52 protein-coding genes (2 of these 52 cut by a window edge) are annotated in these 56,739 nt (G+C 61.7%); 21 read left to right on the top strand and 31 right to left on the bottom strand.

What is annotated here, in order from left to right; translation table 11 throughout:
- On the top strand, positions 1-635 hold the 3' portion of the coding sequence (locus tag Q5H92_RS11130) for a DUF2625 domain-containing protein (RefSeq protein WP_305011600.1). 61 nt of this gene lie to the left of the window's left edge; the window shows 635 of its 696 coding nt (coding positions 62-696); the start codon falls outside the window, past its left edge; the stop codon is at positions 633-635.
- Here Q5H92_RS11130 and Q5H92_RS11125 read toward each other — a convergent pair.
- From Q5H92_RS11125 to Q5H92_RS11060, 14 genes are all read right to left on the bottom strand, one after another.
- The gene (locus Q5H92_RS11125; protein ID WP_305011599.1) at positions 632-3,028 is read right to left on the bottom strand and encodes a penicillin-binding protein 1A; all 2,397 of its coding nucleotides are present in this window, start codon (positions 3,026-3,028) and stop codon (positions 632-634) included. The two genes, Q5H92_RS11130 and Q5H92_RS11125, sit on opposite strands and share 4 nt — an antisense overlap.
- A 186-nt stretch (positions 3,029-3,214) precedes the next feature.
- Positions 3,215-3,676 (bottom strand): hypothetical protein, encoded by a 462-nt coding sequence (locus Q5H92_RS11120; protein ID WP_305011598.1) that lies wholly within the window; start codon positions 3,674-3,676, stop codon positions 3,215-3,217.
- Positions 3,677-3,726: 50 nt separating this feature from the next.
- Positions 3,727-4,119, bottom strand: coding sequence for a hypothetical protein (locus Q5H92_RS11115; protein WP_305011597.1), 393 nt, complete (start codon positions 4,117-4,119; stop codon positions 3,727-3,729).
- A 279-nt stretch (positions 4,120-4,398) separates the two neighbouring features.
- Complete coding sequence (locus Q5H92_RS11110; RefSeq protein ID WP_305011596.1) at positions 4,399-4,752, bottom strand: hypothetical protein; 354 nt, start codon at positions 4,750-4,752, stop codon at positions 4,399-4,401.
- A complete protein-coding gene (locus Q5H92_RS11105; protein WP_305011595.1) occupies positions 4,739-5,266 on the bottom strand; it encodes a hypothetical protein in 528 nt (175 codons plus the stop codon). Before Q5H92_RS11105 ends, Q5H92_RS11110 begins: the two co-directional genes overlap by 14 nt.
- A gap of 61 nt (positions 5,267-5,327) precedes the next feature.
- Positions 5,328-5,543, bottom strand: coding sequence for a hypothetical protein (locus Q5H92_RS11100; RefSeq protein ID WP_305011594.1), 216 nt, complete (start codon positions 5,541-5,543; stop codon positions 5,328-5,330).
- A 40-nt stretch (positions 5,544-5,583) separates the two neighbouring features.
- Entirely contained in the window at positions 5,584-5,985 is a 402-nt protein-coding gene (locus Q5H92_RS11095; protein ID WP_305011593.1) for a hypothetical protein, read from the bottom strand.
- Complete coding sequence (locus tag Q5H92_RS11090) at positions 5,978-7,615, bottom strand: DUF4153 domain-containing protein (RefSeq protein WP_305011592.1); 1,638 nt, start codon at positions 7,613-7,615, stop codon at positions 5,978-5,980. The genes Q5H92_RS11095 and Q5H92_RS11090 overlap by 8 nt, the downstream gene beginning before the upstream one ends.
- 147 nt (positions 7,616-7,762) lie before the next feature.
- Positions 7,763-8,161, bottom strand: coding sequence for a hypothetical protein (locus tag Q5H92_RS11085; RefSeq protein WP_305011591.1), 399 nt, complete (start codon positions 8,159-8,161; stop codon positions 7,763-7,765).
- 45 nt (positions 8,162-8,206) lie between these two features.
- Positions 8,207-8,629 carry a hypothetical protein gene (locus tag Q5H92_RS11080; protein WP_305011590.1) on the bottom strand — a complete coding sequence of 141 codons (423 nt, stop codon included), beginning with the start codon at positions 8,627-8,629 and terminating at the stop codon, positions 8,207-8,209.
- A gap of 428 nt (positions 8,630-9,057) precedes the next feature.
- Positions 9,058-10,512: a B12-binding domain-containing radical SAM protein gene (locus tag Q5H92_RS11075; protein ID WP_305011589.1), complete on the bottom strand. Its 1,455-nt coding sequence runs from the start codon at positions 10,510-10,512 to the stop codon at positions 9,058-9,060.
- Positions 10,513-10,579: 67 nt separating this feature from the next.
- Positions 10,580-11,239, bottom strand: coding sequence for a hypothetical protein (locus Q5H92_RS11070; protein WP_305011588.1), 660 nt, complete (start codon positions 11,237-11,239; stop codon positions 10,580-10,582).
- Positions 11,240-11,272: 33 nt separating this feature from the next.
- Complete coding sequence (locus tag Q5H92_RS11065) at positions 11,273-11,566, bottom strand: winged helix-turn-helix domain-containing protein (RefSeq protein WP_305011587.1); 294 nt, start codon at positions 11,564-11,566, stop codon at positions 11,273-11,275.
- Positions 11,563-12,246: a hypothetical protein gene (locus Q5H92_RS11060; protein ID WP_305011586.1), complete on the bottom strand. Its 684-nt coding sequence runs from the start codon at positions 12,244-12,246 to the stop codon at positions 11,563-11,565. Before Q5H92_RS11060 ends, Q5H92_RS11065 begins: the two co-directional genes overlap by 4 nt.
- Before the next feature lie 76 nt (positions 12,247-12,322).
- Between Q5H92_RS11060 and Q5H92_RS11055 the strand changes: the two genes are divergently transcribed.
- Together Q5H92_RS11055 and Q5H92_RS11050 are read left to right on the top strand one after the other, a co-directional pair.
- The gene (locus Q5H92_RS11055; protein WP_305011585.1) at positions 12,323-12,772 is read left to right on the top strand and encodes a hypothetical protein; all 450 of its coding nucleotides are present in this window, start codon (positions 12,323-12,325) and stop codon (positions 12,770-12,772) included.
- A gap of 501 nt (positions 12,773-13,273) precedes the next feature.
- Positions 13,274-13,792, top strand: coding sequence for a hypothetical protein (locus tag Q5H92_RS11050; protein WP_305011584.1), 519 nt, complete (start codon positions 13,274-13,276; stop codon positions 13,790-13,792).
- Positions 13,793-13,953: 161 nt separating this feature from the next.
- Here Q5H92_RS11050 and Q5H92_RS11045 read toward each other — a convergent pair whose 3' ends face one another.
- Positions 13,954-15,549, bottom strand: coding sequence for a DUF4153 domain-containing protein (locus Q5H92_RS11045; protein WP_305011583.1), 1,596 nt, complete (start codon positions 15,547-15,549; stop codon positions 13,954-13,956).
- A 156-nt stretch (positions 15,550-15,705) separates the two neighbouring features.
- Between Q5H92_RS11045 and Q5H92_RS11040 the strand changes: the two genes are divergently transcribed.
- The 3 genes from Q5H92_RS11040 to Q5H92_RS11030 all read left to right on the top strand — a co-directional run bounded on the left by Q5H92_RS11040 (position 15,706) and on the right by Q5H92_RS11030 (position 18,389).
- Positions 15,706-16,503 carry a class I SAM-dependent methyltransferase gene (locus Q5H92_RS11040; RefSeq protein WP_305011582.1) on the top strand — a complete coding sequence of 266 codons (798 nt, stop codon included), beginning with the start codon at positions 15,706-15,708 and terminating at the stop codon, positions 16,501-16,503.
- A gap of 173 nt (positions 16,504-16,676) precedes the next feature.
- Complete coding sequence (locus tag Q5H92_RS11035; RefSeq protein ID WP_305011581.1) at positions 16,677-17,552, top strand: UbiA family prenyltransferase; 876 nt, start codon at positions 16,677-16,679, stop codon at positions 17,550-17,552.
- 201 nt (positions 17,553-17,753) lie between these two features.
- Positions 17,754-18,389: a hypothetical protein gene (locus Q5H92_RS11030; RefSeq protein ID WP_305011580.1), complete on the top strand. Its 636-nt coding sequence runs from the start codon at positions 17,754-17,756 to the stop codon at positions 18,387-18,389.
- 89 nt (positions 18,390-18,478) lie between these two features.
- Here Q5H92_RS11030 and Q5H92_RS11025 read toward each other — a convergent pair whose 3' ends face one another.
- Together Q5H92_RS11025 and rho are read right to left on the bottom strand one after the other, a co-directional pair.
- Positions 18,479-19,147 (bottom strand): DsbA family protein, encoded by a 669-nt coding sequence (locus tag Q5H92_RS11025; RefSeq protein WP_305011579.1) that lies wholly within the window; start codon positions 19,145-19,147, stop codon positions 18,479-18,481.
- 225 nt (positions 19,148-19,372) lie between these two features.
- Positions 19,373-21,739, bottom strand: coding sequence for a transcription termination factor Rho (gene rho / locus Q5H92_RS11020; protein WP_305011578.1), 2,367 nt, complete (start codon positions 21,737-21,739; stop codon positions 19,373-19,375).
- A 441-nt stretch (positions 21,740-22,180) separates the two neighbouring features.
- Between rho and serS the strand changes: the two genes are divergently transcribed.
- Positions 22,181-23,455, top strand: coding sequence for a serine--tRNA ligase (serS, locus tag Q5H92_RS11015; RefSeq protein ID WP_305011577.1), 1,275 nt, complete (start codon positions 22,181-22,183; stop codon positions 23,453-23,455).
- Between the two features lie 119 nt (positions 23,456-23,574).
- Positions 23,575-24,648 carry a GlsB/YeaQ/YmgE family stress response membrane protein gene (locus Q5H92_RS11010; RefSeq protein WP_305011576.1) on the top strand — a complete coding sequence of 358 codons (1,074 nt, stop codon included), beginning with the start codon at positions 23,575-23,577 and terminating at the stop codon, positions 24,646-24,648.
- 10 nt (positions 24,649-24,658) lie between these two features.
- On the opposite strand, the gene Q5H92_RS11005 is transcribed toward Q5H92_RS11010, so the two are convergent.
- Positions 24,659-24,925: a UBP-type zinc finger domain-containing protein gene (locus Q5H92_RS11005; RefSeq protein WP_305011575.1), complete on the bottom strand. Its 267-nt coding sequence runs from the start codon at positions 24,923-24,925 to the stop codon at positions 24,659-24,661.
- 250 nt (positions 24,926-25,175) lie between these two features.
- On the opposite strand from Q5H92_RS11005, the gene Q5H92_RS11000 reads away from it, so the two are divergent.
- From Q5H92_RS11000 to Q5H92_RS10990, 3 genes are all read left to right on the top strand, one after another.
- Entirely contained in the window at positions 25,176-25,877 is a 702-nt protein-coding gene (locus tag Q5H92_RS11000; RefSeq protein WP_369811137.1) for a dioxygenase family protein, read from the top strand.
- A gap of 156 nt (positions 25,878-26,033) precedes the next feature.
- Positions 26,034-26,567 (top strand): hypothetical protein, encoded by a 534-nt coding sequence (locus tag Q5H92_RS10995; protein ID WP_305011573.1) that lies wholly within the window; start codon positions 26,034-26,036, stop codon positions 26,565-26,567.
- Positions 26,545-27,264, top strand: a complete 720-nt coding sequence (locus tag Q5H92_RS10990; RefSeq protein WP_305011572.1) for a pirin family protein — start codon at positions 26,545-26,547, stop codon at positions 27,262-27,264. Before Q5H92_RS10995 ends, Q5H92_RS10990 begins: the two co-directional genes overlap by 23 nt.
- Here Q5H92_RS10990 and Q5H92_RS10985 read toward each other — a convergent pair.
- Together Q5H92_RS10985 and polX are read right to left on the bottom strand one after the other, a co-directional pair.
- Positions 27,261-28,265, bottom strand: a complete 1,005-nt coding sequence (locus Q5H92_RS10985) for a glycosyltransferase family 9 protein (protein ID WP_305011571.1) — start codon at positions 28,263-28,265, stop codon at positions 27,261-27,263. The genes Q5H92_RS10990 and Q5H92_RS10985 overlap by 4 nt on opposite strands.
- A 156-nt stretch (positions 28,266-28,421) precedes the next feature.
- Entirely contained in the window at positions 28,422-30,263 is a 1,842-nt protein-coding gene (polX, locus tag Q5H92_RS10980; protein WP_369811136.1) for a DNA polymerase/3'-5' exonuclease PolX, read from the bottom strand.
- Positions 30,264-30,410: 147 nt separating this feature from the next.
- On the opposite strand from polX, the gene Q5H92_RS10975 reads away from it, so the two are divergent.
- The 8 genes from Q5H92_RS10975 to Q5H92_RS10940 all read left to right on the top strand — a co-directional run bounded on the left by Q5H92_RS10975 (position 30,411) and on the right by Q5H92_RS10940 (position 37,652).
- Entirely contained in the window at positions 30,411-30,740 is a 330-nt protein-coding gene (locus Q5H92_RS10975) for a lipocalin-like domain-containing protein (RefSeq protein ID WP_305011570.1), read from the top strand.
- 378 nt (positions 30,741-31,118) lie between these two features.
- Positions 31,119-31,778 carry a thioredoxin family protein gene (locus Q5H92_RS10970; RefSeq protein WP_305011569.1) on the top strand — a complete coding sequence of 220 codons (660 nt, stop codon included), beginning with the start codon at positions 31,119-31,121 and terminating at the stop codon, positions 31,776-31,778.
- Between the two features lie 96 nt (positions 31,779-31,874).
- A complete protein-coding gene (locus tag Q5H92_RS10965; RefSeq protein WP_305011568.1) occupies positions 31,875-32,915 on the top strand; it encodes an FAD:protein FMN transferase in 1,041 nt (346 codons plus the stop codon).
- 17 nt (positions 32,916-32,932) lie between these two features.
- The gene (locus Q5H92_RS10960; RefSeq protein ID WP_305011567.1) at positions 32,933-33,169 is read left to right on the top strand and encodes a DUF4266 domain-containing protein; all 237 of its coding nucleotides are present in this window, start codon (positions 32,933-32,935) and stop codon (positions 33,167-33,169) included.
- A 152-nt stretch (positions 33,170-33,321) separates the two neighbouring features.
- Positions 33,322-34,680 carry a DUF3570 domain-containing protein gene (locus Q5H92_RS10955; RefSeq protein WP_305011566.1) on the top strand — a complete coding sequence of 453 codons (1,359 nt, stop codon included), beginning with the start codon at positions 33,322-33,324 and terminating at the stop codon, positions 34,678-34,680.
- 115 nt (positions 34,681-34,795) lie between these two features.
- The gene (locus tag Q5H92_RS10950; RefSeq protein ID WP_305011565.1) at positions 34,796-35,206 is read left to right on the top strand and encodes an EVE domain-containing protein; all 411 of its coding nucleotides are present in this window, start codon (positions 34,796-34,798) and stop codon (positions 35,204-35,206) included.
- A 104-nt stretch (positions 35,207-35,310) separates the two neighbouring features.
- Positions 35,311-36,912, top strand: coding sequence for a hypothetical protein (locus Q5H92_RS10945; RefSeq protein WP_305011564.1), 1,602 nt, complete (start codon positions 35,311-35,313; stop codon positions 36,910-36,912).
- A gap of 185 nt (positions 36,913-37,097) precedes the next feature.
- Positions 37,098-37,652 (top strand): DUF4252 domain-containing protein, encoded by a 555-nt coding sequence (locus tag Q5H92_RS10940; RefSeq protein ID WP_305011563.1) that lies wholly within the window; start codon positions 37,098-37,100, stop codon positions 37,650-37,652.
- A 151-nt stretch (positions 37,653-37,803) separates the two neighbouring features.
- Here Q5H92_RS10940 and Q5H92_RS10935 read toward each other — a convergent pair whose 3' ends face one another.
- Together Q5H92_RS10935 and Q5H92_RS10930 are read right to left on the bottom strand one after the other, a co-directional pair.
- A complete protein-coding gene (locus Q5H92_RS10935; protein WP_305011562.1) occupies positions 37,804-39,099 on the bottom strand; it encodes an aminopeptidase P N-terminal domain-containing protein in 1,296 nt (431 codons plus the stop codon).
- 137 nt (positions 39,100-39,236) lie between these two features.
- On the bottom strand, positions 39,237-39,686 hold the full coding sequence (locus tag Q5H92_RS10930) for a hypothetical protein (protein WP_305011561.1): 450 nt from the start codon (positions 39,684-39,686) through the stop codon (positions 39,237-39,239).
- A gap of 285 nt (positions 39,687-39,971) precedes the next feature.
- On the opposite strand from Q5H92_RS10930, the gene Q5H92_RS10925 reads away from it, so the two are divergent.
- Positions 39,972-40,352: a hypothetical protein gene (locus Q5H92_RS10925; protein ID WP_305011560.1), complete on the top strand. Its 381-nt coding sequence runs from the start codon at positions 39,972-39,974 to the stop codon at positions 40,350-40,352.
- A 77-nt stretch (positions 40,353-40,429) separates the two neighbouring features.
- Here the strand turns inward: Q5H92_RS10925 and trxA are convergent, their stop codons facing one another.
- The 9 genes from trxA to Q5H92_RS10880 all read right to left on the bottom strand — a co-directional run bounded on the left by trxA (position 40,430) and on the right by Q5H92_RS10880 (position 55,237).
- Entirely contained in the window at positions 40,430-40,759 is a 330-nt protein-coding gene (trxA, locus tag Q5H92_RS10920) for a thioredoxin (protein ID WP_305011559.1), read from the bottom strand.
- 286 nt (positions 40,760-41,045) lie between these two features.
- Positions 41,046-44,759: a DNA polymerase III subunit alpha gene (gene dnaE / locus Q5H92_RS10915; RefSeq protein ID WP_305011558.1), complete on the bottom strand. Its 3,714-nt coding sequence runs from the start codon at positions 44,757-44,759 to the stop codon at positions 41,046-41,048.
- A 141-nt stretch (positions 44,760-44,900) separates the two neighbouring features.
- Positions 44,901-47,234: a LysM peptidoglycan-binding domain-containing protein gene (locus tag Q5H92_RS10910; protein ID WP_305011557.1), complete on the bottom strand. Its 2,334-nt coding sequence runs from the start codon at positions 47,232-47,234 to the stop codon at positions 44,901-44,903.
- Between the two features lie 292 nt (positions 47,235-47,526).
- On the bottom strand, positions 47,527-50,445 hold the full coding sequence (locus tag Q5H92_RS10905; RefSeq protein WP_305011556.1) for an outer membrane beta-barrel protein: 2,919 nt from the start codon (positions 50,443-50,445) through the stop codon (positions 47,527-47,529).
- A 180-nt stretch (positions 50,446-50,625) separates the two neighbouring features.
- Positions 50,626-51,276 (bottom strand): O-methyltransferase, encoded by a 651-nt coding sequence (locus Q5H92_RS10900; RefSeq protein ID WP_305011555.1) that lies wholly within the window; start codon positions 51,274-51,276, stop codon positions 50,626-50,628.
- A 120-nt stretch (positions 51,277-51,396) separates the two neighbouring features.
- The gene (locus tag Q5H92_RS10895) at positions 51,397-51,852 is read right to left on the bottom strand and encodes a YDG/SRA domain-containing protein (protein WP_305011554.1); all 456 of its coding nucleotides are present in this window, start codon (positions 51,850-51,852) and stop codon (positions 51,397-51,399) included.
- A 4-nt stretch (positions 51,853-51,856) separates the two neighbouring features.
- Positions 51,857-52,795, bottom strand: coding sequence for an alpha/beta fold hydrolase family protein (locus tag Q5H92_RS10890; RefSeq protein WP_305011553.1), 939 nt, complete (start codon positions 52,793-52,795; stop codon positions 51,857-51,859).
- Between the two features lie 40 nt (positions 52,796-52,835).
- A complete protein-coding gene (locus tag Q5H92_RS10885) occupies positions 52,836-54,074 on the bottom strand; it encodes a M16 family metallopeptidase (protein WP_305011552.1) in 1,239 nt (412 codons plus the stop codon).
- 95 nt (positions 54,075-54,169) lie between these two features.
- Entirely contained in the window at positions 54,170-55,237 is a 1,068-nt protein-coding gene (locus tag Q5H92_RS10880; protein ID WP_305011551.1) for a glycosyltransferase family 9 protein, read from the bottom strand.
- A gap of 188 nt (positions 55,238-55,425) precedes the next feature.
- On the opposite strand from Q5H92_RS10880, the gene Q5H92_RS10875 reads away from it, so the two are divergent.
- Positions 55,426-56,739: the 5' portion of an SPFH domain-containing protein gene (locus Q5H92_RS10875; RefSeq protein ID WP_305011550.1), read on the top strand. The gene runs 618 nt beyond the window's last position; the window shows 1,314 of its 1,932 coding nt (coding positions 1-1,314); its start codon is at positions 55,426-55,428; its stop codon lies beyond the right edge, outside the window.

Genomic DNA, 56,739 nt, shown 5'->3' with positions numbered 1-56,739 from the left:
TTAACACCCAAGACCCGGGCTGGCCGTTGGTGCAGGGTTGGATTGCAGCCGCGAAGAACAAGGTGCAGGTACTGCCCAAGACTGCGGCCCGCGCCGACAGCGCTTTATTGCTGGCGCAGGTGACTACCCGTTCGCCAATGGGTGCAGTGGTTCACGAAACGGGTGGCATCCTCATAGATAATGGCTGGCTCCGCATTCTAGGTTCTGGGTCGCCGGGCCTCAACCGTGACCTCATGGGTTGGAACAAGGACAAGCAGCAAGGGCTTCTGCTGATTGCCGATGATGCGTTGGGAGGTTTTTTCGCGCTCAACGGCGGCGCTTTTGGACAAGCGACGCTCGGCAAAATTTATTACCTGGCACCCGAAAACCTGGAGTGGGAGCCGCTAAACAAGGGCTATTCTGATTTTTTAGTTTTCTGCTTTTCCGGCAATCTGGACCAGTTTTACGACAAGATGCGTTGGAAAGGCTGGCAGCAGGAAGTAGCCAGCCTCAATGGCAATCAAGGCATCAGTTGTTACCCTTTTTTATTCACTACAGAAGGCAAGAACCTAAGTAAGGTTCTGCGGAAGCCAGTGCCCATCCAAGAGCTTTGGATGTTCAGCAATGACATGCGCCAGCAACTCGGGATTCATTAGCGCCGCAAACTGTCCGGCACCCCTCCCCCATTGTTCATCTGCTCCAGCAGGTTGTCGGCGGCGATGGTATCGACGGCCACGGCGCGGCGGCGCGGCTCCGACTCGGACACGCAGGTGTACTTCTTGTTGATTTTGACGGTGGGCTTGGGGAAGTGGCCGGGCATGTAGCCGAGGTCCTTGTCCTGGTAGATTTTCTCCATGAACTTGCCGAAAATGGGCAGGGCCGTGCGGCCGCCCTCGCCCTGCTGCGAGCCCGTGAAGTGGATGCTGCGGTCTTCGCCGCCCACCCACACGCCGGTCATCAGGTCCTTGGTCATGCCCATGTACCAGCCGTCGGAGTAGTTGGAGGTGGTGCCGGTTTTGCCGCCGATTTGGTTGTCGTTTTTCCACAGCTCGTAGTCCCAGAGGGCCTGGGAGGTGCCGCCGGGCTCTTCCATGCCGCCGCGCAGCATGTAGGTCATCAGCCAGGCGGTTTCGGCCGGGATGGCGCGGTGCTGCACGGGGTCGAACTGCTGGATGACGTTGCCGTTGCGGTCCTCGATGCGGGTGACGAGGCGCGGGTCGGAGCGGAAACCGTTGTTGAGGAAGGTGCTATAGGCGTCCACCATTTCGTACACGCTCACGTCGCCGGCCGAGCCCAGGCCGATGCTGGGCACCGGCAGCAGCGGCGAGGTGATGCCGACTTTGTGGGCGTATTTGGCCACGTTTTCCCAGCCCACTTTCTCGGTCAGCTGGGCCGTCACCGAATTCACGGAGCGGGCCATGGCGTGGCGCAGCGTCATGTTGATGCCGGTGTATTCGCGGGTCACGTTGTCGGGCTTCCACTCCATGGGCTGGCCGTTTTCGACGTAGTTGATGGTGACGCGCTGGTCGCGAATGCGGTCGCAGGGCGAGTAGCCGTTGTCGAGGGCCGTGAGGTAGACGAAGGGCTTGAACGTGGAGCCGGCCTGACGCTTGCCCTGCTTCACGTGGTCGTACTGGAAAAAGCGGAAATCGAGCCCGCCCACCCAGGCCTTAATCTGGCCGGTGTAGGGGTCCATGCACATCATGCCCGATTGCAGGAAGTGCTTGTAATAGGCCAGCGAATCGAGCGGCGACATCACCAACGTGGTGTCGTTGTCGTCGTGCTTCCAGGTGAAGACTTTCATCGGCCGCTTGGCGTTCAGGGCCGAATCGAGGCGCTGGGGCTGGTTTTTATAGCGGTTGGCGAGGCTCTTGTAGCTCTCGGTGCGCTTCATCTGGGTGAGGATGAAGTCGGGGATTTCCTGGCCTTTCTCGTCCACCCAGGGGTTCGAGCCGCGGTTGCGCCAGAAGTTGTCGAACTGCCGCTGCAGGGCCTTCATGCGCTCGTGCAGGGCGTCCTCGGCGTGGGCCTGCATGCGCGAGTCGATGCTGAGGTAGATTTTCATGCCGTCGCGGTACATGTCGTGGCCGGTGCTGTCGCACCAGGCGTCGACAAACTGGCTGATGGCGCTGCGGAAGTAGGTATCGGGGCCGTCGATGTGGGGCTCGACGTGGTAGTTGAGCACGATGGGCGTGGCCTTGAGGGCCTGAATCTGAGCGGCGGGCAGCACGCCGGCCTGGCCCATGCGGTCGAGCACCACGTTGCGGCGGCGCAGGGCGGCGGCCGGGTGGAACTTGGGGTTGTAGGCCGTGGGGTTGTTGAGCACGCCCACCAGCATGGCCGCTTCCTCGGGTTTGAGGCTGTCGGGCGAGGTGTGGAAGAAGGTTTTGGCCGCCACCTTGATGCCGAAGGCGCTGGAGCCGTACTCCACGGTATTGAGGTACATCCGCAGGATTTCCTCCTTGGTGTAGCGCTGCTCCAGGTCCACGGCGGTGAGCCACTCCTTGGTTTTGGCCACGATGGTGCTCACCACCGGGATGTAGCCCAGAGCGCCCCGGCTCTGCTGCCGGCGGATTTTATACAGGTTTTTGGCCAGCTGCTGAGTGATGGTGGAGCCGCCGCGCTTCTCGCCACGCAGGGAGGAGAAAGCGCCGCCGAGCACGGCCTGCAGGTCGATGCCCGAATGCTCGTAGAAGCGCACGTCCTCGGTGGCAATGAGGGCCTTGATGAGCAGCGGGGACATCTGGCCAAGCGCCACCGGCGAGCGGTTTTCGCGGAAGTACTTGCCGATGAGCACGCCATCGGAAGTATAGATTTCCGACGCCTGCTCCACCTTGGGGTTCTCCAAATCGGCCAGGCTGGGCGACTTCCCGAAGAGGAACATGAAATTGGTGCTCACCAGAAACGGGTACACCAGAAACAGGATGACGACGAGCCCGAACCCCACCCAGGCCCAACTGGCCAGCCGCAGGGGCCAGCGGCGGCGCGCCGGCAGTTTCGGTTTGGAGCCCGGGGAGGCAGAAGAGCTTGTCGGTTGGGAATCGGCCATGCGCGGCAACAGAGTGGGAAGCGGAGTAGAAACCCCGCCGCGAAGAACGACAAATATACCAGTCCGGTGCCCCAGCAAGGCAAATGGCCCGAGTACCGCGAAATTTCATCTCGCCGACGAGCGGGGCGAGTGCTGACGTTGAACTCGCTCCGCTCATCGACGAGATGAAATTTCGCGGTACTGGTTCTAGCGGCGCTGGCGAGCGGTCAGGATGGCCTGGTGATGCACGTTGCGCCGGGCGCGGGCCTTGTTGCGCTGCCAGCGCCAGCCCAGCTCGGCCAGCGCCGCCAGAATGAAGCCCAGCCCCAGGAAGTAACTCCAGTGCAGCATGCGCACCTGCCCCCGCGTAGGCGATTCCAACTCCTTGAACAGCAGCAAGCCCCACAGCTCATCGAGCAGCGTGAGCACCCATACCACGCCGGCAAATACCCGCCCCACCCGGCCCAGCGCCAGCTGCCAGTGCAACAGGTACAGCGCCAGCCCCGGCAGCGCCGAAAGCAGCACAAGCGGCTGCTCCTGCACCAGCGGCAAGCCCAGAAACACGATGCTGAGCGTTTCCTTCAGCACCTGTGCGGCAGCCAGGCCGCGGCCCAGGCGCGAGAGTTTCGGAACAGACGGCAGCGGATGAAGGTGGTGCGACGTGGGCATAGCGCGGGCAAAAACGGAGGCCAATACGCTGCCAATATAGGCAAACGCCGTTAGTAGCGCCGCATCATGACGCGAGTGGTCTGGCAGCGCCAAGTGAGCAGCACGATGAGCAGGCCTTTCACGGAATCCAAGAGCAGGTTGTCGGGCTTGCCGAAGGCATAATAAATCCCGATGCCAATGCCAATCCACCACAGTCCCAGCAAGTAGCACCACGTAGCATAGCCCCGCTGCCGCTGCCACACCTGCACCAGCGCCACCAGCGCCACCAACGACACAAAGCCCAGCAGCCAGCCCACGATGTAGGTCAGAAAAGTGGTTTCGGGGCTGTATTTCACGCCAAACTGCGTGAGGGTGAAAACCGGCGCGAAGAACGCGCCACTCGTCAGCGCCACTTCCAGCAGAAGAGCAATGGAAAGCACGACCAAAAGCAGCGTACGGGCCATGAAGCGAAAGCAAGTGTGAAGCCGTCACGGGCCTTTCTCAGACTTGGAAAGCCCAACGGGCCGCCAAGCTAAACAAGAAACTTGGATTCGTTACTATTCTGGCTCAGGCAATATTTTGCCAATTTCACCGCTGAAGTACTGGCAATGGGAACATTGGCTGCAAAAATCACAAACATTCAGCCAACCATCTTCTTGCTAAGAATCAATTTTTTCATAGCAAAGCTCCTATTCACCATTTTACTCAATGCCCGCTATGCAAGCCGTTCCTCCAATCTAGCTTCAGCCGTGGCTCAGAAACGCCACCCGTAGGCCGCTGAGGAACGACAGTAGCAGCGTAACCAGCGCCACGCCCAGCCCCAGCGCCAGCGAAATGCAGCCCAGCGCCAACCGCAGCCAGCGCGGCCCGCTGTAGCTGATGGGCCAGCGCAGCAGCACGCCAATTGTTTGCAACCCGCCCGCCAACAACAGGAGCGTCAAAGCTACCCAGGTCCAGAACTGGGCATGCGGAGAGTTTCGCCAGATTTCCTGCTCGAAGCGCAGGCTGAGGCCGGCCAGCGCGATGCCCGCGCCCGTGAGCCACAGGCGGGGCGGCACCTCCGGCCAGTGGGGCAGAAAATGCTTAAGCGGCTGCATAATCAATGGCCGGCTCCAGGGCCGGCAGGCCAATTTGGGTGCGCAGGGCGGCGGTGGGCTGGGCGGCGTATTCGGTGAGCGACCAGCGTACGATGGGTTGGGTGCGGCGGCCCCGCTGGTAGTGGCGGCGCAGCTCGGGCCACACCTCGGGCGTGAGCACGGCGAACAGCAGGAACCCCACGCAGGTGATGGACCAGTCGCCGTTGCCCAGCATGAAGGCCTTGAGTTTGAGTTCGTCTTCGGGCGTCATGTCGTAGCCCAGCAGAACGTGTTTGAGGTCGTGGTTTTCGTAGTGCGGAATGAGTTCCAGGTCGTGTTTGGCCAGAATATCGGCCACGCCGCGGCCCAGCGTGCCGGCGGGCAGGCTTTGCAAATCCGGGAGCTGGGGGCGGCCTTTTTCCGTGCCGTAGAGCCGCCAGAAAATCGGAATCAGAAACGAGGTACGGGCGTGTACGATGATTTTGCGGGCCAATACCTGGTAGGCGTTCAGGCCAGTTTGGGGAGTGGGGTTCATCAGAATTGGGGAAAAGGAGGATGGAAAAAAGGGAGAGGAAAAGAAGTTGGCAGGTCGGTCCTTAGCGGTTCGACCACAGCAGCATGAGCTGCGTGAAAGCCAGCAGCAGCAGGCCCAGCAGCACCACCGTGGCGGGCAGCACGCCGCGCAGCAGGCGCTGCCAGCGCACGTCGGGCGTGGCGCCCCGCTCCTGCCAGGTGAGCAGCACGCCGAGGGCGGCCACATCGCCGATGCAGAATAGAATACCGAGGAAAGTGAGGGCGAATTGGGGAAACATCGTTTGGAGAAATTACCAGGTTAAAAACTGACCATCGGGGTTATTCAACCCACATATTCTTACCATCGTCAAACCAGCTGAATACCGTAATCAAAGCCAGCATCGCATTCAGCACCCACCATGCGGCCAGCAGCAGCCGCAGCTTGATGGACCAGCCCAAGGCCACATTTTTAGCCCAGTCGCGGCAGCCTTCCTGCCGGAAAAAGGAGCCAAAACCGACAATGGCCTTCGTGTAAAACAGGCGCGAGCCCAGCACCACGACGACGGTGAGCGGCGTGAGCAGCGCCGTGGTGCCGCAGCTGCGGCAGCCCGCATCCTGCACCACCATCACCCAATGCCACAGGCCGGCGCAAGGCAGCATGCAGGCCACCGTCCAGGCCAGGCTGCGGGCCAGCCAGTGCCCCAGGCCCGAGGGAGGGGCCGTATGAATGAGCTTATTCATGGCTTCGCAGCTGGTGGCCGGCCTGGTAATCAACCCAGGTGAAGCTCTGCCAGTCGGAGGGCGCGGCATAGGCGGCGCGGGCGTTGGCCAGGGCAACATCGAGACGGTGCTGGGCTTCGGCGGCGCCGACGACCTGGTAGGTGCCGTACTCGGTGTCAGCAGTGAGCTGGGGCACTTGGTTCAGCACGGCGCGGCGGGCTTGCAGCGTGGGCAGCACCCGGTCAGGCATGGTGAGCAGGAAGCCGATGTCGATGCTGCGGAAGCGCGGCTGCAGGTTGTACTTGGCCATCCAGACTTCCCAGTTGCCGGCGGCCAGCATCAGCAGCACCGCGTACACAGCCAGCGCGTTGAGCCGCACGAGGCTGTAAGCCGAGCGGCGCTGCCAGATTTTGAGTAGCACCGTGCCCAGCCCGAAAAATACCAGCAGCAGAAAAAAACACACGCCGATGCGCTTGTAGGCCACCCCGCAGTGCAGGATGTAGTAGTAATTGCGCAGGCCCACCGATACGGCCAGCACCGCGTTCTGCACCACCCACACCGTGGCCCCGCCGCGCAGCCACGGCAGGCCGGGCTGGTAGAAGTTGAGGTTGCGGCGGAAAAACCACAGCACAATACCCATGGCCAGCAAGATGCTGAATATGAGCACATAAGTGCCCTCGTGCACGAACTGCATCAAGTTGAAGCCCGGCGCAGGCTCGAAGCCAAACCACAGCCAGCGAATATCAATGGCATTGACCACCAGCAGTAACAAATTCACCAGCCCGAACACGGCCGCAGCGGCGTAGAATTCCTTGCGCAAATCGAGCGCCCGCCGGGTTTGCAGCCGGAAATCGGGCCGGCGCACGCCGAAGGAGGCCACCCGGTCGCGCTGCCGCCGGATGAACTCGCCGAAGCGCGATTCGTGGTCGGCAAACACATACACCGGCACCGCCACCAGCACCCCGGCCACCAGCACGAAGCCCACAGCCACAAACAGCAAGTGCGCCAGCGAAATATCGGGAATCAGCCGGGCCAGCCAGTTGCCCAGCACCGCCAGCGCCCGCCCGCTGATACGGTCATACTCCGAATTGGCCACTGCAAACAGCAGGTGAAACGCCCCCAGAATAACCAGCGGCACCACCAGCAGCCGGCCGTAGAACCAGCCCCGGCGCACGCCCGCGCCGCCGTGGCGCGGCGTCCGCAACCCGCGCAGCACCCGCAGCCAGGCCTGGGCCACGCTGTTGGTGGCCGTAAGCGCCGCGTAGAGCACCAGCTTCAAATGCGGCTGGTTCACGTAGCCTAGTAGCAGCAGCACCGAGGCCCAGCAGGCCAGCGCCGCCGCACCGGAGCCGTACACGGCCATCATGGCGCCGCTGAAAACGGTGCCCACCACCGCCAGCCAGAAGTAGCCCGAACGCCGCACCGCCGCCACGCGCGGCAGCAGCACCAGTTGCGCCACCACTATAAAAAGCATGAAGACGAGCATGTTCACGCCGCCCGTTTCCTGCCAGAACAGCCAGTCGAACAACACCATGCCCAGCGGCAGCAGGATTTTCTGCACCCTCGTGAGCGGCGGATGCGGGGTGGTGGTAGCAAAATTTGCCGGGGAGGCAGCGGGCCATTGGGCCCCGGGTTGCAGGGAAGTTTCCATCAATTAAAACGCTTTGTATTTCAAAGTAGATTTTCAAAAAAATTAGCCGCGAGGCTATGCTATGGGTTGCAGGGGTCGAAGCCGTCATGCTGAGCTGAGTCGAAGCATCTCTACCGCTTCACCTGATGTGACGCCTAACCGAACACCTCACCCCCGTCCCCTCTCCAAAGGGGGAGGGGAGCCAGCCGAAGCGGTGGAGAAGCTTCGGCTACGTTCAGCATGATGGCCAATTGGTGGTGGCATTGCCCCAGGTGTGCTGCCCAGTTCAGGTTCCATTATTTCCAACAACTCGCTTTCCTCGCGCAGCCTCAGTGCGCCGCCGGCTTGCTGCATGCCTTCGAGGCGCGCGTATTCGGCGGCAATGGCCGCGCAGAAGCGCCCGACACCGTAGCCGCCGGCCCGAAACGTGCGCCGGCTGGCCGTGAAAACCACCAGCGCTGTGCCGGCCATCAGCCCGCGGTAGAACTGCTTCCACAGCCACTTGGGCAGCCGGCCCCGCCCGAACGACCATTGCCGAATAGCCACGCAGTAATACACCAGGTACATTTCCTCATCGAGCAGAATGCGGCGGCAAATGCCCTGCAACAGCGCCTAACCCGTGGCCGCTGCCAGAGCCCGGTAGTAGACGGCCGCCACCACTTCGGCGGTCAGAATGACACGCGCCATGTGCTCCAAGCCTAGGGGCAGCCCCAATGTGCGGAAAACCTCATGCAGCCAGTGGGTTTGCAACTGCGGAATGCCCTGCTGGTCCATAAATCGCCCCAACATGGCGGCGTGCCCCTCCTCTTCTTCGATAAACAGCTGCATGGCCGCCGCGTAATCGGGCACGGCGTATTGGCGGGCCAGGTCCATGAGGTGGTCGCCACCGGTACCCTCGCCGCGCTGGAAGGTTTGGAGGGAGGTGCGGACGGCACGCCGCTCGGCGGGCGTGAGCGGCTGGGCATCGGGCCAGGGTAACCCGGCGGCGCTGCCGCGGTTGGCCTGGAAGTAGGCTTTGATGTCGGTGAAAGTCATGGTGATTGACCAAAGGAGTTATAAATCAGGCATATCATGAGAGGCTCCATAGGGTAAACAAAGCCCCAATCACCAATACAAATACTTGAGATGACAGTAGTAATGCAAACCAGATACAGCCTACTAGGTCCAGTACAGAGGTATATGCCAGAGTTGCGCGGAAAAAACCAACTCCGCTGGCAATCGCCCGGAGCCAGACAAGCAGATGCATCCACCAAAACGTACTCATGACTACCAGTTGGGCATAGTTGCCAGATAGATGCAATTGAAAGAATCCGCTTGTCAGTCCCACCCACCCGCCCATGCAGGCTAGCGTCCAGCATAGGCTGCCTATTAGCCATTGCTCCAATGTGTGAGGTTTTGCAAATGGGTTGTGCATCGAGGTATCCCTGTAGCAGTTTGATGAAATTGGTTTGAGTTGATGCCATTCACCGCTGCAGCACCGGCAGCGGCAGCAGCATCCCGGAATCACTCGTTGGCGGCGCCAATGCGGCCGGGCCGGGCTTCCCCTCTTTGCCGCGCACCTTGCTCAGAATGGCTTCCAGCAGCGGGCGCATCGAGTCGAGGTGGCGCGACTTTATCATGAAATTCCAGAGGGGCTCAAATTTTTTCCAGCCGCCGGCGTAGGCGAAGTGCTTGAGCTGGTGGCGCAGCGTGTCGTGCACGAGGCTGGCTTTGGTGATGTTGGCCCAGGAGTAGAAGTCGCGGTAGGCGCCGTCGTAGCCCTCCTTGAGCTGGCGGGCCGTCAGGTGCGGGCCGGGCTGGCACACTACCGTGCGGGTGTCGTACTCATTCCAGCGGCGGTGCAACAGGCGGCCCTCGGCCTCCATGCGCTTAAAAAGAGCGGTGCCGGGGTAGGGCGTGGCAATGTGAAACGTGGCCGTGGTGATGCCCTGCCCCACGGCCCATTCCACGGTGCGCCGGAACACGTCGGGCCGGTCGTCGTCGAGGCCGAACACGAAGCTGCCGTTCACCATGATGCCTAAATCGTGCAGCCGCTGCATGGCGGCGGCGTAGTCGCGGCCCAGGTTCTGGGGCTTGTTGCTGGCTTTCAGGTTGACCGGGCTCAGCGTTTCAAAACCCACAAACAAGCTGCGCAATCCCGCCTGCGCCGCCTTTTCCAGCAGCCCGTTGTCGCGCAGAATGCTGTCCACCGTGGCGGCGCCCTGAAACAGCCGCCCCATGCCGCGCATCCCCTCAAACAGCCCGGTCGCAAACCGCGTGTGCCCCAGCAAATGGTCATCGAGGAAGTACAGATGCCGGCCCGGCAGGCGGTCGATTTCGGCCAGCGCGTCGTCCACGGTTTGGGTGTAAAAACCCTTGCCGCCCTCAAAAAAGGCATCCTTGTAGCAGAAGTCGCAGTGGTGCGGGCAGCCGCGCGTCACCACGATGGAATTGGGCACGAGGTAGCGCTCCCGCTTAATTAAGTCGCGCCGGATGGGCGGCACGCCCACCAGCGTGCGCCCGGCCGTGGATACGTAGCGCGGCAGCGCCCGCCCGCTCTGCCAGTCCTTCAGAAACTGCGGAAAAATCTCCTCGCCCGGCCCCAGAAAGATGCTGTCGGCGTGCGGCGCGGCCTCCTCGGGCAGGCTCGTCACGTGCAGGCCGCCCAGGCACACGTAGGCGCCGCGGGCGCGGTAGTGGTCGGCCAGCGCATAGGCCCGGTAGGCGTTGGTGATGTAGACCTGGATGATGACGATGTCGGGCTCATCGTCTAGGCGCAGCGTTTCCACGTGCTCATCCTGCATGTCGGCCTCCCAGTGCGTGGGCAGGTAGGCCGCCAGCGTAGCCAGCCCCAGCGGCGGAAACAGCGAGTACTTAATGGGCCGCCAGTACGGACTAGTGGCTTCGGTGAGGGCCGGGAGAATGAGTTTTACTTTCATCTTAAAGAACTTTGTATTTCAAAGTTTGGAGACAAAAAAAAGGGTTCATCGGGGCAACGCGGTGCCGTCAATTAGCAGCAACGCTTTGTGTTGGCGAAGCCGACACTTTGCTGTAAGCAATGAATGCCTTCGCCTTCGGGTACGCCACCCGAATCAGGCCATCGTTGAGCTTGCAGTGGAGCCGGCCAAAATTGAACTGCGTGTAAGAGCGGCGCGACAAGGGCTGAAAGAAATAGTTGTCGTAGAACACCACCGCGCCGGGCGTCCGGCGGATGTACAGCAAATCGAAGGCATAATAAAGCGCCCAATCGGTGCGGCGGGCAATGTAGAAAGGGCCCGCGCTGGCCTGATGCCGGAACGTGATGCCCGGCTTCCGCAGCCGCAGCGCCTGCTGCACCTCGGGGTGCCGCAATAAGGGGCGTGCGTCGAAGCGCAGGGTGTCGCCGTGGCCATCGCAGTAGTAATCCAGCAGCTGCGCGGCTTGCGGATACACCACCCGGCCGCCCAGCTGCAAGGTGCCGTAGAGCAGCCGCAGGCCATATTGGTCGGTGCGGGTTGATTGGCTGGCCAGGGCCCGGCGCTCCACGCCGTTCAGCACGTGTTGCATCAGGCCGAAGTCGCCCACGGCAAACAATGTCCCCGCTCCGGCCAGCCCCGCCAGCAGCCCGCCCGCCAACCGGCGGGGCCAGCGGCGCGAACGTTGAGCAGGTTGAGCGAACGGTATCATGCCAAAAGCTGAGTGTAAAAAGAACCTGCTGGATTACCCCCGCAGCAACTTTTCCAGCGTGGCGAGGTGCTGCTGGAAGGCCACTTTGCCGGCGGCGGTGGCGGTGTAGGTGGTGTTGGGTTTTTTGCCCACAAACTGCTTGCTGACCAGCACGTATTCGGCCTTTTCGAGGGCGGCCACGTGGCTGGCGAGGTTGCCGTCGGTGAGGTCGAGGGCTTCTTTGAGGTCGTTGAAGCTTACGGATTCGTTGGCCATCAGCACGGCCATCACGCCCAGCCGCACGCGGTGGTCGAAAGCCTTGTTGAGGGTGTGGATGAGGTGCTTCACGAAGAGACGAGGGGTTTGGCAGCCGCGCCCGGCCGCTCGTAGCGGTTATACATCACCAGGCCATAACCGATATGGCCCAGGCCGAAACCGAGCGCAAAGAAAAGCAGTCCCCACTCGGGCAGCAGCAGGCACACCAGCCCCAGCCCGATTTGCGTCACGCCCAGCCAGCGGATTTCATCCAGCGTGTACTTGCTGGCGTTGAGCAGCGCGAGGCCGTAGAACAGCAGCAAGCCCGGCATCACCAGGGCCACGTCGGCGCCCAGGTACAGGCGCAGGCAGAACAAACCGCCCGCCACCAGCGGCACCGCCAGGGCCACCGCCAGCCGCCGGCCGGGGGCGCTCCACAGCTTCTGGCCGCCGTGGTGGGTACGGCGCCGGGTGAAATAAAAGGCCACCAGCACCGCCAGCGCAATCATGCCGCCCGTGAGAAATAGCAAGCCGGGCAGCTCCCGCTGCCGCGCTTCGGCTGAGGAGTGCAGCAGGCGCGCGTAGCCGCCCACCACGCCGCTATCCTGAAAAGCACTCTCCAAAAACCGCAGGCTGAAGGCCGTGCCCAGCAGCGCCACCACCCCCGCTCCTACCCCGCTCAGGCCGGAGAGCGACAAAAAGCGCGAGCTGCGCTCCATAATGGCGCGGATTTCGGTGAGTTGGGCTAACGGGTCGGGGTTGGCAGGCTTCATAACCATAGAAGTACTTTGTGTTGCAAAGCTACAAGAAAAATTGATGTACGTTTGCGCATCCTACTTTTTTTTTACGATGAAACCAGAAGTTACTTTTTATCCCACCCCGCTTAGCCTCAGACTCTGGCTTTTTACCAATCTGCTGGCGGGCCTCGGCTGGTTTGCCTGGTACGCTTGCAAAGGCCACGTTGACCTCTGGACGGAGGGCGTTATCATTCCCATTGTCATCACGCTGGTATCGCTGCTGGCTTCGGTGCTGGCCATTCCCCTGGGCGCCTGGCTATTTGCCATGATAATGCCCCAGCCTTTGGATAAGCGCGTTTTCTATTCGGTATGCGCCATTTTGCTCCTCTGGCTGCAAGCCGTGCTTCTGGTGGCGCTCACTGTTCCCGGTGCTTTTCAGGACTTGACCGGTCTGCTCGTACTTACTTCACCGCAGCTGGTCGCAGCCTTTGTGGCAACCGGCGTGGTTTACCGCCACTGGCTATTCCGGGCCGAAGAGCTGGGCGAGGAATACGATGATTAACCAAGGCTGCCCGCTTCTTTGGAGGACTGAATGTTGAATTTCCCGCTTGGGCGGCATCGAAAATTCATGCGGTCTAAAGCCCAGTTCAATTCCACCCTGTTGCTACCGGTTCACAAGCCACTGGGGCAACAGTCGATGCAGGGCGGGCCATGCGCAGCGGCGGTTGCGCTGCTAGCTGATGCAAGCAATTAACTCGCTTTGGGCGCGTTATCAAGCCACCAGCAACTAGCACCACTTCCCAAAACAGGAACTAGCTTGAATACCTTTTAAAATGGATAAAATATTATTTATACAATCAATTGATTTTCAAGATTTTGTTTTTCAAAGAAATCAAGGTTTTAGGATTCCCAAAATGACCAGATTATTCCCAAAAATATAATCATTGCCAGCCCAAACCGCTCATTTACAGCTCATCGTAATTCCCCCGACTCAGCAAAAAGCGCCGCGTGCTTGCGCACGCTTTTTGCTGGTTAGCTCTCCCTACTCTCCTTTTTCGCTGCTATGAAGTTGACTTACCCCACCACCGCACCCGTCGCGTACCCTTCGGCCCTGGCCAGCACGCTGTATATCTGGCTGTTCAGCAATTTGGGCGGCACTGCAAAGCTCCTTGTCGATTTCGGCTTTGATGAACCCCAGGACTTGCAAGTACCGCTGCTCATCGGCCTGCTGGCAAGCGTTGCTTCGCTGGTTGCCGTGCCTTTCGCGCTGCCCATCTTCGTGCTGGCTCAGCGGGCCTGCACCAGCTGGAAATGCCGTCTCACGGCTTTAGCAGGAGTACTGCTCGCCTTTGCAGCGGCCAATTACCTGCTGCTGCACTGGTTGCCTTTGGGCCCACCCGAAAGCCTGCTGCGCATGACGTGGCCCTATCTGGCCGGCGCCGTGCTCACCGTTGCGTGGCTCTACTGGCCACAGTCCGTGGCCGGGCGGCTGGCGCGGCCCCGCTCATCCCGCCCCGCGCCGCTGCTCAGCGCGTGGCGGCAGCGCGCGGCCAAGCAGCCCATGACGCATCTGGCGCATTAGCGCTGGAATAGCAGTGCGGATTCAAGCCGACAAAACCGACCGGACTTATTGTTTGGGCTTACTGACGCGCCTCTTGCCCGGCTGCACAGCTTGTGACTTTCGCCCGCAACAGCCTCGCAATGGCTCGATGCACTCACTGATAGAGGCAAGGCCATGCGCTGCTACGGAACGGGCGGGCCAGATGCCGCTTTCACCGTTTGGTAGGCCCGCCAGTCGGCGTAGTTCCAGCTTTGCCAGCTGCGGTGGGCCTCGTATTCGGCGCACCATGCGCGGGTGCTGGCGGCCAACTGCTGCAGGGCGAAAGGTGGTGCCACTTCTACATCGCTCGTCTCGGCCCAGGCGCGGCGCATGAGCACGGGCGTGCAGCCCGGCGCGGCCAGCACAGCCCGGCGGGCGTGCAGGGCCGGCAAGGCGCGCCCCGGCAGCTCCAGCAGGAAGCTGAGGTCGATGTGCAGGCGCTGGCGCTGCAGGTTGTAGCGCACCATCCACACCTCCCAGTTACCGGCGGCCAGGGCCAGTAGCAGCGCGTAGGCGGCCCAGCCGTTGAGGCGCACGAGGCTATAGGTGGTGCGGCGCTGCCAGATTTTCAGCCCGATAGTGCCCAGCCCGAACAACGTGAGCAGCAAGAAAGCGCACACCCCGATGCGCTTGTAAGCCAGGCCCGTGGCCACGATGTAGTAATAGTTGCGCAAGCCCACCGACACGGCCAGCACCGCATTTTGCAGCACCCACGCCGTGGCCAACCTCCGCAGCCAGGGCAGCCCAGGGACGTAGAAATTCAGGTTGCTCCGAAACGCCCACAGCACCAGGCTCATGGCCAGCAGGATGCTGAAGATGAGCACATAGGTGCCCTCGTGCACAAATTGCTTCATTTCCAGCGCCGTGGCCGGGTGGTAGCCCAGCCATAGCCAGTTGATGTCGATGGCGTTGACAAGCAGCAGCAGGGCATTCAGCAGCCCAAAAACCGCCAGCGCCACCACGTATTGCTTACGCAAATCGGGGAGCCGGAAAAAGCGGCGGGCGCGCACCCGGCGCCGTTCCAGCACTTCCGGGCTTTGGGCGTCGCGCTCGGCGTAGTGGCGCGCGGCACCACGCAGCACAACGGCCCCCGCCACCGCGCCGGCCAGCCCCCAAAACAGGACGTGGCCGACGGAAATGGCTTTGTAGAGCCATTCCATCCATCGCAACAGCGCTTCTGTCAGCTGCTCGGTGAGCCGGGCGTAGCGCGGATTAGCCAGCACAAACAGCCCATGAAACACCAACAGCGCCGCCACCGGCAGCCCAAGCAGCCGGCCGTAGAACCAGCCCCGCCGGACCTGGTCAGCAGTGCGCCCGGCGGGCCAAAGGGCGTTTGCCGCTGCCGGGCCGGCGTGCAGGAAGTTTTCAAGGCTGGTGAGCAGCGCGTAGCTCACCGAGCGCAACGCGGGCCAGCGCACCAGGGCCAGTACCAGCGCCAACGACACCCACCCCGCCACGCCCGCCATCACCGAACCGTAGAGCGCCATGAGCACGCCGCTGAGCAGCGTGCCGCCCACGGCCACCCAAAACGGCCACGCTCCCCGCTGCGGCCGGGGCAGTAGCCACAGTTGCAGGGCCACGGCCGTCCACATAAACAGCAAGCCGTTTAGCCCCAGCCACTGCTCCCAGAAAAGCCGCTTAAACAGCACAGCGGTGAGTAGCAGCGCCCACTTGTGCTGGGCAGCCAACGGGACTTGCATGACGGGCGCAGCCCCCGGCGAAACGGTAACGTTGGGCATAGAATAGATTTATGAGCTCGAGAGTGTAAAAAACTGGTGCTTGCCTGAAGCCCGGGCAACGCGGCGGGTACGGCTTAAAGTATGTGGCAGGCGGGCGGCGCGGCCGGTGGCAGGCGGCTTTTCGGCAGCCGGCCGGCTTTCTGCGTATGCCGGGCCATGCGCCTTCGCCTGCGGTTGTTTGAGTTTGAGGATTTGCCGTGGTTTCCGGCCGTCATCCGGGCCGGCATGATGGACTATCTGCGCTTCATGATTTCAGCGCTGGGCACTTACCGGCCCATTGTGCCGCTGCTGGCCGAAGGCCTCGCCCGCACCGGCCAAACCCGCGTGCTGGAGCTAGGCGCCGGCGCTGGTGGCGGCACCGAAACCGTGCTGGCCGCCCTGCGTGCTCACGGCCAACCTGCCGCCACCATCCTCCTCACCGACCTCTACCCCCAGCCCACCGCCTGGGCCGACATTGCCCAGCGCACCGAAGGCGCCATCACCTTCGAGCCTACTTCAGTCAATGCGCTGGCCGTACCGACGTATTTAACGGGTTTCCGCACCCTTTTTTCCGCTTTCCACCACTTTCCACCCGAAGCGGCCACAGCCATGCTGCGCAATGCCGTGCAGGCCAACACCGGCATTGGCGTGTTTGAGGGCGCGGGCAAGCACTGGCTGGAATTGCTGCTGGCCTGGACGGTGCTGCCGGTGGCGCAGCTGCTGCTCACGCCGTTTTTCCGGCCGTTCCGGCTCAGCCGGTTGGTGTTCACCTACCTCGCGCCGCTCATCCCACTCTGCACCATCTGGGATGGCACGGTGTCGGTGCTGCGCATGTACCCGATTGAGGAACTAATGGCTCTGGCCCGCACCGCCGACCCGGAAAGCCGCTTTGCCTGGCAAGCCGGCAAGAAGCGGCACTGGTGGGGGCCGGAAGTGACGTATCTGATTGGTTGGCCGATGAGCAATGAGCAATGAGCAATGAGCAATGAGCAATGAGCAATGAGCAATAGGAACGTCATGTCGAGCTTGCCGAGACATCTCGCGTGGGGTAGTAATCCAATTAAATGAGTTAATACCCCACGCGAGATGTCTCGGCAAGCTCGACATGACGTTCTTTACAGTTTTCACTTCCTAATTGCCATTGCCCGTTGCGTCTCGCCAATTACAAAAAAGCCCTGCCGCTGCTGCGCATCCCGTTTTCGGTGTACCTCATGCCGGTATTCTGGTTTGGGCTAAGCGCCCTGCGCGGGCCCTGGAGCGGGTGGCGGGCCGCGGGCGTGTTCGTGGTGCTGCACCTGCTGGCCTACCCGGCCTCCAATGGCTACAATTCCTACTACGACAAGGACGAAGGCAGCATCGGCGGCCTGAAAGCCCCGCCCAAAGTGACGCCGGAACTGCTACATCTGGTGTGGCTCTTCGATATGATGGCCGTGGCGGGTGCAGCGCTGTTATCGTGGCCCTTTGCGGCGCTGGTGGTCGTCTATCTGCTGGTTTCGAAGGCATACAGCTACGAAGGCATTCGGCTGAAAAAGTACCCACTGCTGAGCACGCTGGTGGTGGTGGTGTTTCAGGGCGCCTTCACGCTGCTGATGACGCAGGTGGGCGTGGGCGCTGCTTCGGCGCAGCTTTTTGAGAAAACCAATCTATTGCTGGCCTTGGTAAGCACGCTGTTTTTGTGCGGCTCCTACCCGCTCACGCAGGTATATCAGCACGAGGAAGACGCCCGGCGCGGCGACCGCACGCTGAGCTTGCGGCTGGGTATTCGGGGCACGTTTGTATTTGCGGCCGTGGGTCTGCTGGCGGGCGCGGCAGCGCTGGGCCTGGCCTACTGGTTAAGGGAGGAAATACGGCCGCTGCTGATTTTTCTGGTGGCGACGGGGCCGGTGGTGTTCTTATTCAGCCGTTGGGCGTGGGCTGTGTGGAACGACGAAAAAGCGGCTGACTTTGAGCACACCATGCGGATGAACCAGGTTTCGTCGTTGTGTTTGAGCGCGGCTTTTATTGCGATGTTGCTGTGGCGCTGAGCAGCAAACGCTGGAATGAGGTTAAGGCGCATATTTGCATCTGGTCGTTCGCACCGTCTGGTGGTCATCGGACACCCCATCCGGCCACCATCGTTCAACCACGAGGCGCAAGTATGCGTCTCTACACCGTTCTAAACCCAGCAACTTCTGCTGCTTGAAGTTGCGTATGGATACTTCCTTTTCCACCAAGCCCCCGACGTTATGCGTTACTCCTGGCTCCTTCTGATGCCCCTGCTGGCAGCTTGTAATTCTAACCCTTCGGCCGAAAATAGAGAACCGGGCTTCGGCGCGGCTGACCAAGAGAGCCCGGCCGACACTTCTGCGGCCCTGCCCGCGCCCGATACTGCAAGCACCAAAGCCGTTTCGGCCGTGAGCGACACGCTGCGGACCGTGCGCCAGAAGCACAATTTCAGCAACCCCAAAGGCCCGGCCGACTCCTTCAAGCTCGTATTCCGAGGCCCGTCCATTCTCGAAGGGACCGGCGAATTCACCATCACCGACCCCAGCGGTCAGGTCATCTTCCGCGAGATGCTAACCGAGCCCGACCTCGAAGCTTCATTGGTGTATGAGATGAAAAACCCCACCGCCACCCGCGCCGAGCGCGAAACCTTTGTGCTACGGCGCATCGACCGGTTTTTTGTGCCCTCACAGTTTCATACGCCAGCCATCGCCCCTGAAGCGGATTTTCCGGCCGATTTGGTGAACCTTGAACGCGCCACCTGGGAAGATTTGCAGCACCGGTCCGATGCCATCGGCTTCGACTACCTCAAAGGTAAGGAAGACCGGCAGCGCATCGCCTGGTCGCCGCTCACGAAACAGGTAGTACGTGTGCAGTAGCACCCTCAGAACCTGTACCTCGAAGCTGTACTTCGGCTCGTTGAACGATTCCTGACGCGAGCCGAAGCGCCGCTTCGGGGGTACAGTTGCTAGCGGCTCATTTCTTCGCGCAAGAGCTGCTCCAGCCCCGCCCGCATCTGCTCGTAGGGCTGATAGCCGCGGGCCAGCACGTAGCCCTGCTCGCCAATGCGCACCACAGCCGTGGGAAAGCCTTCCACGCCAATGCGGGCCACGGCGGCAAATTCTTGCTGCGCGGCGCGGGCACTTTCGGGCGCAGCCCAGCGGCGCTGAAACTCCACCACATCGACGCCGAACGGCGCCAGCAAGTCGTTGTAAGTCGAAGGGTCATTCAAGTCCTGGCCGTCGCGGAACAGGGCCGTTTGCACGGCGTGGGCGAAGGCCACGGCGCGGGCCGGGTCCTGCGTGAGTTGGCGGAAGGTGGCAATGGCCCGGCTCGGCGGCTCGGAGTCGTAGCGGTAGTCGCCGGCCGCGCCGAGGGCTTTGAAGGCTTCGACGAACTGCACGCCGGTCACTTGCTCCACGTCATTCAGGCTGGTTTTCAACCCGTCCCAGATTTCAGCAATGGTCCCCACGTCTTCGCCCTTCACCATGCCGCCGCAGAGCACCGACACGTCTACGCGGCCCGCGAACTCCTCCTGCAGACGGTTGATGACCGGGCTTGTGCCGTAACACCAGCCGCAGAGCGGGTCTTGGATATAGAGTAGCTCGGGTAGGTTTTCAGGAGGTGTGGGCGTCATGGCAAGAGAAATAATCTGCTGCAAAAGTAGCCCCCGGCGGCGCGGACTGGCGCTTTTTTCATCGCCTGCTAAAGTTTTAGGTTGAAGGTGAATTTATTTGCCGGGCCTCCGGTTTGCCCAGTGCTAGGTTAGCTTATTGATAGAACGGTTAGTTATCGTGATTTATAGAAAAAGGCCCGCTGCATTGCTGCAACGGGCCTTTTTTATGCTCCAATGAATCGAGCCTTAGCCGTTCATGGCCAGCAGGAATTCTTCGTTGTCCTTGGTGCCTTTGATGCGGTCCTTGAGGAATTCCATGGCCTCGGTGGCCGTCATGTCCGACATGAACTTGCGGAGCACCCACACGCGGTTCAGCTCGTCCTTGCTCATCAGCAGGTCTTCGCGGCGGGTGCCGGAAGCCGGGATGTCGATGGCCGGGAACACGCGCTTGTTGGCCAGCTTGCGGTCCAGCTGCAGTTCCATGTTGCCGGTGCCCTTGAATTCTTCGAAGATAACCTCGTCCATCTTGGAGCCGGTTTCGATGAGGGCCGTGGCGATGATGGTGAGTGAGCCGCCGCCTTCCACGTTGCGCGCCGCGCCGAAGAAGCGCTTGGGCTTTTGCAACGCGCCGGCGTCGATACCACCCGAGAGGATGCGCGAGGAGCTGGGCTGCACCGTGTTGTAGGCCCGCGCCAGGCGGGTGATGGAGTCGAGCAGAATCACCACGTCGTGGCCGCACTCCACCAGGCGCCGGGCCTTGTCGAGGGCCATTTCGGCGATTTTCACGTGGCGGTCGGCCGTTTCGTCGAAGGTCGAGCTGAGTACTTCGGCCTTCACGGTGCGGGCCATGTCGGTCACTTCCTCGGGGCGCTCGTCGATGAGCAGCACCATGAGGTAGACTTCGGGGTGGTTTTCAGCGATGGAGTTGGCCACTTCCTGGAGCAGCACGGTTTTGCCGGTTTTGGGCTGGGCCACGATGAGGCCGCGCTGGCCCTTGCCAATGGGCGCGAACAAATCGAGCACGCGGGTGCTGATTTGGGTCGACTTGGTGGTCAGCTTCAGCTTGGAATCGGCAAACAGCGGGGTGAGATGGCTGAACGGCACCCGGTCGCGGACTTCCTCCACGGTGCGGCCGTTCATGCTTTCCACGCCCACCAAGGCAAAGTATTTTTCGCCCTCGCGCGGCGGCCGGATGGTGCACACCACCGTGTCGCCAGCCTTCATAGCAAACTGCTTCACCTGCTGCGGCGACACGTAAATGTCGTCGGGCGAGCTGAGGTAGTTGTAATACGGCGAGCGCAGGAAGCCGTAGCCGCCATCGGGCATCAGCTCGAACGTGCCGCCGCCGGGCACCACGAGGTCGAGGTCCTGGCGCTGGGGGCGCTGCTGTTGCTGGTTTTGATTCTGCCCTTGGTTCTGGCCCTGCGGCTGGTCGGTGCGGGGCGTGCCGTCGGCGTTCAGCTGGCGCTGGGCGCGCTGCTGGTCGCGCAGGGCGTAACGCTCCTCGCGGGTCAGGTTGCGGTTGTCGCGGCCGTCGCGCTGCGACTGGTCCTGGTTGTTGCGAGGCTGGTCCTGACGGGCTTGGCTGTCGCGGTTTTCGCGGGGCTGATTATTGTCGCGCGGCTGGTCCTGGCGCTGTTCGCGAGGTTGGTCGTTACGTTGCTCACGGGATTGGTTGTCCTGGCGCGGCTGTTGGTTGTCGCGGGGCTGCTGCTGGTCCTGGCGGGCGGGGCGCTGCTGGTCGCGGTTATCGCGCAGGGGCTGCTCGCGGGTGTCGCGCTCGAAACGGTCGGCGCGGTTTTCGCGGCGGTCGGCAAAGCCATTACCGCCGAACTCGCGGCGGCGGTTTTCCGAGTTATTCTCGCGGTTTTCAGTGCCGTTTTCGGCCAGTTTTGCGGCTGCGGCAGCGGCTTCATTGGCGGCTTTTTCAGCGGCCATTTCGGCGGCGCGCTGCTCAGTGATGGGGCGGCCGGCGCGGTCCACGCGCTCGCGGCGACGGGGCTGCGCGGGGGCTGAGTTGCCGTTCTGGTCGGTGGCCGGGGTTTCGGCTGAATTTTCAGCCTGATTTTCGGCTGAGGTTTCAGCGGCCGCAACGGCCGTTTCCGGGGCGGCTTCAGCTACTGAAGAGAAAGAAGTGTCGGGCTCGGCAGCCAGCACGGCGCCGGTGGCAGCTGCGGCGGGCACTAAGGCGAGGCCTTCGAGCGGGTCGAGGATTTCGACGGTAGCGGCGGTGGTTTCGGCGGTAGGGGCGGCTTCGCGGCGGGGTTCGCGGGCCGAGCGAGCGGCGGGCTGGGCTTTGCGGGTGGGCGGGGCTACGTCGGAGAAGGGTTGCTCAACGGTGCTGGGGGCCGGGCGGCGGGCGGCAGGCTTATTGGCGCGGGCCGGGGCAGCGGCTACAGCGGCGGTGGTAGCAGGCGTTTCGGCAACGGCCGGCGCCGGGGCGGGCGCGGCGGCCGGCTGCTCGGCGGCGGTGGGAGTCAGGGCCTGCTGGTCGAGGATTTTGTATATCAAATCCTGCTTGCTCAGCCGTTTGAAATTGCCCACGTTCATTTTTTCGGCAATTTCTTTGAGGTCGGACAGCAGCCGGTCCTTGAGCTCGTTAATGGTGTACATAAAGGGAATAAAGGGGAAACATCGGCTTGAAGCGAGGAGAGGGCCGGCGGCTTGGCATAAGCCCAAAATGGGCTGGCGGGGCCAGCAACGGCACAAGGCGGCAAAACCGCAGCTAGTACTCGCGGGGTGCGCAAACGGCACCTGATAAGCGCCCGGGGCGCAATCGAAATAAGCAGGAAATGAGGTGCAGAATGGGCCGCTGGAATTTTCAGCAAGAGACGGGCCGGAGGCGGGCACTGTGGTCCGCGAATCCAGCCACGGCGGCCGGTTGCTCCCGCAATGTTAGGGCATTACGGGCAAACCGCCAAATCGGATGCGGCTCAGTGGGGTTTAAACGCGCGGCGCCGGCAAATAAGTTGCGCAGTGCGGCCAAGGTCGCGGCCGGAAGGCGCGGCGCGGGTCGTTTTTCTTCCGACCTTTGCCCGCATTACCTCCCGATTTATGCTGCAACTTTCCGTTCTCCGCGACCAGACCGACCTCGTGCTGGCCGGCCTCGCCAAAAAGCGCTACGCCACCGGCCCCGCCGACGTGGCCGCCATCCTCGACCTCGACCAGCGCCGCCGCCAGCTCCAAACCAGCCACGACTCGGCCCAGGCCGAAGCTAACAAGCTGGCCCAGCAAATTGGCGGCCTGATGAAATCCGGCGACAAAGCCGGCGCCGAAACCCTGAAAATCCGCACCGCCGAGCTCAAGCAGCACACCCAAAGCGCCGCCGCCGAGCTGGCCCAGGTGGGAAAAGAGCAGCAGCAGCTCCTGTATAAGCTGCCCAACCTGCCCCACGCCAGTGTGCCCGAAGGCCGCGCTGCCGCAGACAACGAGGTGGTGCGCGAACACGGCGCCAAGCCCGAGCTGGGCCCCGACGCGCTGCCGCACTGGGACCTAATTAAGAAGTACGACATCATCGACTTCGAGCTGGGCGTGAAAATCACCGGCGCGGGCTTCCCGGTGTATAAGGGCCAGGGTGCCCGCTTGCAGCGCGCGCTCATCAATTTTTTCCTCGATGAGGCCCGCAACGCCGGCTACACCGAAATGCAGCCGCCCATTCTGGTGAACGAGGCCAGCGGCTACGGCACCGGCCAGCTGCCTGATAAGGAAGGGCAGATGTACCACGATGCCAAGGACGACCTGTACCTGATTCCGACGGCCGAGGTGCCGCTGACGAATATTTACCGCGACGAGATTATTCCGGTGGAGAAGCTGCCCGTGCGCATCACCGGCCACACGCCCTGCTTCCGCCGCGAGGCCGGCTCGTGGGGCGCCGACGTGCGCGGCCTCAACCGCCTGCACCAGTTCGACAAGGTGGAAATCGTGCAAATCACGGAGCCCGAGCAGAGCTACGCGGCTCTCGACACGATGGTGGCCCACATCGAAAGCCTGCTGCAAAAGCTGGAGCTGCCCTACCGCGTGCTGCGCCTCTGTGGCGGCGACATGGGCTTCACCAGCGCCCTGACCTATGATTTGGAAGTGTGGAGCGCCGCCCAAGGGCGCTGGCTGGAAGTATCGTCGGCGTCGAACTTTGAAACTTACCAGGCCAACCGCCTCAAGTGCCGCTACAAGGCCGAGGGTGGCAAAACCCAACTGCTGCACACGCTGAACGGTTCGGCCCTGGCGCTGCCGCGCATCGTGGCCGCGCTGCTGGAGAATAACCAGACGGCCGACGGCATTGAGCTGCCGGCGGTGCTGCATAGCTACTGCGGTTTCAGCAAGATTGGGTAGGCGCTGAGCCAGGACCAACGCAGCGAGGCGGCTTCGAAACTTGGGTTTCGGGGCCGCCTCGTTGTTTTTAATGGTTTGTAGCTACTTTTCCGCTGTACTCACCTCCAACGTCCGTGGCCATGTCTGATACAGTTTCCCTTGATGAAGTCCAGTATTTACAACAGGAAATTGAGGCAGCGGTGCGGGAGCCCGACCCGGTGCTGGCCAATCTGCTGATTACGCGCTGCCACTACCTGCTTTCGCAGGCCTTGCAGCGGGCGCTGGGGCCCGGGGCGGGGGCCAATTTTCACTCCTGGGCTGTGTGGGGCTCGCGCAAGGCCGGCGTGACCATTCGGCAGGAGGACCTGGACGATGCCCGCCGCGATGGTACCATCGTGGGCGGCATTGTGGGGGCGCTGGTGGGCGTTGGGTGCGGCTGGCTGCTGCGGTTTCCGCTGTGGTGGGAGCCCGGGGCGGCCGTATTGGGCGCGGTTTGCGGCATTGCCGTGGGGCGGCTCATCATCAGCCACAGCCGGCGCCGCTCGGCGAGCCTAGTGCTGGCCGGCAACCGCACGGTTCTGGAAGACATTGGTTTGCAAACGGTAAGATTTCTGCGCTGGCTGGCGCAAGCTGCTCCTTCTCAGCCGACTGATGCCGCTGAATTTGTGGCCGCACTGCAGCCCGGCGCGGTGGGCCAGCAAAACCAGGAATTGCTGCGGCAGGCTTTTGCGCAATATTACCGGGCCCGGATAGCCAAGAGCATGGCCGAGAGAGAGCAGGCCACTTATTTCGGCAACTGCTTTGCCGTGTGGCACGAGCACGTGCGCCTCGAACCCTACATTCAAGGGGCCATGCCCCTCATTATCCGACGCTGCGTGACGCAGCGGCTGCTGCAGTTTGATATCGGCTCGGTGCGGCTGGCTGTGGCGCAGGATGTTCCGGCCAATGACTCAGCCGCGGCGCTGGCCCTGCCGCAGTCCTCGCAAAGCGAGCAGGCGCTGGACCTCCTGCACCAGGGCAGTGGCAATGCACAGAGCGGTGCCGCGTTTAAAGGCACTGCCGCCGGCGACTGGACGCGCATTAGGGAACGAATGCGCTACGTATTTGCGCTGTTTCAAGCGTTTCACACCGAGCCGCAGGTGTTCTCCTCACCCTACGACGCGACGCAGCTAGCAGCCTTAGCCGCAGGACAGCGGCCGGCTGGTATTTGGTAAGACGGGCAGCTTAATACTCTGCCATTTCCTCGTCTACGTAGCACCAGAGCCACCGTTCGCCGGGCTCGGCGGAGGCGATGACGGGGTGCTGGGTGGCGTGGAAGTGCTTGGTGGCGTGCTGGTTTTTGGAGTTGTCGCAGCAGCCGACGTGGCCGCAGTTCTGGCACACGCGCAGGTGCACCCAAGTATCGCCGAGGGCCACGCATTCGGGGCACACGTGCGCGGGGGCGGTTTTGAGGCTGGTGAGGGACGTGAGGTGTTGGCAGGGCTGAGGCATGGGTTGAAGGTAGGAAGCGGCGGGCAATAGGCCAGCGGGAAACGGTGGGCGAATTGGAAATCTACAACTATCCATTCCCCGCTCTAAATCGTGAAACCGTCGACTACAGGCCGCCAATCGCCGATTGGAGGGCGCAATGGGGAATCTTAGGCGACAACTTCGGATTGTCAATCAGCAACCGCAGTCTTTCACTTCACCTTATCCCTCCCCCAACGTCATGGAAAGAAAACATTTTTTGAAGAGCCTGTTGATGGGAGCCGCTTCTGCGCCAGTATTGCTTTCGGCCTGCGGCAAGGACACCGTTTCGCCCACGTCGAGTACCAGCAGCACCTCGGGCACAACCGGAACCACGGGCACCAGCGGCTCGGGCAGCTGCACCGTGGCGCCCACCGAAACCGAAGGCCCCTTCCCCACCAAAACGCCGGCCTCCTACGTGCGCAGCAACATCACGGACGGCAAAACCGGCTACGCGCTGACCATCACCATCACCGTGAACAACGCCAACGCCAGCTGCGCGGCCCTGGCCGGTGCGCTGGTCGACATCTGGCACTGCGACGCCGAGGGCAATTACTCGGAGTACGGCGGCACGGGCATGCAGGCGACTAATTATCAGGCGGTACACTTCCTGCGCGGCCGGCAGGTGACCAACGCCGCCGGGCAGGTGACGTTTACGAGCATCTTCCCGGGCTGGTATTCGGGCCGGGCCACGCACATCCACGTGCACGTGTATTCGGCCACTGGCACCTCACTCAAGGTGACCCAAATTGCCTTTCCTGAGGGCAGCGGCACGGCCGTGGCGGCCGTGAACGGCTACGCCAAAGGACTGAGCGGCTACACCTCCAACGCCAGCGACAACGTGTTCAGCGACGGTGTAGCGCTGGAACTGGCCACGGTGACGGGCAGCACCACAGCCGGCTTCCAGCTCTCGTGGGCACTGGCCGTGCCGGCGTAAGCCGAACATCAGTAAAAAAGAACGTCATGCAGAGCGCAGCGAAGCATCTTGCCCGCAGCAAGTAATTTATTCGGCCGCAAAATTTTTAGTGGTGGCGGGCAAGATGCTTCGCTGCGCTCTGCATGACGTGCTGATTATTCCACTATCCCAAACCCAATGCCCGACCGTACCATCTGCCTGTGCTACCGCAAAATCATCGATGCCAGCAGCACCCGGCCCTGGGACAAGCTGGTGTGGGACGACAGCTATGTGGAATTCCGGTTGCAGGCGCAGAACTTCAACCCCGAAAACCGTTACCGCTCCTTTGGCGAAATCCTGCACTACATGCCGGGCGCCGAGCGGCTGCATTTCCTGGTGAGCGGGGCCGTGACAGGCTACGTGCAGCAGCTCAGCGAACGAATGCCGGACATTCTCAACAACCTGGGTCGGCACTTCCTGCGCTTCGAGCGGTTTCAGTTCGAGCTGATTAACTCCGATTTGCAGGACCAGAGCAAGCATCAGGTGGCCGTCAATTTCGTATCGGCGCCGCTGCATTGGCACGACACGGTGGGGCCGTTTTTGTTGGTATCGGAGGCCACGGCGGTACCTGCGGCGGGCGAAGTGCTGACGCATCTGGTGCAACTGCAACCGTTTCTGAGCATTTATTCCATCCAAAAGCCTGAATCCGATGCTTCAGCAAACGCCGGGTAAAATCTTTCTGGCCGACGAGCGGGGCGTGGCCGAATCGGACCGGTTCCGGCGGTTCAGCACGTTCAGTTTCGGGCCGTTTGCCCACCCGCACAAGGGGCCGTTTAAACGGCTGTACGGCTTTAATGAGGAATCGCTGGCGGGCAAACATGCGCTCGATTTCACGGTCGCTGAGGCCTCGCACGTCCTCATCATTCCAATTACCGGCGCGGTGACGGTGGCTGCTGGCGAACCCCCAGAAACCACCGCAGACGTGGAAGAAATGCTGGTGCTGACGGTGCCCGCCGGCAGCGTGCTGCGCGTGCAAAACCCTTATGAGGAGGAGTTGGTCAGCTTTCTGCACATCTGGTTGCTGGCCGATTCGGTGGTTTCAACAGCTACCACCCAACGGGCCACGTTTAGCTTGGAAACGACTCCAGGGCAACTGCAGTTGCTGGCGCCGAAGCCAGCTGGCGTAGCGCTACCTGTTGCCGTAAGTCTGGGTCGCTTTGCGGGCCGGGAGGAGGCCGTTTATGAACTCCGTGAGCCCGAATCGAGCTTTTTTGCCTTCGTATTGGCTGGGGCCTTCGAAGTGGAAGGCCGGCTTATGCATGAGAAAGACGGGCTAGCGCTGTGGAATACGAACGAAATTGAACTGGAAGCTTTGAGCAACGACGCCATTATTATCGTGTTGGAGCTTCAGCAATCAACGGAAGCTTAGCTGCTGGGCGACGGCCAATCCAGGTTTAGGTTTTGCTCACGCATGCACTTAAAATGGCCTTTTGGGCATTTAGCAAACCCTATTTTTGAACACGGCCGGCAAGGCAGCCCCAACACTTCCACTGAGTGAAAAGCCGTTTTGTAAGGATACATCCCGAAGGCGGGCACGGTATTGCCCCACACGCTGAAAATCTCCTTGCCGAACGCGGCCGCAATGTGCATCAGCCCGGTGTCGTGGCTCACCACAAACTGCGCCTGCCGCACCAGCGACGCCGATTGATGTAGCGAGAAGCGTCCGCAGCCGTTGTGGATTGGTGGGTTAGTGGGTTGGTGGGTTGAATGTCGGGCAGCAGCCATGTCTGCTATAATGGCCTCGGCCACCGTGGCATCTTCCGGGCCGCCGAGCAGCAGGATGGGGCGCGGGGCTAGCCGCTGGCACAGCTCCACCAGTTTCTCCAGCGGCAGGCGCTTGGTGGCGTGCTGCGCGCCGATGGCCACGGCCACGTAGCCGCCGCTTTGGAAAGGCACGGGCAGCGTCGTCAGCTCGACTTCCTGGCCGGCGGGGATGAAATAGTCGAGCCCCTGGCCGTCGTCGCGCACGCCCAGTGGCGCGGCAGCAGCCAGGTAGCGCTGGACGATGTGCACGCGCGGCAGCTTGTCAATCTTGAAGTTCACCAACAACCACTTCTGCCAGTTTAGCTTGTCGAAGCTGCTGGATTTTACGCCCAACTGCAACTTGATGAGCCGCGTGCGCAGGTTGTTGTGCAGGTCGATGATGTGGTCGAACCGCTCGGCTCGCAGCGTCTGTACCAACTCGCCCAGGCTACCGGTGAGGCAGTGGACTTTGGTGATATTCGGGTTGGGTTCCAACAGGCCGCGGTAGGCGGGCTTGGTGGCGAAATGCACCTCCGCCTGCGGCATCTGTTGCGCCAGGGCCCGCACCACCGGCGTGGTCAGCACGATGTCGCCGATGGAAGAAAAGCGGAGAACGAGGATTTTCATTTTTAGCGGTTGGCCCAAAGCAAACAGAACGTCATGCAGAGCGCAGCGAAGCATCTTTACCGCAGCAGTAATCTAATCGACAGAATTTACTGCTGCGGCAAAGATGCTTCGCTGCGCTCTGCATGACGTTCAATAACAACCTCTGCACAGCTTCACCTACTCAAATAACGACTTCTTGTATTCCAGCGGCGGGGTGATGTTGGCTTTGCGCTGCTCGAAGTAGGCCGCCACTTCCTCCACCGATTTGGCGTTGAATGTCATTTCCTTGGTCAGGTGGCCTTTGCGGCCCATGAGCACGCCGTAGCGCATGTCTTCGTAGCCGTTGGTGTGGTGGGCGTCGGGGTTGATGCTGAGCATTACGCCCTGGTCCAGGGCGTAGCGCACCCAGCGCCAGTCCAGGTCGAGGCGCCAAGGGTTGGCATTGATTTCGATGATGACCTTATGCTGGGCGCAGGCGTCGATGACGGCCTTATAATCAATGGGGTAGCCCTGACGGCGCAGCAGCAGGCGGCCGGTGGGGTGGCCCAGCATGGTGGTGTAGGGGTTTTCGATGGCGCGCAGCAGGCGGTCGGTGGCGCGGCGCTCGTCCATTTTCAGGTTGGAATGGATGCTGGCCACGATGAAGTCGAAGCTGGCCAGCACGTCGCTCGGGTAGTCGAGCGAGCCGTCGCCAAGGATGTCGCTTTCGATGCCTTTGAAAATGCGGAAAGGGGCCAGCTCGGCGTTCAACTTATCGATTTCCTGGTGCTGCTGGCGCACGCGCTCCACGCTCAGGCCGTTGGCGTAGTGGGCGGCCTGGCTGTGGTCGCACAGGCCCAGATACTCGTAGCCGTGGTCGCGCAGCCAGGTGGCCATTTCGCGGATGCTGTGGTTGCCGTCCGAATACGTGCTGTGGTTGTGCAGGGAGCCGTGCAGGTCGCCGTCTTCGAGCAGGTGGGGCAGCTTTTTCTCGGCGGCGAGGGCGATTTCGCCCAGGCCTTCGCGCAGTTCGGGCACGATGAACTGCAGGCCGGCCTTCTCGTAAAGCGCCTCCTCCTGCTGAAATTGTTCGCGCCGCGCCCACTGGCGCAGGGTGGAGTTGGGACCGGTGGCGTTTGGAATCAGCTCGCTCAAATGCGCTTCGGCGGCCGAATTCAGGAAAACCTCAGTGGCGAAAGCGGCGGGCGCCACCAGCAGTACTTCTACCTGCACACCCGATTCGGTGGCCCGGCCACGCCAGGCAAACGGGCCCGAGCGGCGCGGCTCCGGCGTGAGGCCTTCCAGGCCGTTGAGCAGGGCATGGGCCTGCGCGGGCCTGTCGGTGGCGGCCACCAAGCGCACGGTTTCCACGGTTTCGAGGCGGCGGCGGATTTCGCCGGCCACGGCCACCTGCTCGGTTTTCAGGGCCTCGCGCAGACGTTGGGCCAGGTCGTCGGCCAGCTGTTCGGCCTGCGGGTAGAGGAGTTTGCCCTGGCTTTGGCCGGCAAATTCCAGCGCCTCCAGAATGCTTTCCTGGGTCTTTTTGCCGAAGCCTTTGAGCTTGCTCACCTGGTCGGTTTCGGCAGCCTCGCGCAGCTGCTCAATGCTTTCGAGGCCTAGCTCACGCCACAGGCTGCGGATTTTCTTGGGACCGATGCCTTTGATTTTCAGCATCTCCACCACGCCGGGCGGCGTGATTTCCAGCAGGCGCTGCAGGTCCGAAAATGTGCCGGTGTCGAGCAGCTCGGCCACCTTGGCGGCGGCGGTTTTGCTCAGGCCGGTGCGGTCGGGCAGGCCGGAGCGCTCCACCTCGGCCACCGGGAAGCTCAGGGCGTCGAGGGCGTTAGCCGTGCCTTCGATGGCGCGGATTTTAAAGGGGTTTTCGTCGTGCAGCTCCATCAGCTGGGCAGCCAGCTTGAAGGCGCGGGTCAGGGCGCGGTTATCCACGGGAGAGTTGTTGTTGGGAGAACGAATGTAGCGTACCGGGGTGCTTACGCGGAAAGCGGTAGCCCCGGCCAGCCGGCCCATTCCGGCGTACACGCCTGAAACGCCTTACCTTGGCGCGCCCACCTTTTTGGTTTTGCTATGTTATTACGCCTTTCCGTCCGGTCATTGTCGGTGGCTTTACTGCTGCTAGCGACGGCATGCGAACGCCGTAAGTCGGTCGTTATCTACTCCCCGGCGTCTATGAAACAGCTCGAAGGCACCTGGCTAAACTCGCACGAGGAAAACGCCGGCGATACCTTGGTGTACCGGCCCAACACCTACCGTTTCCCGCCTGCCCGGGGCCGTACGGGCTTCGCATTCAAGGAATACGGCCGTTTCGAGCAGTTCGACATTGCTCCCACCGACGGCCTCGCCGGCCGCCCCGGCACCTGGGTTATTGAGGGCAACAGCCTCAACAAGGTGCGCATTCACCTCAACGAAGGCCCGGAGCCCGACTACGACCTGGAGGTTATTTCCTTGAAAAATAAGATTCTCAAGCTGCGCAAGTTGCCCGTTGAAAAGTCCCGATAGGGCGCCAGGATGCTCCAAACGGTCATGTCGAGCATTCTGCGCATCAAAGCAGAGGACCGAAACATCTCGCGGGCCGAAGTAAATCAATCGCAAACGCAAGGGAATACTCGCAGCACACGTGATGTCTCGATTAGCTTGATATGACCGTTGTTTTTGCTAAAACGAAATGCTCTTCCAGTTGCTCATTAGCCGATTCCTTCCTACCGTTGGGCGACGGACGCCGCCGTTGCTCATGCCTCGTTCATGAAGAGGCGACAGCTTTACGGGAGCAAGGCACGGTCGTTGTAACGGGCCATAACATCCGTTGTAGCCCCGCGTAAGAACCTATCAGCGGCTGACGACGGTTGTTTAAGCCCCTCCACTTTGTTCTTCATTCCCATGTCACGCAGCACTTCCTTTGGCCTTGTGCCGGCCATCCTTCTGGGCCTGGCTATCAGCGCCAGCCCCGCGCTAGCCCAGAAAACCACCATTAAAGCCAAGAACGATAAAGTCAAGGCCAAAACCACGGAGGCCGATGGTACCGTGAGCAAAACCAAGACGGTAGTCGCTGCCACCGCCCCGACGGCTCCGCAGCCAACCTCGTCGGTTGCGTCGGCGCCGCAAACAGTGCTGCCGGCCGCCCCGGCTCCCGCTCAGGGACTGGAAAGCGCGGCGGGCTGGGTTTCGGACCTGGGCGCCGCGCAGGCACAGGCCAAAGCCACCAACCGGCCCATTCTGGCCATTTTTTCGGGCTCTGACTGGTGCAAGCCCTGCATCATGTACGAGCAGGAAGTATTTGCCAAACCGGAGTTTGCGGAGTACGCCAAGGACAAGCTGGTGCTGGCCCACTTCGATTTTCCGCGCCAGAAGCGCAACCAGCCCACCGCCGCCCAGCTCAAGCTGAACGAAACCGCTGCTGCCCAGCTCAACCGCGAGGGCGAGTTTCCGCTGGCCGTTGTGATTTCGCCCGAGGGCAAGGTGCTGGCCAAAACCGGCTACATTGCCGGCGGCCCCGCCGCCTTTGAGGCGTATCTGAAAAAGGTCGTCCCTTCGCTGTAGAGACGCATAATTGCGTCTCAGTGCCTGCACCATTCACCGAATTACGTTCAACGCCGAGACGCAATTATGCGTCTCTACAGCGCCGTCCCCTTGCCAATGCCCCGCAAACTGCTGCTGATTCTGTTGCTGCTGGGGCTGCTGGGCACCTTGCCCAGCCGCGCCCAAACCGCGCCGCCGGCCCAGCGCCACACCTTCACGCGCAGCGCCCACCTCATGGGCTCGCACTTCACCTTCACGGTGGTGGCCGCCGACGACTCGGCCGGGCAGCGGGCTCTGCGCGCCGGCTTGCTCGAAGTGCGCCGCATCGACCGGCTGATGTCGTTCTGGGATTCCACGTCGGAAGTGGTGCGCGTCAACCGCATGGCCGGTGTGCGGCCGGTGGCGGTGTCGCCCGAAACGTTTGACTTAATCAGCCGCACATTGCGGCTTTCGCAGCTCAGCGACGGCGCCTTCGACATCACCTTCGCCAGCGCCGACAAGCTGTATAAGTTCGACCGGCAGGCCCACTCCGACCTGCCCGATTCGGCCACGGTGCGGGCTTCGGTGCGGCGCATCGGCTGGCAGAAAATCAAGCTGGATGCTGCCCAGCACACCGTTTTCCTGCCCGAAAAGGGCATGCGGATTAATCTGGCGGGCATTCTGCAGGGCTACGGCCTGCGCCGGGCCAAGCAGGTGCTCGACCAAATGGGCATCAAGGGCGGGCTGATGAATGGCTCGGGCGACATCTACTGCTGGGGCCGGCAGGCCGACGGCTCGCTCTGGCGCGTGGCCATCGGCGACCCCGACCACCCGCGCAGCGTGGCTGCCTGGATTGACGTGACGGACATGGCCGTGGTGACGGCCGGCAACTACGAGCAGTATTTCACGGTGGGCCCGCAGGTGTACGGGCACATCATCAACCCGCACACGGGCTACCCGTCGGTGGGCCTGCGCTCGGTCACCATTCTGTGCCCCGATGTGGAATTGGCCGATGGCTTGGACGAAGTCGTCTTTGTGAAAGGCCCAACCGCCGGTTTGGCGTTCATCAACGGCTTGAAAAACGTGGATTGCACGTTGATAACTGACAACAACGAAACGCTTGTTTCGAAGGGCATGAAACTGAATTATTACCACGGCGCGGCCACCACTCAGCCCTGATTTTCCGTACTCGTCACATGAAGAAAAACCTCTCTCAATCGCGGCTGATACTGGCGCTGCTCTTGTTGCCGCTGGGGGCATTGCTGCCCAGTTGTGTATCGGTAGCGGCTTATCAGAAAGTCTACCTCAATGACGAGGACATGAAGTTGGCCAGCAAAACCGTGGAAACGCCCGAAACTAATTTCGAGAGCTACCGCGAAGGAGCTGGCGGCGCCAATGGCGGCAAAGTAGGCGGCGGTTGCGGGTGCAACTAGGGGGTTAGTGGTTGATGATTAAGAAAGAACGTCATGCAGAGCGCAGCGAAGCATCTTGCTCGCATTAAGTAATTCAATTGGTAAAAAGGATTAGTGGTAGCGGGCAAGATGCTTCGCTGCGCTCTGCATGACGTTTTAGAATTCCTGTTATTGTGAAAAAACTACTCCTCCCTTTTCTCGCCCTCACCGCCCTGGCTACCCCGGCCCTGGCCCAGACCGGGACCACTCAGAACCCCAATCGCATCGACGGGTACGGGGCGCCGGTGAGTCCGTCGGTGCCCACGAGCCGGGCGGCTGAGGAAACCACCATCGACATCATCGGCGGCTACTACCAGCAGAGCGGCAGCCACGGCGCCGTGGAAGGCGGCCGCGGCACTCAGCAGCTCACCGACGTGCCACCCGCCATCATCGTGAACGTGCCGCTCGACACCGTGAGCCGCCTCACGGCCAACGTGGGCGCCGACTTCTACGCCTCGGCCTCGACCGACCGGATTGACTTTGCGCTGAGCACGCCCTCGGCCCACGACGTGCGCTACCACGGCGACTTCGGCTACAGCCGCGAGCACAAGTACAGCGGCACCATCTGGGGCGTGGGCGCGGGCGTATCGAAAGAATACGACTACTCATCCTTCAACGTAGCTGGCTCGTTTGCCAAAACTTCGAAGGACGGCAACCGCCAGCTCAGCCTGGCCGGGCAGGTGTTCATCGACCAAGTGACGCTGATTATGCCTATTGAGCTACGCACCGGCTACAGCGGCAACCTCACCGGCAAGGGCAACTACGGCACCGACAAGCGCCAGACGTACAACCTCACCGCCACTTACTCGCAGGTGCTCACCAAGCGGCTGCAGGCGGCCGTCAGCACTGAGCTGGTGTCGCAGAACGGGCTGCTGAGCACGCCGTTTCATCGGGTGTACTTTCGCGATAACACCGTGGCCAACCCGGAGCCCACGCCCAGCAGCGAGTTTTCGCCCCGCTTCGCCACGGCGGCCCGCGTGGAGAACCTTCCCCGCGCCCGCTTCAAGTACCCCGTGAGCTTGCGCCTGAATTTCTACGCCACCGACCTGGTACAGGTGCGCGGTTTCTACCGTTTTTACAACGACAATTTTGGTATTCGCGCCCACACGCTGGAGGTAGAATTGCCGGTGAAGGTGACGCAGTTTTTTGCGCTGTACCCCTTTTACCGCTACCATACCCAGACGGCGGCCAGCTACTTCGCGCCCTTCGCCCAGCATTCCATCGCCGATACCTATTACACGTCGGATTACGACCTGGCGGCCTTCTCGGCCAATAAAATCGGCCTCGGCCTGCGCTATTCGCCGGTCTACGGCATCACGCGCTTCCGCGTGCCGGGGCAGGACGGCCAGGGCCGGCCGCGCGTGATGCGCCTCAAGTCGCTGGATTTGCGCTACGCCAACTACCAGCAAACCGGCTCCAGCATCTACGCGGCCACCGACCGCGCCGATTTGAAAGCCAATATCATCAGCTTCGATTTGGGCTTCGCGCTCTGAGTTAGCGGGTTATTGGGTTGGTGGAGTGGTGGATTAATGGGTTTGCTGGTCGGCGTATGCAAATTGCGCGGGCAACGCATCAATCCACCACTTCACTCATCCACCAACCCACCACTTGAGACACTGGCTCGTTAAATCGGAACCCGATAAATATTCCTGGGACACCTTCACGGCCGAAGATGGCACGGCCTGGACCGGCGTGCGCAACTACCAGGCCCGCAACAACCTGAACCTCATGCAGCCCGGCGACCTCGTGCTCTACTACCACAGCGTGAGCGAGAAGGCCGTGGTGGGCATTGCCGAAGTGGCTGCCCTGGCCGCCCCCGATGCCACCGCCGAGGCCGGCTCGCCCTGGGTGGCCGTGCACCTGCGCCCCGTGCAGCGCCTGCCGCAGCCCGTGAGCTTGGCCCAAATCAAAGCCGATGCCCGGCTGAGCGAGCTGGCTCTGCTGCGCCAGTCGCGCCTGTCGGTGCTGCCCGTGCGCCCCGAAGAATTTGACGCCGTGCTGGCGTTGGGAGCGAAATAAAATGGCCTAACCGGGCACGAAACCGGCGCGTTCGCGCTTAACTTTAGCGAAGCAGCCGCTCGGTGGAGTAGGTATTTCCAACGGCTACTTTAGGGCATACGGGCATGAAAATCCGCTACTTTCTTCTGCTACTCTGGGCCTGGGCGGGCACCGGCACGCCCGGCGCGCTCGGCCAGAAACGGGGCCAGCTGGCGGCCATTCCGGCGCCTGGCGCGCCCGTGCAAACCGCCCGCACCGAACTGCCCCTCGAACCCTCCGATAGCGAAGTGCACGTGCAGGCCCTGCCCGCCGACAGCACGGTGGTCATCCTGCTGGGCCGCGACCGGCCGCTGTCGAGCAAGTCCACGTTCACCTTTCAGCAGTACGACAGCAACCTGCACCTGCGGCAGGAAACCCCGTTGGAAGTGCCCGAGGAATTCGATTTCACCCGCATGTGCGCCGAGGGCAGCACGGTGTACGCCCTGTTTTCGTCGCACAGCAACCCCGGGCGCCTGTGGGCGGCGGCCTATAATGGCCACCTGGCGCAGGTGCGCACCCAGCAGTTCGAAACCAAGCTGAGCCGCGAAGTGGTGGAGCTGAAGGCGCTCGACAGCCGCCTGTTTGCCACGGTTCTGCTCAACGACCAGCTGCACGTCACGGCGCTGCTGCTGGACTTGGCCACCGGCCAGATGCAGTATCTGCCTTCGGTGTACGAGCCGCTGCCCACGCAGCTCACCTTCGTGGCCGATGCCGCCACCCGCCGCGCCGAATACGTGCTGAGCCAGACCAACGGCCGCAAAACCCGCCTACTGCTCAAGCAGCTCACCGAAAAAGGCCAGCTCGTGAAGTCCGAGTTTGTGCAGGCCGAGAGCGAGCGCAGCCTCATTACGGCCCAGGTAACGCCTCCGCAGGACACCACCGCCCGCCTGCTCATGGGCACCTACGCCCTGCGCGGCCTCGATTATGCCCAGGGCCTGTTTGCCACCGACCTGGGCACCGTGCCCACCGCGGGCACCAAGCAGCCGCTGCGGTTCTACGATTTTCTGCACCTGAAGCATTTTTTCGACTATCTCAAGCCCTCGCGCCAGGCCCGGCTGCGCAAGCGCATGGCCCGCCGTCTGGCCCACTCCGCGCCGCCTATGCGCTGGCACTACCGCCTGCTGCTGCACGAGCTGCTGCCCCAGCCCGACGGCGGCTACGTGCTGGTGGCCGAGGCTTACGTGCCCCACTACCGCTACAACAGCTACGGCAGCTACACGGGCCCGATGAACAACCTGGGCAACCAGTTCGGCACCTCGCCCTACGCCAGCTCCCGCGTGTTCGACGGCTACCAGACCACCCACGCCGTGGTGTGCGGCTTCGACCGCACCGGGGCCCTTATTTGGGACAACACCTTCGTGGTGGAAAACCTGCGCCGCGTCGAGCTTGAAGAAGCCGTGCGCCTGCAAACCCTCCCCGACGGCCGCCTCGTGCTGGCCTACCTCGATGAAGAAAAGCTGCACTATAAGCTGGTGCGGCGCGGCGAAGACGCTCCCAACGACCAGCAGGTGGTCATCCGCACCGGCAGCGGCCCCACCGAAACCGCTCCCGAGCGTGTGACCGACACCTCGCAGGCCGACCTGCTGCCGTGGTTCGGCAGCCGCTTTGTGGCCACCGGCTACCAGCGCGTGAAGGTGGAGCGAGGCCCCGACCGGCAGGTGTTTTTCCTGAATTCGGTGGTTTTTTAGACGAACATTCCGACGATTAAACGGTCCTGCTGAACGCAGTTGAAGCATCTCTACCGCAGCAGTAATCAGATTTACTTGCATGGTAGAGATGCTTCAACTGCGTTCAGCAGGACCGTTTTTATTGCCCACTTTAGCGTTGGTTTCCGTATTAGCCGAAAATTCTTCATTCACCCCAACGCTCCTGTATGCTTGCCAGATTCCGCCTTCCCGTCCTTTTCCTCATCTTGCTGCTGGCTGGCTGCCGCGCCGGCGGCCCTGGCTCACCGGCTACCACGGTAGCTTCGTTCTTCTCAAAATACGAAAACCGCGAAGGCTTTAAGGCCACCGAATGGTCGGCCGACTTGCTCCAGCGCCTCGCCCTCGTGAAAGCCGCCAAGCTCCTCGGCGGCTCCGACCTCACCAACGGCATCACCGGCATCCGCTCGGCGCGTGTCATCAGCTTCACGCCCACCACTTCCTCGGCCCGCGAGCTGGCCGCCCAGGGCCTGCGCGCCGAAGCCGCCGGCATCCTGCAAAACAACAAGTACGACCCACTTTCCACGGCTGGCTTCGGGGGCAGCAACTACGCCATTTCCACCCGCGGCTCGGGCAACAGCGTGTCGGAGTTCGCCGCCCTCGGCACCCTGCCGGATGTGGCCGATTCCTTCGTGCTGGTGTCGGTGCAGGGCAATTTCACCCGCTCGCAGGTTGAGGCGCTGGGCAAATATCTGCCGCAGCTGGTGCAGGCCACGGCGAAGTAGTTTGTAGCCAATTGGTTGAAAGCTTGCCAAAAAAGAACGTCATGCTGAGCGCAGTCGAAGCATCTCTACAGCAGTAGTAATTATTTACTTGCGCGGTAGAGATGCTTCGACTGCGCTCAGCATGACGTTCTCCTTTTTCCCAGCTTCGGTGCTACCGCCCCGCTGCCATCAAATCCTCAATGGTATCGGCCTGCAGCGGAATATCGGCCATCAAATCCTCGTTGCCGCCGGGTGTGATGAGGATGTCATTCTCCAGCCGGATGCCCAGCCCTTCGGCCGGAATGTAGATGCCCGGCTCGATGGTGTACACCATGCCCGGCTCGAAAACACGGTATTTGTAGCCTACGTCGTGCACGTCGAGGCCCAGGTAGTGGCTGGTGCCGTGCATGAAATACTTCTTGTAGAGCGGCGCGGCGGGGTCCTGGTTTTTCACGTCTGAGGCATTCAGCAGGTCGAGCTTGATGAGTTCCTGCTCCATGCACTCGCCCACCAGCCGGTGGTATTCCTCAATTTCGGTGCCGGCCACGAGGCGCGTTTTGGCGAAGGCCATCACGGCCAGCACCGAGTCATACACCTGCCGCTGGCGCAGCGTGAACTTGCCATTGACCGGAATACTGCGCGAAAGGTCGGCCGCGTAGTTGGCGTATTCGGCCCCGAAGTCGAGCAGAATCACGTCGCCGTCCTGGCACTGGTTGTCGTTGGTGGTGTAGTGCAGCACGTTGGCGTTTTTGCCGCTGGCCACAATGCTGCCGTAGGCCGGCCCGCGGCTGCGGTTGCGCATGAACTCGTGCACGATTTCGGCCTCAATCTCGAACTCCCACACGCCCGGCTTCACGAAGCCCAGCAGCCGCCGAAACGCCTTGCCCGTGATGTCGCAGGCCTGCCGCATCACCCGGATTTCTTCGGGGCTCTTGATGGCGCGCAGCTGGTGCAGCAACCGCGACGCCCGGCGGTAATTGTGCAGCGGGTACTGGCTTTGTAGCATCTTCACGAAGCGGGCGTCGCGCGTTTCCACCTCCACCACGGCCCGGATGTGCTCATTCGAGTTCAAATACACGTTTTCGGCCTCGTTCATCAGCGCGGGCAGCACCGATTTGAAGCTATCGAGCCACATAATGGTTTTGATACCTGAGTTTTCACGTGCCTCATCTTTGGTCAGCTTATAGCCTTCCCAGATGAGAATGTGCTCGGAGGTTTCCTTCAAAAACAGAATTTCGCGGTGCTGCGGCAGGCGCGCATCCGGGAAAATGACGAGGATGCTTTCCTCCTGGTCTACCCCGCTCAGATAGAACAGGTCGTTGTTCTGGCGGAAGGCCATGGTGCCGTCGGCATTGGTCGGCATCACGTCGTTGCTCTGGAAAATAGCCAGCGAAGCCGGCGGCAGTAGCTCGCGGAAACGGCGGCGGTTTTCAACAAAAAGCTCGGGGGCAAGCGGGGCGTAGCGCATGGGCAAGGTGTAGTTGGGAATGGGAGCCGCAAGTTAGGTCGGCCGCCGTTGCAGTGTGCCCGCGCCGCCGCACCAATAAACAAAAAAGCCTTTGCCGCAGCGGCAAAGGCTTTTTTGAAATTCAAGTCGCGCCAACCTTACATCTTCATTTTGGTGGATTTCACCGTCGTTTTGTTGGTTTTGTAGCGCATGTCGGGCGTGCCGTCGGCTTTCAGCGGGCCAGTAGTTTTGGTCATTTTGTTTTCCTTGTAGCGCATGTCGGCGGTACCGTCGGCCTTCACGCGGGTGCTGCTCGACGTAGAGGATGATTTGGTCGTGCCCGAGGGCGTGGTCATGGTGCTCGACTTGCTCATCGAACCCGAGCTCTTGGTCATCGTGCTCGATTTGGCCATGCCCGCCGGGTTCTGCATGGTGCTCGACTTCACCGTAGTTTTCGTGCCCGGCTGGGTCGTTTTGGTGGTCATGGTCGACGAGCTGCTGCTCATCTTGGTCGAGGCCGGAGCGGGCGTGGTGGCGGGCGTCTGGGCCAGAGCGGCCGTGCCACCCAACAAGCTCAGAGAAACGAGAAAACCGAGAATGCGCTTCATGGTGAAATAGTAAAAAAGAGTGAGAGATAAGCCTGCTACGCGGCATCGCCCGGCATAGTTGAGGTCAAGTACGCCGGCCTCGACTGTGTGCGCCAGTCATACGGCAGACGAACATATGCAACGTGTCAAACGGCTCTGCCATTGCACATATTAATGAAACACCCCATCCCTATTGTATTTTTTTAACATAATCAGATTTTATATTACTTTATTTTGGAGATATATCATTCGCTATTACTTTAGTGTCAATCTGAACTCATCCTCACATCTCACACGCCCTCACCCATGAAAAAAAACCTCTACTCCTTCGTCCTCGCGGCGCTCCTGATTTTTGCACACAGCGCCGTTCAAGCATCCGCCGGCTACTTGCCCACGCCCGACAGCCCAAATGAGCAGCGCAAGGCGGCCACAGCTGAACGTAGGGCCGCCGCCCGCGAGAAAATGGCCGCAGCCAAGCAGGTTTCCAAAATGAAAAAGCTGTCGGTGAAATCGCACCGCTTCACCGCCAAGCTCGAGCGGATGATGCTGGTGGTGCTGGGCTTGGAAGAAGGCAAATCGGTGACTTCACCCCGCCAGCTCCGCCGCCAGCTCCACGGCCACCAGAAGCAACTGAAAAAGCACGCCAAGTTCCAGTCGCGCATCCGCCGCGGCAATACTCACGACTAAGAATTTGTTTCCAAGGGCCAACAAAAAAGCCCCTTGCCGGACCGGCAAGGGGCTTTTTGTATAGCTAGTGGCGGCAATTAAGCCGTAACCTGAGCTTCGAGTTTCTGGGCGAGTACGTGCTTGGGCACGGCGCCTACTTGCTTATCAACGATTTGGCCGTTTTTGAAGACCAGCAGCGTGGGAATGCTGCGGATGCCGAACTTCATCGAAGTCTGAGGGTTGGCGTCCACGTCCACCTTGCCTACCACGACTTTGCCTTCGTACTCGCCGGCCAGCTCTTCCACTACAGGGCCCACCATGCGGCAGGGGCCGCACCATTCGGCCCAGAAGTCAACCAGTACAGGTTTGTCGCCGGCGATGATTTCTTCAAAGTTGGCGTCGGTTATTTCAATTGCTTTGTGTCCCATTTCAATTTGGGTTGGGGTTTAAAGAATAGTCTGGCGTATACGGCCAACAGGGTCGCAAGGTAGCAGATTGGATGGTTAACATGGTGCACTGTGGAAAGTTCAGCGCTGTGATTTTGGCTCGGTGAATGACCGGTTTTCCTATCTGAAATATTAGAACGTCATGCTGAGCGCAGTCGAAGCATCTCTACCGCTTCGTTGCTATCAATTTTGATTACTTCCACAAGCGAGATGCTTTGGCTGCGCTCAGCATGACGTTCTTTTTACTTTCCTGCGCTCCTCCTCGCTCCTAAATCAGCGTACAAACCTCCATATCCAACTCCTTCATCTTCTCAATGAAGGCCTTGGGCTCAATCTGGAAACGGCGCGAGAACATGTCCACCGCCAAATGCTCGTGCGGCTCCACGAACTGGATTTCCAGACGCTTGCCGCCGGGCGCGTGCTCGATGGCTTCTTCGAGGCGGTCGAGCATGGGCGCGGTCACGGTGCGCAGGTCGAGGCGCACGCGGACGCCTTTGCTGCGCTTCTCGGCCACGTCGGCCAGCGGCTCCATGGTGAGAATGCGCAGGTCCCACTGGTCCTGAGTGTGGCGACGCAGTTCCTGTTTCAGGCGCACGTACATGGGCGGCACCTGCTCGTTGGGGTAGTTGCGCGGGTTGATGAGGGGCGCGAACTTGGTGTAGTCGTCGCGGAACAGAGCCGGGTTGATGCTCGTCTCGTAGTCCTCCAAAGTGAAGGTGCAGAAGGGTTGGCCTGTTTTCGTGGTCTTGAACAAAACATTGGTAATGAGGCCGGCCACGGCCATTTCCTTGTTCTTGATTTCGTCAACCTTCTCCAGCCCGCAGGTGCAGTATGCGTCCAGCTCCAGCTTGTAGCTGTCGAGCGGGTGGCCCGAAAGGTAGAAGCCCACCACTTCCTTTTCGCGGCGCAACTGCTCGGTTTTGCTCCACGGCTCCATCTCGTGGATTTTAGGCATGGGCGCGGCCACCGCCCCGAAAGCGCCTGCGCCAAACAGGCTGTGCTGGGCCGATTCCTTGGCAGCGGCGTGCTGCTGGCCCACCCGCATGGCCTTTTCAATCAGGTTCTGGTCGCCGGTGGGCGCATCCAGATACAGCCGGCGGTGCTTGCCGAAGCCGTCGAAGGCGCCGGCCTGGGCCAGGCTTTCGAAGGTTTTCTTGTTCACGGTGCGCAGGTTCACGCGTTTGGCGAAGTCGAAAACGTCGGAGTAGGCGCCGGTTTTTTCGCGCTCCTGCACCATGCTTTCCACCGCGAGTTCGCCCGCGCCCTTCACCGCGCCCATGCCAAAACGGATGGCCCCTTCCTGGTTCACGTTGAATTTCAGGAGGCTTTCGTTCACGTCGGGCCCGAGCACGGGCACGCCCTGCTTGCGGGCTTCTTCGATGAAGAAAGTCACCTTCTTGATATCGCCCATGTTGTTGGTGAGCACGGCGGCCATGTACTCGGCCGGGTAGTTAGCCTTCAGATAACCAGTCTGATATGCCACCACCGAGTAAGCGGCCGAGTGCGAGCGGTTGAAGCCGTATTCCGCGAATTTCTCCATCACGTCGAACACCTCGTTGGCCTTTTTCGCCGGAATGCCGTGGATGGTTTTGGCGCCTTCGATGAACTTCTCCCGCTCCAGGGCCATCTTTTTCATGTCCTTTTTGCCCATGGCGCGGCGCAGCAAGTCGGCGCCGCCGAGCGAGTAGCCGGCCAGAATCTGGGCCGTCTGCATGATTTGCTCCTGGTACACCATGATGCCCTGGCTGTATTCCAGGATGGGTTTCAGCAGCTCATGCGGATACTCCACTTCCTCGCGGCCGTGCTTGCGGTTAATGAAGTTCGGGATAAACTGCATCGGGCCCGGGCGGTAGAGGGCGTTCATCGCAATCAGGTCCTCGATGTTAGTCGGCTTCAAGTCCTTGAGGTACTGCCGCATACCCTCAGATTCAAACTGGAACGTGCCGATGGTATCACCGCGCTGGTAGAGCGCGTAGGTCTTCTCGTCGTCGAGCGGGATATTGTCGATGTCGATTTTCACGCCGTGGTTGCGCTCAATCAGGTTCATGGCATCCACGATGACCGTCAGGGTTTTAAGACCCAGAAAGTCCATCTTCAGCATCCCTGCCGATTCAATCACCTTGCCGTCGAACTGCGTGATGAGCAGGTCCGAGTCCTTAGAGGTTGAAACCGGGATGTACTTCGTGATGTCGTCGGGCGCGATGATGACACCGGCCGCGTGGATGCCGGTATTGCGCACCGAACCTTCGAGCTGCGTGGCGAGGCGCAGAATCTGGCCCTTGAGATTTTCGGGGCTTTCATCGCGCCGAATCATATCCAGCTCCTGGTTTTCGGCGAAGGCGCCGGCCAGGGTGGTGCCCGGCTTTTCGGGCACCATCTTGGTGAGGTCGTTGGTCTGCGGCAGGGGCAGCTCCATGGCGCGGGCCACGTCCTTGATGCTGGACTTGGCGGCCATGGTACCGAAAGTGATAATCTGGGCCACTTGCGTCTTGCCGTACTTATTCACCACGTAGTCAATAACTTTCTGACGGTTTACGTCGTCAAAGTCAATGTCGATATCGGGCATCGACACCCGCTCAGGGTTCAGGAAACGCTCAAACAGCAGCGAGTACTTGATGGGGTCGATGTTGGTGATGCCCACGCAGTAGGCTACGGCCGAGCCGGCGGCCGAGCCCCGACCTGGGCCCACGGCCACGCCGATGTTGCGGCCGTGGTTGATGAAGTCCTGGGTGATGAGGAAGTAGCCCGCGAAGCCCATCGTCTGGATGATGCGCAGCTCGTAATCAAGGCGTTCCTCCACCTCGGGAGTGCGCTCGGAGTAGCGCGGCGGCTTGCTCATCGTCACAACGCCCTGGCCGGCGCTGGGGCCGAAGGCGCCCACGTAGGTCAGCTCGCGCAGGAATTCGTCGGCGTTAGCGAAGGGCGCGGGGATGGGGAAGTTGGGCAACAGAATGTCGCGCGCCAGCTTCGGGGGCGTGATTTTGTCGACAATCTCGTTGGTGTTGTCCACGCTCTCGGGCACGTCAGCGAACAGCTCGTTCATCTGCGCCTGCGACTTGAAAAAGAACTGGTCGTTGGCAAAGCCGAAGCGGGTGTGCGGCTTGGGCTTCTGCAGCTCCTCGTCGATGCGGCGGAGCTGGCGCTGGGCGTTTTCGTCGCGGCTGTGGTCGCGGCGCAGGTTGTCGAGCAGGTCGTATTTCACCTCGCCCTTGCCCGTCATCAGGGTGTAGTAGTTGGTGCGAATGTCACCGACCGGGATGCTGTGCTCCTCGCCGGTGTTCACGCACAGCAGCAGGTCATGGGCGGCGTAGTCGGTTTGGTCGACGTAGTGCGAGTCGTTGGTGCAGATGACTTTGACGTTGTACTTGCGCGCAAAGCCCAGCAGAATCTGGTTCACGTCCTCCTGGCTTTTGCCGGTACCGTCGAAATTCATCAGGCCGTGGCGCTGGATTTCGATGTAGTAGTCGTCGCCGAACAAGTCAATCCACCACTTCAGCTTTTCCTCGGCCTCGGCCTCCGTGCCAAAGAGAATGGTTTGTGGAATCTCGGCACCGATGCAACACGAGGTGGCAATCAGGCCCTCGTGGTACTTCACCAAAAGCTCCTTGTCGATACGCGGAAACTTGGAGTACACGCCCTCAATGAAGCTCATCGAGCAGAGCTTGCTTAGGTTGTGGTAGCCGGCCTGGTCCTTGGCCAGTAGCAGCTGGTGATGACGGGTGTCGCGCTCGCCCTTTTCACGGCTGAAGGCCTTTTTGTGGCGGTCCTCCACCAGGTAGAACTCGCAGCCCACGATGGGCTTCACGTTGTACTTGTTGGCTTCGGCCACGAAGTTAAACGCGCCGAACATGTTGCCGTGGTCGGTGAGGGCCACGGCGGGCATGCCGTCCTTCTGGGCCTTCTTCATCAGGGCCGAAATGCTGGCCTGGCCGTCGAGCAGCGAATATTGGGTGTGGCTGTGAAGGTGCGAGAACGTGGGCATGGAAAGGCAGTTAACAATCATCAATAAGCAGTGAGCAATTGATGACCGGGCGAAACGGTTTTAGTAAAGATACCCCCGGCGGGGGAGCTTTGCCAAACGCCGTTTGCCTGCTGCCTGATTCCCTGAGCGCTGCGTTTTTGCTTACTTAGCTGGGGCCGACACGCGCAGCACCTCCCCTATTTTCACGGTATCATTCGGCTTGTTATTCCAGGCCTGCAGGTCGGCGGCTTTCACCTGATACGTGCGGGCAATGCTGAATAACGTTTCGCCCTTCACCACGGTGTGCAGGGTGGACGGGGCCGGTGCGACTGTTGCTGGAGCGACTGCAGGGGCGGCCTTTTTAGGCACATATAGTGTGGCGGGATTGATTTTGCCCGGCTGCTGAGTAGCTCGTACCGGCGTTTGGGCGGGTACCGTAGCGGGTGTCTGAGCCACTTTTGCCGCTGGTGCGACTTTGGCAACCGGGGCAGCTTTGGCGACTGGTGCAGCGGCAACCGGTGCGGTTTCCGCGGCTTTCAACGTCAGCACTTGCCCTATAGTCAAGCCATACGGCGCTTCCAACTGATTGATGGCAATGAGTGTAGCGGGCGAAATGCCGTAGAGCCGGCTGACGGAATACACTGTTTCCTTGGCCTCTACCCGGTGGGTGGCATTGCTGGGAATGGCTTTGGGCGCGGCCATCGTAGCTCGGGGTGCCACAGCCGGTGTAACTGTCGGCACGGGAGCAGCGGCCGGTCGCGCCGCCACGACCGCCGGGTACGTGGCCACAGGCGCGGGCACTTTGGCTGGAGCCGGCCGGGGGGCTGGATCAGGGCTGAATACCACATCGGCTGGCATCGTCGCGGTGGCTACGGCCGCTGAATCGGGCTCATCGGCCAGCGGCGCGGGTGCCGGTGCGGCAGCGGGCGGCGGCAGGTAGGTGACTTTGGCCGCCGATGGCCGCACGGGCGCCGGCAGCGGGCGCACGGGCGCAGGCAACGGCGTCGGCCGGGGCGACGTGGGTACGGCTGCTACCGGCTCGGGCGCCGCAGCCGGCGAATTAGCCGCCGTAGCCGCTGCCGTGGCCAGGGTTTCGCCCCAGCCGTCGGCATCATTGGCCACCACGCGCTTTGATTTGGTTTTGCCATCCTCGCTTTTCACCTTGATTTTCACCTTCACCTGGCCGCTTTCGGTGGCCGTACGCCGGGGCAGGGTCACAGCCTCATTGGCCGTACTGACCAAGGCATCAGTTTCCCGTTCGGCGGCGGTGGGGGGCGCGCTGGGGCGCTCCAAGGCCACGCTCTCGTTCAGCATGCGGTACTCGATGGCGGTTTCGCGCGGGCGGGTGTGCTGCAGCCAGAGCACGCGGCCGGGGCGCAACTCCTCGTTGCGGGCCATGCGGTTTTTATTGAACACGGCTTTCTGGCGCACGCCATACTTCTGAGCTACGTCAAAAATCGACTCACCGGGCTGCAGCACGTGGTACTCCACGGCGGCGGCGTCGCGCTTGTTTTGCAGATAATACGGCCGGCCGGCTACGGCCACATCGAAGGCTTTCAGTTCGTTATGTTTCAGAAACTCGCCCAAGCGCTGGTGGCCGCGCCGGGCCAGGTCGGCGGTGGTTTCGCCGGGCAGGGCGATGAGGGCGCGCAGCTTGTTGATGCGGACCTCGGCGGTGTTGCCGGCCACGGCGGGCATGTTCAGCAGTTGGCCGTTGCTTTGCAGGCGCTGGTTGGCTGCGATGCCAGCGGCCTGGGTTACGTCGCCCACGGGCACGATGAGCGAATAGGGCCGGTCGGCGGGCACGGCGGCGGCCAGTAGCCAGTAGTTGTGGGCGGCCAGGGCGGCGGGGTCTACATGCAGGGTAATGGCCTGGTCCTGAAGTGACTGGCCAGCCGTGGCTGGAAACTCCTGCAGGCGCAAGGGCGGCGTGGGGTTCAGGCCGCAGGCCGGCTCAAAAGCCACCTTGTGGGCCAGAAACATCAGCACGTAGGGCGAAGTGGCTTCGGTGACGGCCATTTCGGTGGCATCAAAATCGGAAGGCAACGTGTAGGGCTGCACGCCATTCGGGCCGGTGTAGTAGCTCAGCAGGGCATTGAGCCAGTTGTGCAACGCGTTGTTGTTGCGGGTGAGGTAGCGGGCGGCGGCGCGGGTGCTGGCGGCCAGATGCTGGCGCTCGTCCACGGCGTCGTTCACGGTCAGGCCCAGGCCGATGGCGGTGGGCTGCTTGAGCTGCCAATAGCCCACGGCCTCGTGGTTGCTGCGAGCGTTGCCTTGCAGGGCGCTTTCCTGCAGGGCCAGGTAGCGGAAATCGAGCGGCACGCCTTCCTCGCGGAGCACGCGGTCGATGATGGGAAACGAGGCATCAGCCAAGTCGACGCGGGCCTGGAACGAGGGCTGGTGGCGGCTCAGCCCATCTGCTTTTTGCTGAATCAGGCGCTGAGCTTCGGCATTCAGTACCAAGTGCAGGCCGGCCACATCCATTGCAGCGGGCACTATAGGGTGAATTGGCAGGGTAGTTTGAGCCGCCAGGGGCCGTATCAATAGCAAGCTCAGACCAAGGAGCAGGGCAACGGGATTTCGCATAAACAAGACGGGCGGAAGGCGGCCACCGCGGCCCCCTTCCGCCCGGAAGTTGCAAAGAACCTGATTTTTGAGCAAACAGGCTTTGGCTGGCCGTTATGCAGCGCGCTGCCTGTCGTTCTGAGGGCAGCGAAGGATGGCAGGCGATTTAGTTACCACTACACGCGAGATGTCTCGGCTGCGCTCGACATGACGTTCTGAATTTCTACTGCGGGCCGCCCCCACCGCCGGGGGGCGGGCCGCCCATGCCGCCGCCCTGGCCGCCGCCGGGAGGGCCGCCGAAGCCGCCGCGACCTTCGCCCCGGCCTTCGCGGCCGCCGCCTTCGCCAGCGGCCGGCGCTATCACGTTGCCGCTGCGGATGTTGTAGGTAAACATCAGCATGAAGTAGCGCTGCAGGATGTTGGTTTGCACGTCTTCGTAGTAGGCCTCGGTCACGTTGCGCGAGATGCTGCGGTTCTGGCCCAGCAAGTCGAAGGCGTAAACCTTGATTTCGCCGCGCTGGCCGGGGAAAATCTTCTTGCCGATGCTGGCGTTCCAGAGAATGTACTGCTGGTTGTAGCCGGCCGAGAGGCCCGCGTAGGCCTGGTGCACCACGTCGGTGGCGATGTTGATGCCGGGGCCCACAATCCAGTTCAGGCGGCCGCGCGTCACCTGCGAGAAGTAGTCGGTGTTCAGGCGCGTTTGCAGGGTGTTGATTACGTAGTTCTTGCTCGACGTGGTGGAGGCCGTGAAGTCGAGGTTGGCGCTGATGTTGGAGCTGAGCGTGAGGCCGGCCCCGAACGAGGGCACGCGGGCGTAGTTCAGGCCGCCGTTCACGAGGCCCGGCGTTTGGGTGAAGCCGGCGTTGCCGCTCAGGTTCACGTTGGTTTTGAGGGCCTTAATAGGCCGGCCGTAGCTGATGAGCGAACGGACGTTGTACTGCTGACTCAGGTTGGTGGGCTGGGTGAGCTGGCCGCCGGCCGGGATGGTGACGGGCGGCGCGCCCTCCGGCGTCACGGTGGTTTCGCGGGCCGCCACGATGGTGCGGTTCGAAATCGGGTTCTGCGTGTAGGCGCCCGAAAGCAGCGCGAAGAAGTTGCTCGACACCTCAGGGTTGGAGGCCGAGTAGCGCACGTTCACGGAGTGCTGGAATTCCTGGCGCAGCGTGGGGTTGCCGATGGTGAGCTGCAGCGGGTTCGAATTGTTCACCACGGCCTGCAGCTGGCCCACGCTGGGCGGGTTGGTGTTGGTGCGGTAGAACAGGCGCAGGTTTTTCTGGCGCGTGAAGCGGTAGTTCAGGTTGGCGTTGGGCAGCACGTTCACGAAGGTGTAGCGCCCGATGCTGGGCCGCGGGTACTGCGCGTCGCTGTACAGCTCCGAGTACTGCCCGGCCACCCCCAGGCCCGCCTGAAACTTCTGCGTAACGTGCCGGAACGTGACCCCACCCGACTGATTAAGGTAGTAATTATCAAACACATTGCTCAGGCCCTCGTTCAGCTGGCGCGTGTCGCCGGCCAGCCGGTCGTAGGTGTACTTATCGGAGTGGTTGGGCGCGTAGCTGATGGCGTAGTTGGCCTGCAACTGGTTCTGCCGCGAAATAGCTTCCGTGAGGGCCAGGTTGGCGTTCACGCCGCCGCCATTCTGCTTCAGGGTGCTGAGCTGGTTGAGGTTATTCAGGGCCGAGCCCGTGTCCTCGGTCTGGAGCGTGGTAGTGGACGTGCGCTGGCTGTAGGTGCCCCCGATGCTGAGGCTGGCCGTGCGGCCCACCTTGGCGAAACGGTGGCGCAGCAGCAAGTCGCCGCCGGTGTTCAGGCCTTGATTTTCACCGGTGTAGGTGCTATTGATGCGGCTTTGCTCGGTGCCGCGCCGGCTGGTGACGCCGTTCACCAGGCTGTTGGAGTTGTTGGACTGCGAGCTGAACCGGGGCCGGAACAAAATGGAGTTGGCCGAGTCGATTTTGTGCTCCAGCCGCAGGTTGAAGCGGTGGTTGGTGTTAAGGCTGCGGGCGTTGCCGGCCTGGTTGAAGCGGGTGTTGGCCGTGTCGACATAGTAGCGCTGCACGGTGCTGGCCAGGGCGTTGTTGGCCCGGTTGAAGAAGTAGCTGGCCGACAGCTCGGTCTTCTTGTTCCAGGTATTCGAGTAGTTCAGGCCCGCCGCGTTGGTGGTGGTGATGCCGCCGCTCTGGTTCACCAGGAAGTCGCCCGCGTTGCCGCCGTTACCGCCTCCCCCACCGCCACGGTTGCCTCCGCCCCCGCGCCCGCCGCCGCCGGTGTTGGAGTTGCCCACCACGCCCAGCAGGTCCTCGGTGCCGAAGTTCTGCTCGTTCACGTTGTTGCTCTGGGCCAGCACCGACACCCGCTGCGCGCCGTTGAACTTGTTCACGTTGCCGCTGGCCTTGTAGCGGTCGGGCCCGGCGCCGGCTACCACGCGCCCAAACGTGCCGTTACGGAATTCAATCTTCGTAACAATGTTGATAGTCTTGGTCGTGTTGCCGTCGTCGAAGCCCGAAAAGCGGCTCTGCTCGCTGCGCTGGTCGAATACTTCCACCTTGTCCACCATTTCGGCGGGCAGGTTTTTGAGCACCGCGTCGGGGTCGGTGCCGAAGAAGGGCTTGCCGTCGACGAGCACCTGGGCCACGTTTTCGCCCTGGGCCTGAATCTTACCGTCGGCCCCGCGGGCCACGCCGGGCATCTTTTCCAGCAGGTCGCCGGTGGTGGCGTCGGGGTTGGTTTTGAAGGCGCGGGCGTTGTACTGCGTCGTGTCGCCCTTCTGCACACTTTGGGCGGCGGCGCCCGTCACCACCACGCCTTTAAGCTGAATTCCACCCGTTTGCAAGGCCAACGTGCCCGTCTGCACGGGCGTGCCGCTCACGGTCACGGCCTGGCTCAGCTTGGCGTAGCCCACGAAGGAGGCATCGAGCACGTAGCGCCCGGCGGCCACGTTATCGAACTGAAACTTGCCCTCGGTGTCCACCGCCGTGCCGCGCTTCACCGAGTCGGGCAGGTGAATGAGCAGCACGTTGGCCCCGATGAGCGGCGACTGGTCTTTGCCGTCGGCCACGCGGCCGCTCACCGTGGTGGGCGCCTGCGCCCGGGCCGCGCCTACGCCAAGCAGCAAAAAGAAAAGCAGGGTAAAATGCCGCATATAAATGAGTTAAGTATGTTTTCAGAGTAAGGAGGCAGGCAGCAGAAATTTCGTAGCTCAACAATCAGCTATTTCTTTTGACCTCAACTACTTACCGCCGGCCAGTTAAGCGCTGGAAATAAGCCTGACGAGAATCCCCCCATCAGGGTTCGGTCAATGAAGCAATCGATTGTGTAGCTCCTACGTCTTACGCAGCAGCAGCAGCCCGTCACGCAGGGGCAGAAAAACCGGCTCCACGCGCGCATCTCGGGCTATTTTGTCGTTGAAAGCGCGCACCAGGGGCGTGTCCTTATCACCGGATTTCAACGCGTGTTCGGGCAGCACCTTGCCGCCCCACAGCACATTGTCGACGACGAGCAACCCGCCTGGCCGCACCTGTTCAATGACGGCCTCAAAGTACGCGTCGTTATTGCGCTTGTCGGCGTCAATAAAGACCAAGTCCCACACTTCATCGACCAAGCCTGGCAAAACATCGAGCGCTACGCCGATGTGCAGCTGCACCCGCGCTGTGAGCCCGGCCGCCGCCACGTAGCGCCGGATGCGCGCCTCCCGCTCCGGGTCGATTTCGATGGTGTGCAGCTGCCCATCGGCGGCCAGACCTTCGCCCAGGCACAGCGTAGCGTAGCCGCAAAACGTGCCAATTTCTAGGATGCGGCGAGGTTTTACTAAGTGGCTGAGCATGCTCAGAAAACGGCCCTGCAGGTGGCCGCTGCTCATGCGCGGCATCAGCAGCTGCAGGTGGGTTTCGCGGGTGAGCTGGGCCAGCAGCGGCGGCTCGGGCGCGGTGTGCAGGGCGGCGTAGAGGTTGGTGGAGTCGTCGTTAGAAGACATTGTGGCGCGAAATAGGGTAGAGACGCAATATTTTGCGTCTCGTCGTTGCTGATGTTGTCTAGTTGGTGCAGTTCGGCGTGGTTCCGATCGTTCAACGACGAGACGCAAAATCTTGCGTCTCTACGCCGTTCTGAACGGCCGCAGCTGGAACACATACACCTGAAAGCCCGATTTCCCCGGCCCATAAGTTGAGCTTACCACTTGGTATAGCCCCTCGTACCGGTACACGTCCGGCTCGCCGTCCTCTGCAAGCACTTTGCGCAGCACCCGCACCGGCTGGCCGGTTTCGACGCTCCGCAGCAATGCCAGGATGCCGGTAGTAGGCACCTGGTCCATAATTTGGCGGCCGGTTTTAGGGTCGCGCCCGCCGTTGCCGGAGTACAGGATTTCCTCTTCGCCGAAATCGTCCTCCTCGTACTGCCCGGCCAGTACGATGCTTTCGGCCCCGAGTAGCTGGGTGCCGCACACGCCGGCTCGGCGCGGCCGGTGCACGCCGCTTAGTGACAAGTCGATACGGTTGTGGAAGGTGTCGCCGGGCCGGTAGGTACCGGGGTGGCCGTAAACAGGAATTGGCATGAGCTTACCGATTAAGACAGGTTTGCAGCCACTGAACGCATTCGGGCGCATCCACAATCGACCAGGCGTGCGGAAACTGGCGGCCGTTCAATCTGCCCTTGCCGGTGGTTTCCAGGTATTCGGCGCGGGTGTTGCCCTGGCGCTGCAGGCAGGCCACCAGCTGCCGGAGCGTCACGGCGTTCAGGTCTTCGAGTTGCATGGTGGCGCAGAAGTGCCACCGCCAGAAAGCCATATCCGGCTCGCAATACACCCGCACGGGCGTGGCCGCCAGCCAGGCCAGATTACCGCCGTTGGGGCTGGTGTCGATAAAGGCTGAATGTTGCTGATAAACGGCCGGAAATTGCTCCGGCGAGCCGCCGAAGGCGTCCCCCAGCGTTTTGAGGGTGGATTGACCTCCACGCACGAGCAAGGAGCTGCAATTCTGCGCGATGCTCCGCTGGCCTCGGTGCCACAGGTTGGCCAAATCGGCGGGCGGGTCTACTCCCAAAACGGCCTTTACCCGCCACTTATGCCGGGTGCTGTCCCGCACCAGTGCCTCGGCATAGGCCAGCGCCAGCTGCCCGCCCGCCGAGAAGCCTCCGATGCACAGGTTGCGGCCCATAGCAGGATATTGGCGTGCCACCTGCGTCAGCACCAATTCCAGTAGGCGCGTACTGGCCGAATCCAGGTACAAGCGGTTATTCAGCGTGGGCACCACGGCCAGCAGGCCTGCGCGGGCGGCTTCCTGCGCCAGCGTCGTTTCCTTAAAAACCCGCTCGGCGGTACCGCCCAGCCCCGGCAACAAAAGCAGCACCCCGCGCGGCGTGCCCGCCGGAGCCACTGAGTAATAGGCCTGTTCCCTGGCGTGCCGGCCGTTCCAGTAGAGGTCGACGGGGTCGGTTGGCTGCACGCGCTGCCGTTGCACCGGCTGCGCCGCCGCCCTTGAAGCCAGCAACCAGAGCATGAGCAGCCAAACCGGTGCGCCGCTTATTCTTTGCATCGCGCTACTTCCCTTCCGGCACGTATTGCAGCACGCTCAGGTAGTCTTCGGTCAGCACCTCGTTGGCCATGTCCTGCAATTCGGCGGCCGACACGCGCTCGATTTTCTCGAAAATCTCGCTCAGCGGCTCCACGCGGCCCAGGTCGAGGGTGCTCTTGCCCAGCAGCTGCATCAGGCCGCTGTTGCTTTCCTCGCTCATGGCCAGCTGGCCCATGAGCTGGTGCTTGGCCGTATGCAGCTGGTTGGTGGTGAGGGGCTTTTCGCGCAGCAGCTTGAGCTCCTTTTGCACCAAACCCAGCGTGCGGTTGAGCTGCTTGCCTTCGGTGCCGAAGTAGATGCCGAACAAGCCGGTATCGGTGTAGGGCGAGTACGTGCTGTCGATGGTGTACACCAAGCCGTATTTCTCGCGCACGGCCAGGTTGAGGCGCGAGTTCATGCCCGGCCCGCCCAGGATGTTATTCAGCATGAAGAACGGAATGCGGCGCGGGTCGGTCAGGGCGTAGGCCGGGCCGCCCACCAGGCAGTGCGCCTGCGAGATGGGCCGGGTTTCAACCTGGGTTTTGCGCGCGTAGCTGCCCACCGGGCGGCGCACCCGCGGCCCCCGCCGGGCCGGCAGCGGCGCCAGAAACTTGTCGGCCAGCTTCTTCACCGCCTCAAACGAGAGGTTGCTCACCGAGCTGAATACCAGCCGGTCGGTCCGCATCTGCTCCTGCAAAAAGGTGTGGAAGTCGGCCGTCTGGAAGCGGCTCACGCTCTCGCGGGTACCCAGAATGTTGATGCCCAGCGGGTGCTCCCCAAAAACCACGGTGTCGAAATCATCAATAATGGCATCCTCAGGTGCGTCCTGGTACATGCTCATTTCTTCCAGAATCACGCCCCGCTCCTTCTCCACCTCGCGGCCCGGAAACACGGAATTGAACGTAAGGTCGGTCAGCAGTTCAAAGGCCCGCTCGAAATGCGTGCTCAGCAGCGCGGCGTAGAAACAGATTTTCTCCTTGGTGGTGTAGGCGTTCAGCTCGCCGCCCACCGTTTCGAGGCGGTTGAGAATATGAAAGCTTTTGCGCTTCTCGGTGCCTTTGAAGGCCATGTGCTCCCAGAAGTGGGCCAGCCCCTGCTGGTGCGGGGCCTCATCGCGCGAGCCTATGTCGAGCAAAAACCCGCAATGCGCTATTTTAGTGTGCGGTACCTGCTTGTGTAAGAGGCGGATACCGTTGGGGTATTCGTGAATGTGATAATCGAGCATAAGTAATACAAAGGTACCGGACGCTGCGCTTAATGAAGAATTAAGAATGAGGAATGAAGAATTAGGGACACCCGGTAATTCTTCATTCCTCATTCTTAATTCTTCATTGATAAAAGCAGTTGCCCCACCTCAATGCCGTAGGCGCAGCGAAAGTGCCCCAGCGGGCAGGCGCCGTGTCCGTGCAGCCCGCAGGGCCGGCAAGCCAGCGGCTCCCGCGTCTCCACCACGAAGGAAACCGGGCTCAGCGGCCCAAACCCAAAGGCTGGCACCGTGCTGCAAAACACCGCCGTGACCGGCGCGCCCACTGCCGAACACAGGTGCATCGGCGCCGAGTCGTTCACGTAGTTCATTACCGCCCCGCGCATGAGGGCAGCCGAGGCCAGCAAACCAATTTTGCCGGCAATACTGACCACATTTTCGCGGCCACTGGCGGCGGCCAGCCGCTCGCAGGCACCCACGTCGGGCGGGCCGCCCAGCAGGTACACGCGCAGGCCGGCGGGTAGCGCGGCCAGCAGCTCCAGCCACTTGGCTTCCGGGTATTGCTTGGTGAACCAAACGGAAGTGGGCGCCAAGCAGACGTAAGGTCCGGCCGCCGCGTAGGGCGCCACCGCCGCCTCATCGGCCGCTGACGGGTACAGGCGCGGGCGGGACGCTGCGCTTAATGAAGAATGAGGGATGAGGAATGAGGAATTATCGGGCGTCCCCAATTCTTCATTCTTCATTCCTAATTCTTCATTAAGCAACCGCAGGTTGCGTAAAACCTCGTGCGTACCATCGCCGATATGGTGCGGCACACGGCGCGTGAAAAACCGGCTGAGTGGGTTTTTGGCAAAGCCGATGCGCTCCTTCGCTTTCGAGAAAGCGGTGAGGAAGCCGGTGCTGGCAAAACGCTGCAGCGTGACCACGCGGCCATATTTCGCGGCTCGAATCTGGCGCAGCAAATCCCACAGGGCGGCGTACTTGCGGTGCTTTTTGTCCCAGATGAGCACCCGGCGCACGTGCGGGTGGCCGGCCAGCAGGCCCTCGTTGCCGCGCCGCACCAGCACATCCACGGGCGTGGCGGGCTCGGTGTGGTGTAGGTATTCGAGCAGCGCCGTCATCAGAATAACGTCGCCGATGAAAGCGGTTTGGATGAGCAGCGTGGCTTGGGGCGAATCGGACATGGGGAAGCGCAAAATTACGCCGGGCCGGCCGCCTTCGGCGGCGTCTGTTGCACTGTTCAGCCCAACGCCTACCTTTCAGCCCAATTTTAGCCCGCTTAATTATCGGGCGGGCTTGTAATATCCGGCCCGGTTCATCGATTCAGGGGCTGCTGAATGCTTCTTCATTACTCATTTTTTCTGCGTTGTCCATGCTTCTAGTCATTACCGTTACGCTGGCTTACACGCTGTTCGGCATCCTCATCGGCTTGCTGCTGTTGGTGTTGCTGGCCAAATCGTTGCTCGGTATCGTCGTCATCGGCGAACTACAGGTGGGCGTGGTGGCCAAAAAATTCTCGCGCCGCAACCTGGCCGCCGGCCGCCTCATCGCTCTCGAAGGCGAGGCCGGCTATCAGGCCGACACGCTGGCCCCGGGCTGGCATTTCTTCCTTTGGCCCTGGCAATACGACGTCACCAAAGAGCCCGTGGTCATCGTGCCGCAGGGCGAAATCGGCCTGGTGGTGGCCAACGGCGGCGAGCCCATCCCGCCCAGCCACATCCTGGCCCGCGAAATCGACTGCGACAATTTCCAGGACGCCCGCGCCTTCCTCACCAAAGGCGGCGAAAAGGGCCGGCAAATCGGCATGCTCACGGCCGGCACCTACCGCATCAACACGGCCCTGTTCACGGTCATCACCCAGCGCACGGCGGCCACCATGGGCATGCGGCCCGAGGAGCTGTTCATCTACCGCGTGGCGCCTGACGCGGTGGGCATCGTCACCACGCTTGATGGCGTGCCCATCACGCCCGGCGAAATCGCCGGCCCGGTCATTCCCAACCACAACAATTTCCAGGACGCGCAGGCCTTCCTCTCGGCCGGCGGCAGCCGCGGCCTGCAAGAGCAAATCCTGCTCTCCGGCTCCTGGAACCTGAACCCGTGGTTTGCCCGCGTCGAGCAGGTGCCCATGACGGAAATTCCCATCGGCCACGTCGGCGTGGTCATTTCCTTCGTGGGCCGACCGGCCGTGGACGTGAGCGGGGCCGATTTCACCCACGGCAACCTCGTCGAAGTAGGCCACAAGGGCATCTGGGCCACCCCGCTCTACCCCGGCCGCCAGCCCCTCAACACGCACATCATGAAAGTGGAGCTCATGCCCACCACCAACATCGTGCTCAACTGGGCCGTGCGCACCGAAGCCCACCACTACGACGACCACCTGAGCAGCATCACGGTGCGCTCGCGCGACGGCTTCTCCTTTAATCTCGACGTGGCTCAGATTATTCACGTCGGCGCCCTCGATGCGCCCCGCGTCATTTCCCGCGTGGGCTCGATGAAAAACCTGGTCGACCACGTGCTGGAGCCCATCGTGGGCAACTACTTCCGCAATTCGAGCCAGGAATTTACCGTGCTCGACTACCTCACCAACCGCGCCGAACGCCAGCGCGAAGCCTCCGCCTACATCCGCACGGCCTTGAGCGAGTACAACGTGCAGGCCGTCGATACGCTCATCGGCGACATCGTGCCG

It is taken from the genome of Hymenobacter mellowenesis (assembly GCF_030581005.1).
Classification (GTDB): domain Bacteria; phylum Bacteroidota; class Bacteroidia; order Cytophagales; family Hymenobacteraceae; genus Hymenobacter; species Hymenobacter mellowenesis.
This window is presented reverse-complemented; position numbering and strand designations above follow the sequence as displayed.

Bases quoted from the DNA above. Each gene is read 5' to 3' on its own strand.
- Q5H92_RS11125 (WP_305011599.1), bottom strand. From the start codon at position 3,028: ATGGCCGATTCCCAACCGACAAGCTCTTCTGCCTCCCCGGGCTCCAAA.
- Q5H92_RS11120 (WP_305011598.1), bottom strand. From the start codon at position 3,676: ATGCCCACGTCGCACCACCTTCATCCGCTGCCGTCTGTTCCGAAACTC.
- Q5H92_RS11115 (WP_305011597.1), bottom strand. From the start codon at position 4,119: ATGGCCCGTACGCTGCTTTTGGTCGTGCTTTCCATTGCTCTTCTGCTG.
- Q5H92_RS11110 (WP_305011596.1), bottom strand. From the start codon at position 4,752: ATGCAGCCGCTTAAGCATTTTCTGCCCCACTGGCCGGAGGTGCCGCCC.
- Q5H92_RS11105 (WP_305011595.1), bottom strand. From the start codon at position 5,266: ATGAACCCCACTCCCCAAACTGGCCTGAACGCCTACCAGGTATTGGCC.
- Q5H92_RS11100 (WP_305011594.1), bottom strand. From the start codon at position 5,543: ATGTTTCCCCAATTCGCCCTCACTTTCCTCGGTATTCTATTCTGCATC.
- Q5H92_RS11095 (WP_305011593.1), bottom strand. From the start codon at position 5,985: ATGAATAAGCTCATTCATACGGCCCCTCCCTCGGGCCTGGGGCACTGG.
- Q5H92_RS11090 (WP_305011592.1), bottom strand. From the start codon at position 7,615: ATGGAAACTTCCCTGCAACCCGGGGCCCAATGGCCCGCTGCCTCCCCG.
- Q5H92_RS11085 (WP_305011591.1), bottom strand. From the start codon at position 8,161: ATGTACCTGGTGTATTACTGCGTGGCTATTCGGCAATGGTCGTTCGGG.
- Q5H92_RS11080 (WP_305011590.1), bottom strand. From the start codon at position 8,629: ATGACTTTCACCGACATCAAAGCCTACTTCCAGGCCAACCGCGGCAGC.
- Q5H92_RS11075 (WP_305011589.1), bottom strand. From the start codon at position 10,512: ATGAAAGTAAAACTCATTCTCCCGGCCCTCACCGAAGCCACTAGTCCG.
- Q5H92_RS11070 (WP_305011588.1), bottom strand. From the start codon at position 11,239: ATGATACCGTTCGCTCAACCTGCTCAACGTTCGCGCCGCTGGCCCCGC.
- Q5H92_RS11060 (WP_305011586.1), bottom strand. From the start codon at position 12,246: ATGAAGCCTGCCAACCCCGACCCGTTAGCCCAACTCACCGAAATCCGC.
- Q5H92_RS11055 (WP_305011585.1), top strand. From the start codon at position 12,323: ATGAAACCAGAAGTTACTTTTTATCCCACCCCGCTTAGCCTCAGACTC.
- Q5H92_RS11050 (WP_305011584.1), top strand. From the start codon at position 13,274: ATGAAGTTGACTTACCCCACCACCGCACCCGTCGCGTACCCTTCGGCC.
- Q5H92_RS11045 (WP_305011583.1), bottom strand. From the start codon at position 15,549: ATGCCCAACGTTACCGTTTCGCCGGGGGCTGCGCCCGTCATGCAAGTC.
- Q5H92_RS11040 (WP_305011582.1), top strand. From the start codon at position 15,706: ATGCGCCTTCGCCTGCGGTTGTTTGAGTTTGAGGATTTGCCGTGGTTT.
- Q5H92_RS11030 (WP_305011580.1), top strand. From the start codon at position 17,754: ATGCGTTACTCCTGGCTCCTTCTGATGCCCCTGCTGGCAGCTTGTAAT.
- Q5H92_RS11025 (WP_305011579.1), bottom strand. From the start codon at position 19,147: ATGACGCCCACACCTCCTGAAAACCTACCCGAGCTACTCTATATCCAA.
- rho (WP_305011578.1), bottom strand. From the start codon at position 21,739: ATGTACACCATTAACGAGCTCAAGGACCGGCTGCTGTCCGACCTCAAA.
- serS (WP_305011577.1), top strand. From the start codon at position 22,181: ATGCTGCAACTTTCCGTTCTCCGCGACCAGACCGACCTCGTGCTGGCC.
- Q5H92_RS11010 (WP_305011576.1), top strand. From the start codon at position 23,575: ATGTCTGATACAGTTTCCCTTGATGAAGTCCAGTATTTACAACAGGAA.
- Q5H92_RS11005 (WP_305011575.1), bottom strand. From the start codon at position 24,925: ATGCCTCAGCCCTGCCAACACCTCACGTCCCTCACCAGCCTCAAAACC.
- Q5H92_RS11000 (WP_369811137.1), top strand. From the start codon at position 25,176: ATGGGAGCCGCTTCTGCGCCAGTATTGCTTTCGGCCTGCGGCAAGGAC.
- Q5H92_RS10995 (WP_305011573.1), top strand. From the start codon at position 26,034: ATGCCCGACCGTACCATCTGCCTGTGCTACCGCAAAATCATCGATGCC.
- Q5H92_RS10990 (WP_305011572.1), top strand. From the start codon at position 26,545: ATGCTTCAGCAAACGCCGGGTAAAATCTTTCTGGCCGACGAGCGGGGC.
- Q5H92_RS10985 (WP_305011571.1), bottom strand. From the start codon at position 28,265: ATGAAAATCCTCGTTCTCCGCTTTTCTTCCATCGGCGACATCGTGCTG.
- Q5H92_RS10975 (WP_305011570.1), top strand. From the start codon at position 30,411: ATGAAACAGCTCGAAGGCACCTGGCTAAACTCGCACGAGGAAAACGCC.
- Q5H92_RS10970 (WP_305011569.1), top strand. From the start codon at position 31,119: ATGTCACGCAGCACTTCCTTTGGCCTTGTGCCGGCCATCCTTCTGGGC.
- Q5H92_RS10965 (WP_305011568.1), top strand. From the start codon at position 31,875: ATGCCCCGCAAACTGCTGCTGATTCTGTTGCTGCTGGGGCTGCTGGGC.
- Q5H92_RS10960 (WP_305011567.1), top strand. From the start codon at position 32,933: ATGAAGAAAAACCTCTCTCAATCGCGGCTGATACTGGCGCTGCTCTTG.
- Q5H92_RS10945 (WP_305011564.1), top strand. From the start codon at position 35,311: ATGAAAATCCGCTACTTTCTTCTGCTACTCTGGGCCTGGGCGGGCACC.
- Q5H92_RS10940 (WP_305011563.1), top strand. From the start codon at position 37,098: ATGCTTGCCAGATTCCGCCTTCCCGTCCTTTTCCTCATCTTGCTGCTG.
- Q5H92_RS10935 (WP_305011562.1), bottom strand. From the start codon at position 39,099: ATGCGCTACGCCCCGCTTGCCCCCGAGCTTTTTGTTGAAAACCGCCGC.
- Q5H92_RS10930 (WP_305011561.1), bottom strand. From the start codon at position 39,686: ATGAAGCGCATTCTCGGTTTTCTCGTTTCTCTGAGCTTGTTGGGTGGC.
- Q5H92_RS10925 (WP_305011560.1), top strand. From the start codon at position 39,972: ATGAAAAAAAACCTCTACTCCTTCGTCCTCGCGGCGCTCCTGATTTTT.
- trxA (WP_305011559.1), bottom strand. From the start codon at position 40,759: ATGGGACACAAAGCAATTGAAATAACCGACGCCAACTTTGAAGAAATC.
- dnaE (WP_305011558.1), bottom strand. From the start codon at position 44,759: ATGCCCACGTTCTCGCACCTTCACAGCCACACCCAATATTCGCTGCTC.
- Q5H92_RS10905 (WP_305011556.1), bottom strand. From the start codon at position 50,445: ATGCGGCATTTTACCCTGCTTTTCTTTTTGCTGCTTGGCGTAGGCGCG.
- Q5H92_RS10900 (WP_305011555.1), bottom strand. From the start codon at position 51,276: ATGTCTTCTAACGACGACTCCACCAACCTCTACGCCGCCCTGCACACC.
- Q5H92_RS10895 (WP_305011554.1), bottom strand. From the start codon at position 51,852: ATGCCAATTCCTGTTTACGGCCACCCCGGTACCTACCGGCCCGGCGAC.
- Q5H92_RS10890 (WP_305011553.1), bottom strand. From the start codon at position 52,795: ATGCTCTGGTTGCTGGCTTCAAGGGCGGCGGCGCAGCCGGTGCAACGG.
- Q5H92_RS10885 (WP_305011552.1), bottom strand. From the start codon at position 54,074: ATGCTCGATTATCACATTCACGAATACCCCAACGGTATCCGCCTCTTA.
- Q5H92_RS10880 (WP_305011551.1), bottom strand. From the start codon at position 55,237: ATGTCCGATTCGCCCCAAGCCACGCTGCTCATCCAAACCGCTTTCATC.